Raw genomic sequence first — 55303 nt, forward strand, 5'->3', positions numbered from 1 at the left:
CCACGGACCCCGGTCCTTCATCGTCCGGCCGTTGCGATCCGAATCCGCCACCCCGTACGGCGGCAAATTGCGAAGCAGCCCCGGCTTGTTCAGCTTCTCCGAGACGTAGGCGACGCTCTCCTGCTTGCGGATGACCAGCCCCATATTAATCGGCTTCAGCCGCTCTTCGAACTGCGCCACGACTGCCGGGTCCAGCAGGGAGTCCGGATCTTCCGTCGTCTTAAGCTTTAATTCGGCACTGACGGCGGCTTCCTTCTCGATCACTTCCTCGATGGCATTGTGGCTCTTCATATCGACGTTGTACAGAGACTTGACGTCGCCAAAAAAAGCGGCGACAATGATCAAAAACGCGACGCCGGCAAGGATGACCGGCACGATAAGCATCAAGAAATAGGATAGTACCAACCTGACTTTGATGGACATCGCTTTGGTCTCCTAGTATTGTTTTCGCTCGAATAAGGTATAGCCTCCTGTAAAAAACAATATACAACAAGCGGCCAGAAACATAAAGACGTTCAGGATTTTGCCGGACGCCACGGAGGCTGCGAGCCACAGCATATGCCAGTCGGTGTAAGCCGCAGGGGTGTATACCGCCAGCGCGGGCACGAAGTAAGCGCCAAGCTTCGCCGAAGCGTACAGCAGAATGCAAACCGTCAGTGCGCCGCTGCCGTTTTTGAAAAATTGGGCGATAAAGGCTGCAGCCAGCCCGAGCGTAAACAGAGGCAGCAGCGCCATGACATAAGCGGCGGCCGTCCGGCCCAGTCCCTGTACAACCGCATACCCGCCGCCCAGAAACAGAAGGCTTGCCACCGATACGACAAGGGCAATCGCCAGATGCAGCGCCGTATACCCGAGCATGGCGGCCAGCTTGGACGCGAACGCTTGAAATCTTGTGATCGGCCGCGTAAGAAGCAGCTTCATCGTCTTGTCGCCCGCTTCTCCGGCGAACATGTCGGACGCCGTCATGAAGAGGAGCAGCGGCAAGTAGACGGCCGTATAAAAGCCAAGCAGGACGACCGGGAAATCCGCAGAGGTCAGCGCCGCTACACCGAAGCCGAATTGAAGCCGCGAGGCGGCAGCTGCCGCAGCAATCGGGATCAAGGCGGTCAGGACGAGAAAAACAATCGTTTTACGCCGGGCCAGCAGCTTCGCCAGCTCGTTTACCGTATTCGCATAAAAACTAGGCATGGACTTCCGCTCTCCTTTCTTCGCGCACTTGCTCCATGAAATAATTTTCCAGCGTCGTCGGGTTCGCGCCGCGGACAATATCCGCTACGAAATCTTCCCGAACCAGCCTTCCGTTATACAAAATACCGATCCGGCTGCATAACTGCTCCATCTCCGTAATCAAATGACTGGATAAGAAAAACGTAATGTGCTGCTCGCGGGCCAACCGGGCGATCAATTCGCGCATCTCCACCATGCCCTCGATATCGAGCCCGTTCGTCGGCTCATCTAATATAAGCAGCTCCGGCTCGGACAGGATCGCCGCAGCCACGCCCAAGCGCTGCTTCATGCCCAGCGAGTATTGGCTTACTCTCTCGTGCTTGAAGGCGGCAAGTCCGACCAGCTCCAGCACCTCGTCGATCCGTTTGCGGGACAGCTGCGGGTAAAAGCGGGCGGCGAGCTCCAAATTTTTGTAGCCGCTCATGTAATCGTAAGCGTCCGCCGTTTCGATAAGTACGCCCACTTTGCTCATCGCTTTCACGAAGTCGGTTGAGGCATCTTGCCCGAACAAGCGCACCTGCCCCCGGTCCGCCCGACACAGTCCGGCAATGATTTTCATCACGGTCGTCTTGCCGGCTCCGTTCGGCCCGAAAAATCCGTAAATATCTCCACGCTGCACTTGCAGCGAAATATTTTCCACGCCGCGCCGGTTGGCGTAAATTTTGGTCAATCCGTTCAGCTCCAGAACAGCTTCCATCGGCTCATCTCCTTAAGTTCAAGCATTTGCGCGGACGGTGAAGGACGGCTGTCGGCCGCCCCTCGTCCCGCCGCAGTACCGAGCTTATTCTCCGTGTTTTTTCACATCGAGCGTTTTCACTTGCTTGCCGTTCAGATCGACGTGATCTGCCGTCGTGCCGTTGAAGTTGGACAAGCCGAAATCGGCGGCAACGACGACTTCGTGAGAAACGCCTTGAGCATCCTTACCGCTGATCGTCAGCGTCATTTGCTGCTTCTCGATCCGGTTGTCGGCGTTGACTCGGGCAGCCAGATCGAACTTGTCGATCTTCACGTCCTGCGTCAGCTTCGGCATGCTGTCTTGCAGTCCCTGAAGCTTATCGCCGAAAGGCGCTTGAACGCCTTTATGATGCCCCTCTGCGTTTGCAGCCTGCTTCACCACAAGCGATCCGATCGCATTCGCCACCGCCGGAATTTGGCTTCCGCTCAGTTGCATCGAGATGTTCTTCGTCCCATCCGCTTGCGGCGACAAGGTGACATAATCCTTCAGATTGCCGACCAGCGCGTCGACGACATTTTCTACTTCGGCACTAATGCCGTCCGGAGCTTGCCTCCGGTGCTCGCCCGCTTTCCCCTTCCACTCATTTCCTTCTATGATGTTGTATACGTCGTTGTCGCTCGCTTTGACGATTTGCTTGCCGTCCTGGTGGTAGAGGCTAACTCCCTGGCTTGCCCCGCCACCGCTGAGGTTGATTTCCGCGCTCATTTCGTCCTTCGCCTTATCGGCTTTAACGGTCGACTGCACGTCGAGCAGCTTCGTTCCGTTATCCTTCACCGTCACATTCATTTGCTTCGTCACGTTTTGTACCGCGAACGTTTGCTTGACGGCTGACTTATAAGCGTCGTACCCCGGGGCGTCTCCAAGCCCCGCATAGGCGGAACCGATCAGAAGCAGGCTTCCGACGGCTACGCTGACTCCGGTTAATGCGATTCGTTTGTTCATGGTTTCTTCCTCCTTGAGATTGGGGTTTGAAAGCATCTCCGGCTTCCATAATTCCATCCTAACCGGAAGAGCTAAACATTCTAGAAACCGGGGATTAGCCGTTTCTAAACAAATCATTAAAACTTTATTAATCGGACGCCCCGATTCCCCCGGGAATACGAAAAACTCCGAATCGTTCTGATCCGGAGTGGTAGGATTGGATTAAGATTTAACAAGACACCACGGCAATTTTGTTAGGTCTGCCGAACACTAACCGCCGGTTCAAGCACCGTCAACGTATTGTTGAACGTATTCAGATTCACCATAGCCCCGATAGGAATAGCGGCTTTATAATGGCCATGTCCGGTTGCGAGATTCGTCAGTAGGGGCTTGCCGAGAGGAACGACGAATTCGCTGACTACATCTTCATAAGACTTGCCATAGGCGGCCGGACAATCCGTGCATTCGCCCATGACGATGCCAAGACAGTCCTGGAACTTCCCGGCCAGCTTCAAATGATTCAGATACCTGTATACGGTATTGGCCGGCTCGTGGGTTTCTTCCAGAAACAACACCTTTCCCCTTGTATCAATCTCGTAAGGCGTACCCAACGTATCGACCACAGAGGTCAGATTGCCGCCGACGATCGGTCCGATGACATTCCCCGGCACACGGCTGACAAGCGGAACATTCGGCGGATTTACAAGGGGGCGGTAAGAAGATAATGACGATACGGCAGTAAAAAACTGGTCGAAATTATACGTGGGGGTTTCCGCCTTGAAATCAATCAGCATGAGGCTGTGAAAGGTAATAAGCCCGCCGTACAAGTACAGTGCATTCAGAAGAAACGTCACGTCGCTGTAGCCGGTAATGATTTTCGGATTGGTTCGGATGATGCGAAAATCGAGGTAAGGCAGCATGCCAGCCACGCCTACACCGCCGCGGGTGGGAAGAATCATGTTGACCTGCGGATTGGCGAACATCGTCATCAAGTCGTACGCCCGCTCTTGATCGGTACCGGCAAGAAAGCCGTTGCGGGCATACGCATACCGTCCCAAGACGACCTGAAATCCCATCCCTCTCAACACCTGGACATGCGCATCGATCACGTCAGCCTCCAACGGACTGCCCATGGCAACGACTCCGATGGTATCGCCTCTTCGCAGTGCAGGCGGTCTAATGGCCATATGCCCACCTTCCTCTCCCAAAGCGTCGTGCGACTTCCGTCTTTTCAAGTATATGGGAGTACGTATCCGGGCATCCCTATTTTGCCCGACAGATAAAAATGATTTATCAGGGACTCGCAATGAGCGCTTTTTGCCGGTATAACAAGGAAAAAGTTTGCTTGCCACCTCTTAGGTAAGTCAATTCCATTGAGATTTTGAAAAAATAAAATTTCGACATCAATTTTTTACTTACTTCGACAAAACGAATATGCCAGCATAAAATTACTAACTGGTTAGTTTTTTAATCTTAATAAGGTGAGGTGCCCTAATGCTTAAAAAATTCAGGGCGTACGCTTGAAGAAGCTAAGCAGTTCATCAAAGAGGCGGATCGCCAGTCATGAAAGGCTATTTTAAACAAAGATGAAAAAAAACTGCTCCAGCAATTACAGGAAGCGGAGAAGCAAGCCGAAAGAGATTCACGGGACTTCGTAGCGGAACCGGCAGGTATAAGCGGAAATTCTTTTTCTGGGGCAGATACCAGACACGGAGGAATCTTGCTGGGATATGATGCTGGTAATGCAAAAGCTTGGTGCGCATATTCGATTAGCGGGTACTGTCATGCGGGGATATGGAATATGAACAATTACCAAGGGAATGTTTATGACGGAGCCGTTCGCACAGCGAACACTGATGAAGGCGTAAAATATGAAAATGCAGATTATTGGCAGCATTTTCAAGAAGTGCGCGAAATGAAGGTAATCTTCGCCAGTGCAGCTGATGAAAATTATGCGGTCGCGATGTCGAATACCTATTCAGGACCGTATAGCATTGCATCAACAAAATATTCTAACGACCAGTGGTACTGCTCCAAAGTTGTATGGCGAGCCTATTGGGATGCCAGCAGGTATGACATTGATGGGGACGGTGGGCTTTTGGTCGCGCCCGGAGATATACGCTGGAGTCCTAGAACTTCATCGGTTAAAGTCTGGTATTGACGTTGTGGTTCACGTCGGAGGAGCCGTCACTGGCTCCCCTTCTTTCTTTGGAGATCAATCAAATACAAGGGGGGAGATTTATGAGATATTTCATGATTGTTTCTTTGACTTTACTGATTTTGGCAGGTTGCAGCGATCCTCTCAAGGATACGGAACCGATCGGCGAAAATATGAAACTAGTCGTGCATCCGTTCATTCGATCGTTGTCTGTCGTAGATACGGAAAAGTTCGAAATCATTCGGACTATTCCGCTAGGCAGATTTGTTATAGATTATGCAACAGCTCCTAATGGGAAAATATATATCCCTCTTCATGACGCTAAAGGGGACAAGGGTCCTATGTAGCTGTACTGGATCCCAGGACAGGAAGTTTGAAAAAGATACCAAATCAATTTGGCTCCGAAGATTTTATAACCATTACCAAGGACGGGACGGCCTTTATACGTACGGGAATTTTCAAGAACGTCAAAGATAATCACACCCTGCTAATAGATACTAAAACCGATCAAGTTATTGGTTCTGTACTGATTCCCGGAGCATGGACGAGACTTGAACGTTTCAGCGATACCCAAGTAATCGTAGGAGTTGATAATCCCGTAAACGGGACAGAGGGAAATGTGTATATCGTGGACCGCAACAAAGCAGTCCCCATCTTTCCCGAATCACTGCACCCCAGAGCACCGTTCGAAATTCGCTATAATTCCGAAAGTGGCACTGCTTATTTTCTATATAATGGCGTAGTTGACAAGCAATTAAGGCAACGGTATATGACCAAAACAACGGACATAAAAATGCTGGAAGCCCATATCGACGTATGGAATTTAAAGACGCTTACACGTATCAATCAAATTTATCTTCCATTCCCGCGACCATCCTCTATGGTCCTCGATTCCAGAGGCTTGTTATACGTTGGAAATTGGGATGTATCGCCCAATGAACCGGTAAATCATTTCCTTGTTGTTAACCCCACTAGCGGACAAGTTAGACAGGTAGAAACGGTACGGAACCCCGAAAGCGTACATATCGACAAAGACAGGCTGTACGTTGGTAGCGGCACGGACGGGGAAATGGACATATTTCAGTTGCCCAATCTTGAACATGTGAAGCGTATAGGCTCTTTTAAAGATAAAGTTCGTTTGCCAATGATCACTATAAATTAGCGAACATATTCCTTAAAGAACAGGACGGCTAAAATTATGAGCGCAGAAAAAAATAAACAACAATTAAAAAAAGAGTTGTCTTATCAAAATATTGTCGAAACAGCAACCAAATTATTCGCTCAAAACGGATATGACAAAACCTCTGTAGATGACATCATGAAAGAATCTGGTTATTCCAAAGCAACTTTTTATTTGCATTTTGAAAGTAAAGATGAGTTTTTTTTACACCTTATGGATTACAGGCTGAAACAATTTGAAGAGGAATTTTTTAAATTATTTAAACCAGAGAACAATTTAAAACAGACCATCCTAAATGGTTTACGCCTATTTTTTGAATTAACCGAAAGAGATCTGTGGGCCCCTATTTTCTTTGAATTTTGGTCCCATGCCATGCGTAACGATATGATAAAAGAACGGATGCAAGATCATTATTCCAAATGGATAAGACTTGCGTCTAGTGTTTTCGAGCAAGCTAGATCAACAGAAAACCTTCCGAATACTATCAATACAGAGGCGGTTGCCTCACTAATCATTGCATTATGTGACGGGTTTAATTTGCAAAATCAGATCAATGCAAACTTGAAAATTGATGTCGGATGACAAGAATATATTCCGATAAATGACAAGAATATATTCCGATTGCGCTTCTGCTTCTTTTGGGAATAGTCGTTCGTTCCTCCGAACACATCAACAGCAGCCCTAGTCAATTAGGCTGCTGTTGATGTGGACATGAATAAGTCTTAAGACGTCTCAGTTTGATTTCTTTATCGTTTTTTTCCACCAATGAAATTCTATGTTCCCTGCTCAAACGCTTATTTATACATTGCGATCGGCGCACAAAAATAGCAAAAAGAGTTATCCTGACGTCCTTGGTGATTCTTAGTAGTAGCTATCTGAATTGGGACGGATGGCAACCTCGTGTCGAATCAATCATCCGTTCAAGCTTTATTGAGAGTACGATAACGAGGGTGCTCGGAAAGAATGGATTGAACCAAATTTTTCACACTAGGGTGCGGCGACTGTAAAAATTGCGCTTTATCCTCGCATTGTTCAACCACTTCCCCTTTTTCCATAACAGCTAAAACATCTGAAATGGAGTAGGCAGCTTTAATATCATGCGTGATAAAAAGGTAAGAAAGTCCAATCATCGACTTTAAATCACTTAACAGAGCCAAAATGTTTGACTGCGTCACCATATCCAAACTGCTTACCGCCTCGTCCAACACAATCAGCTTCGGGTTTAAAGCAATCGCTCTCGCAATATTGATTCTTTGCAGCTGTCCTCCGCTAAATTGATGAGGATACTTCCTCATATCTTCCGGTTTCAGCCCGACTTTTTCAAGCAGATCTCCGATGACTCTTTTTCGCTCCGTCAATGATAAGGCCTCGTAATTGTCCAGAGGCTCCCCGATAATTTGCTCCGCAGACATTCGCGGGTTTACGGAAGAATAACAGTCTTGAAACACCACTTGAAGATCGCGGCGAAGCCGCTTGCGGGTAGAGGCATCGGTGTTATAGAGATCGATCCCTTGAAAAAGTACTTGCCCCTTCTGCGGCTTTTCCAATCCCAGTATCACTTTGCCAAGCGTGCTTTTCCCTGCTCCGCTCGTTCCTAGAAGCCCCAGACACTTTCCCTGATCGATCGAGAGGGAAACGCCGGAAAGCACCGCCGCCTGCTGCTTTGTCCGCCGAAACAGATTGGATGCGGCATATGTATGAGAAATGTCTTTCACCCGCAACAAACTCATTTCCTCACTCCCTCTTTCTTAGACTGCAATAGGATAAGCAGGAGGGCAGCCGCTCCGATGGCAATGCAGCCGGTAAACATGGCTTCGTAAGAATACGCATTCGCAATCAGACTTAATCCCCATGTGCCTACCGATGTTCCGAAGTCGGCGGCAGCAATGAATAAACCTATCCCTCGGCCTCTAAACCTTTCCGGCACGATAAACGAAACGTACGTCAGCAGCGTCGGGTACAGCATCGACAAGGCGATCCCGTTACATACGGCGGCAATCAGCACTACTGGCAGCGATTCGGCTATTCTGACCAGACTTACAGCAGTCGTGATCAGGAAAATTAGGGCAGCGACCATGAGAATCGGAAAACGACCGCTTGTCGGAATCATTTTTCGGCCGAAGAAGCGCAATGTGATAAGAACTGCAGTCTCGGTCAAGAAATACAATCCGGCAAAAGGCAATCCGCGTTTCTCCAGATAGAGCGGCAGAAAGGCGGCAACCGTTCCGATCATGGCCGAAGCCAAAAGCATTAGTAAGGCAGGAAACTGCAGCTTCCAGTCTTTCCAGCCTCTATAGGGCTCATTGTCAGGTTGATTCGTCGTTTGCGAGTGGTCCTGCTTTTGAAGCTCCGGCAATCTGAGGTTCAGGCCGATGAGCAGAGTCGCCACGCTTATCGGAATCAAAGCCATAAAGATATACGACATCGGTACTTTATCCGCAAAATACAGCGCGAGAAAAGGACCGTAGGTATAAGGCAGCATGGATGAAAGAGAGAAAAGCGATAGCCCTTGCCCGCGCGCATTCTCAGGTAAAACTTGAATGATCATGAGATGAGCTACCATAGAAAAGAAGGAAAGAATGACCCCCTGCACCATTCGGAGCAGAGCGAAAACCCACAGTTCATGAATGAGATACAAGGATATGACGATCACATTCATAATCAGTGCTGCGGCAAATATTCGTTTTGTGCCGAACTTGTCGACAATTTTGCCGGCAACGGGCCGTAAGAACATGGAGGTAAACATATACGCGCCCATAATGAGACCGATCTGCGCCGGGCTTGCGCCAAGTGCGTTGGAATTCAGCGGCAGCAGAATCAGAAGGATATGGCTGGTCGTATAAAATAATATCGATAATAGATAGATCCGGATCGCTTTCGACCCGAACGGACGGTCCTTGGGAACCGTAACACTCGGCTGCATGGCAGTCATGACAGTATGAACTCCTTGGTCTGCTGGTTGATCGGCAACGAGAGTCTGGCATCAAGCAGTAATTTCGTATACGCATGCTGCGGATTGTCAAACAACGCGAAGACATCGGCTTTTTCTATGATCCGTCCATGCTGCATAACGGCTACTTCATCAGCCATTTCCGATATGACCCCCAAATCATGGGAAATCAAAAGAATCGCCGTGCCGAATTCCGAGCGAATGCGATCCAGCTGGCGCAGCACCTGCATTTGATTGGCTACATCAAGCGCAGTAGTCGGCTCGTCGGCTATGAGCACAGATGGACGTAAGCACATCGATACGGCAATCATGACACGCTGCAGCATGCCTCCGCTCAATTGAAACGGATACCGCCTCATCAGATCAGCAGGATCGGACAAATTCACATCTTGCAAAGAGGAGACTGCCAGATCAAACGCTTGTTTTTTGCTGAAATCGGTATGGGTACGGATCGTTTCGACAAATTGATCGCCTATCGTAAACACGGGAGAGAAGGCATTCATCGGATTCTGCATAATGATGGCGATCTCTTTTCCTCGAATACGCCGCATCTCTTCGGCCTTAAGCCCGTTCAGCTCTCGGCCGTTCAATTGAATACTGCCTTCCACATGGGTTGTTTTCCGGTCCAGCAGCTGCAAAATGGACTGGCAGGTAACCGACTTGCCGCATCCGCTTTCACCGACAAGTCCAAGCACACGACCAGGCTTCAGCCCAAAATCTACTTTATGGACTAGGGGAAGCGTCCCTTGCGCCGTTTTTACTTTTACGTGCAGGTCGCTTACCTGCAGAATATTGCTCCGTTCTTCACTCATTGAGCTCATTCCTTTTCAAAACGTCGTTTAACGCCAAACCGATCCGACAGAGCTTCGCCCAACAAATTGAACGAAACGACGACGAGAAGAATCATGATTCCCGGGTACAGCATTAATTCCGGATTGCTGCGAATGAAAGATTTTCCTTCGTGAATCATTGCCCCCCATTCCGGCGCAGGCGGCTGAATGCCAAGTCCCAGGAATGAGAGAGCGGAGATGTCCATAATCGCCCAGCCCATCTCAAGTGTTCCCATAACGACAATTGGTGGAAGTACATTCGGAATAATGTGCTGCCTAATGATTTTCCATTGCGAGGATCCGCTTATTTTGGCTGCGGTGACGAAATTCCGTTCCTTCAAGCTGAGGACCATGCCTCGGAACATCCTGGCGTAATATACCCACTGCACAAGCATCATCGCCAAAACAACCTGCGGCAGTCCAGGCCCGAAAATTCCGACAAGACCAAGTATGAGCACGAGATTCGGAAACGACATCACCCCTTCGCAGAACCGCATCAGCACAAAATCGACGATACCGCCTTTGTAGCCGGCAATCGCTCCGATGAACAACCCGATTCCGAGCGAGGAGATGAAAATCAATGACGCAAAGCCTAACGAAACGCGGGCGCCGTATAAAAGACGAGACAGTATGCATCGTCCCAAATGGTCGGTGCCCAAAGGATAGTCGAGCGAAGGCGGCTTCAGCTTGAGCGCCAAATTCACCTGAATCGGATCATGCGGAGCAATCCATGGAGCCAAGATCGTCAGGATAAAGAGAACAAGCAAGAGACCTAAGCATACAAGAGCGGTCTTCTGACTCCTAAGGCCAGTTCGTATACTTGCGATCACAGGCCGGTTCCTCCCTTCCGTGGGATTCGCGGATCCATTGCCATCTGCAGAAGATCAACGATTAGGTTGCAAACGATAAACAGACAGGCTACGAGCAGCACATAGCATTGAATGACCGGAATATCTCTGTTTAATATCGAGTCCACAAAATAACGGCCAAATCCGGGCCAAGAAAAGACGACCTCTACAATAATCGTCCCGGAAAGCAATTTGCCCAAGTTCATACCCAGACCGGTAATCATCGGCGAAATCGCGATTTTGAGCACATGCTTGCCCATAATGATCTTCTCTTTAATGCCCCTGGTTCTGGCATATAACACATACGGCTCCTGCAGCTGCTCCAGTACGCTGGTACGAAGCAGGCGGGAATAGATAGCAATCAGCCCCAAAGCCAGCGTTAACGAAGGCAGAACCAGATGCGCCCATGTTCCTCTTCCTTGCACGGGAAACAAATCCAGCTTGACGGACAAGAAATAAATCAATAAATACCCGAGCCAAAACTGCGGGATGGAAGCGCCGAAAAAAGCAAGCAACCGGCTGAAATGATCGATTACGCCGTTTTTGTAAACTGCCGAAAAAAAGCCAATGGGCACGCTGATCAGCACGGCCAGACAAATGCTGCTGAAGGCAAGCTGGAGCGTTGCGGGCATCCGGTGCACGACCTCCTGCCAAACCGGCTCCTTCGTAACATAAGATGTGCCGAAATCAAGTCGGCACATCTTCATAAGGGACTCCACATATTGGACAAGCAGCGGCTGATCCAGGCCAAAATCATGTCTGACCTGGGCCAGCAGCTCTTCGGTCGGGTGAATATGGGCTACAGTCAGATAGACTTCAGCCGGATCGACGGGTGAAAGATGAATCAGCACGAAAGAAAGAAGGGTGGCGAAGAGAAAAATGGGAATGATGGCAAGGAGCCGTTTCCCGATATAGCTGCGCAATTCATAACCTCCCTGCCGTCTACTTTTTCACGATGTCGAGCCCGAGGAACGGATTGTCATCCCGATTGGCCGGGAATACGAAGCCCTTCACGTCTTTTTGATAAACAGCCGTTTTCTTAATGTAAGAGATCGGCAAAAAGGATGCCTGCTCCTGCAGCGTCTTCAAAATGGAACTGTACAGTTGTTGGCGCTTGCTCTCATCAGTTGAGACGAAAACTTCATTTATTTGCTGATCCAGCTCTTTTTTCATTGGCAGGTTCGAGAGCGATTCCGAGATGCCGAAGCCCTTCGTAGAAACGATGTTAATGAAAGAGTGCGGGTCATACGGCGAACCGTAGTTGCTCCAGAAGTACAAGTCAAAATCCGCAGAACGCAATCGTTTCACATGTTCGGTGAGCTCCAGGCTTTTAATGTTCAGCTTGACGCCGATCGCTCCCCACTCGGCTTGCAGCGTTTCCGCCATCGGCTTTTGAACTTGATCCGACTTTTCATACAGCAATTCCAATTCAAGCAGTTTTCCGTCTTTCTCGCGGACGGTTTTTCCGGCAGGAAGCTTCCAGCCTGCTTCTTCCAAATAAGCTTTCGCTTTCTCCACATTGTATTCGAGCGGCTTAACGTCCATATTGGTGTACGGCAAGTTTTTGGACAAAATGTTGTCTGCTTTCTCCTCTAGGCCGGCCGTAATCCCATCCACCATCGCTTGCTTGTTAAAACCGTGTTGCAGGGCGAGACGCACTCGCAAATCCGATAGGATGTCCTTGGTGGTATTCATAACCACCTCTCTTGTTGCGATAGGCTCGGAAAGGCTTGTATCATATTTGCCGGAAGCTTTCAGCTGCTTAAAGGCATCCAAACTGATAACGCCTTCTCCATATATCAGGTCAAGCTCCTTTTTCTCAAAGGCAAGTACACGCGTTTCTCCGTCTGGAATAATTTTAATAACCAATTTATTGACTTTCGGCTTATCTCCCCAGTAATTCGGATTAGGGGTAAATACCGCATATTCGTCTTTCTTATATTCCGACAGCATCCAAGGTCCGGTTCCGATTTCCTTCTTCACACCTTTCGAAGTATCCAAATCGTCCGGAAATCCGGCTTCGCCAAGAAAGCGTACCGGACGAACGACCGATAGCTCCTGTATTGTTGGATAATACGGCTGCTTCAACGTCATTTTGAACGTGTGCTCATCCACCGCTTTGGTTTTGTCGAGCACATTAATAAAACCCAGCCAGCTATGATTTTTGGAATTTTTCATGATGGCATCGAAGTTCTTTTTGACAACAGCGGCGTTAAATGCCGTTCCGTCCGAAAATTTAACATTTTTACGGAGCTTGAAGGTGTACTCTTTCCCGTCTTTCGATATATCCCACGATTCCGCCAGATGAGGCTCAAGCTTGCCTCCTTCTTTATAACTGACCAGCGGTTCGTAAATCATCGATTGCGCGATTAATTGCGAAGGATTATAAACATGGGGGTTCATCGTACCAATATCTCTCGGCCAAGATACCGTTATCGTTTTATCGGCTTGGACCGCTCCTGCTTCGGAGTTTTGTGAATTCTGTTTGGAGCAGCCGAAGAGCGCAGTTGTTAGGATAAGCATTAGAATGAGCAGAGACTTCCTTTTTGAAGCAAACATGATAAGTGGTTTTCCCCTCTCGACTACTTATAATGATAATGATTCTCAATATCGACGGTTGAATCTTACACGATAATTTTTATCTTGTCAAGATAGTTTGCTATACCGAGTTCATCTATAATTCATAGAAGAGCTTTTTGTTAGAAATCAAATAGAATCGACTCGATAGTCGTCAATAGGAAGGATATCATAGAATGAGGGCACCGCGTCCGCTATCGATAGGCTTTATCCGAATCTATGTACTTGCTTGTCTTTTCTTCACTGCCAATGCCATTCTTACCGTGATTCTTCCGCTTAAAAGCGAGATGGAGGGAATCGGAAAGGCGGAAATCGGCGTCATGATGGGCGCATACATGCTTTTCTGCCTGTTCCTTCGTCCATGGGCCGGCCAGACCGTTGCAAGATTCGGAGCCTTGCCGACCATGCGTATACTCCTGATTGTTCATGCCTGCGGACTAGTCATGTTTACGTTTTTCGGAGTGGCCAGCTATTTACCGCTTCGTGCACTGCAAGGAGCCGTTACCGCCTTTTTTTCGATGGCAATGCAAATGGGCATTGTTGATGCACTTTCGGATCGGGACCGGGCGCAGGGCGTATCGCTCTATGCCTTGTCTACCATGCTTCCTCAGTTATTCGGGCCGATCATGGCTTTATATTTATGGGAACATGATCAAATGCCAATTATCGGTATTACCCTGGTAGCTCTTGGCCTTCTGACTTGGCTTTGCGGGCTGTCCGCTCCCCTCCCTTCTACTTCTACAAAGGGGGCTACACTTACGATTACCGATATGATGAAATCTGTATCCCAGCTATGGAGCAACCGTATTCTGTTTGTCTGCTCCGCTGTAATGCTAACTGCTTCCATCACATATGGTGCGATTATGACTTTTTTGCCCCTATATATGCAATCCATTGAGAAAGGCGACGCCGGGCTTTATCTCATGCTTCAGGCCGCTGTGGTCGTGTTTTGCCGGTTTGCTCTGCGTAAAAAAATTCCATCCGACGGCCGGTGGCATACCGGTTTAATCGCCGTTTTGTTGCTGTCAGCCGCTGCCGGCTCACTGCTATTGGGCATTCTTCAAACAGCAGGCCCTCTATTTTACTTATCAGCCATTTGCAACGGTGCTGCCATTGCCTTGATTTATCCGACGCTTATGACTTATCTTTCTTTCGTTTTGTCTGCGAATTCCCGTCATGTATTGCTGGGTCTTTTCATATCTTCATATGATCTTGGCTTTTCGCTGGGCGGACTCATGATGGGGCCGCTCGCGGAACGGTTCTCCTATTCTCAAATGTACACTTGTTGTGCCTGGTTGAGTATTGCCGCACTTATAATCGTAATCGGTAACAAGAATAAGATGTCCGACCGGAGTAACTCTACTTTTTTTAAATCGGGAATGAGTTAAAGTGATAGTCATCCAGCCATGACAATCATTTTATCCAATAACACAAAATAAACGCGATTTGCGCGGTTTCGTTTTGGTTTTCTGTTAATTGATTGATCAATTTAGGGTCTGACGAGCACCTACCGCAGCCAAGGGCATAAGTATCAGTAGTTGGGGTAGAGCCAACCTTTTGACGGTTTTTTCCGCTAAGCATTAGAGGACATGCATTCTCGCCGTACCTGACGGCCTTAGCGGACATAACGAACCAATTTACGGCATGCTGATGACCGCTAATGATGTTTAGCGGAAATGAAAAATAGGAAGTGGAACATGAACGAGCTTTTAATGGCCATCGTTTCTGGCATTACTGTATTTGCAGCAACAAATATTGATGACCTGTTTGTCCTAATGGTTTTATACTCACAACGAGATGACAAATTTCATAATCGGGCATATCATCATCGGTCAATACGTAGGAATTTTTGTGTTGGTTATTCTAAGCTTGATCGGTGCATTTACTGCGATGTTAATTCCACAAAAATGGCTTGGACTTCTCAGAGTGGTGCCTTTATTCATGGGCATTAAAACAGCAATAAGCAACTGGAGAATTTCAAAGGATTCAACGGATGATGAAGTCCCTGCTGCAAGTGAAGCTCGAAAGAACAAAATACTAGGAGGCATCATAAGCGTTTATACATTAAAGGTAGCAAGTGTGTGACTATTGGCAATGGCGGTGATAACATTGGTGTCTACATTCCACTTTTTGCAAGCAGTTATGTCATCCAAATTATTACGATCCTTATTATTTTTGCTGTGCTAATCGCTGTATGGTTGTTAGTTAGCAACAAGCTTACAACACATCCTTTAATAGCCAAAGGCTTAGAAAAATATAGTTCACATCGTAGTTCCAATTGTCTTGATCTTGCTTGGAATTTATATCATTAGCGGCACAATTAAGCAGCTCCTATAAGGGTGCTCCCAAAAAACAAATCGGCACAAGAACCTCTTAGAGTATGAAAAGAAGCCCAAGCCAGACACAATTGAGGTCATAGCGTACATTTTCGTTAAAAAGTTGGCGGGACCCCCTTAGTGCTTGCACAAAACAAGCCGGATTTCCTTAGCGTACGGAATTTCCGGCTTGTTTGATTAATTTCTCGCTTAGCGTACGTTTTCCGCGTTTTGTTGGCGGTACCCCGTATTGCGAAAACAACAGCATCGTTATCGAAGCGGCAATCGGAATACTTTCTTGTCACAATCGGCAATCGGAACATATTCTTGTCATTCGTTTTTGACTAGAATATGTTCCGATAAAATAAAAAAACCGCGATATTCGCGGGAATTAATCGGATTATATTCTTGTCATTTTACAATTGAGCAAATTGAACGAATTGTGTTAAAGATGCTATTCGATTAGTTTACAGATAGTGCCCTTTTTGCGCTGTTGCGTACCGGTTGCACGTTTAGTCTGGGGGCTTTATATGCATACTAACTAGACGTGCATGTCAACTATTTGCAAACCTATGGATGCCAAGAAGGAACGCCTCAGCCGTCGTGACGACGCTGCACTGCTTAATGGGATGCGTCCCATACTTATGTCCTTTATTCCACCTTCGCGCCGTGCGAGCGCAGAAACAAGATCGCTTGCGCCGCGTCCATTCGGGCGCCCTTGACCTCAAGCGACTTAAAATCGACGCCGTCCAGGTTCGCTCCGCGCAGATCGGCTCCGTACAGCTTGCATTTGGCAAGCTGCGTGCGGGTGAGATCGGCTTCCCGCAGATCCGCTTTTTCGAAATTGCTTTCGTACAAATCGGCTTCCGTGAACCGGACTCCCCTCAAGTTTTGCTTGGACAGGTTGGCGTGCCTCAGACTTGTGTAGGACCAGTCGCCCCGCTCGATCGTGATTCCGTCGAAGCTGGCCTCGGAGAAGTCGGAGCCGACCATTTTGCACTCCTCAAATTTGGCGACAAACAGATTCGCGCCTCTAAATCGGCAGTTCGTGAAAGCCGAGCCGTGATGGACGGACGCGTTAAACTGAGCCCCGGTGAAATCGCAATCGATAAACCGGCAGCCTGACGTCAATAGCTCCTCCAAATGAGCTGTGCGAAACCGGCAGCGTGTAAATGTGCAGTTGCGCAGCTCCCCCTCGCGAAAATCCGCTTGACTGAAATCTTTTTCGGCAAACGATTGATCCTCATATTTAAACATCCGATATCATCCATTCCTATGAATAGTAGGAAAATAGCGAGCAAAGTCCGAACAAAACAAGAACAAATGTTCCTGTTTTTTTTATATTAGCAGATAGCGGAAAAAGAAACAAGGTTTAGGTCTGACAAATTCATCCTTCTATCGTTCTGGCAAGAAGCCGGGGTCATACGTTACAATAGAGCAAAAACAAGTCTCAAGGAGTCGTTAGCTTATGATCGATCATGCCCGTCTTATGGAATACGGACTGAAGAAGCCCGGAACAAGCCTCAAGTATCCTTTCGACCCGGACCTGCCCGTCCTGTTCGTCGGCGACAAAATGTTCGCTCTGCTCGGCACCCACCAAGGCATCCCGAGCGTCAATCTGAAATGCGATCCCGACAACGTCTGGATCGTACGGCAAACGTATCCGACCGCCGTGCTTCCCGGCTACCATATGAACAAGCGGCACTGGAATACGGTCGTGCTGAACGGCGAAGTTCCGGACACCGAGGTACTGGACATGCTGGAGGAGTCGTACCAGCTTGTGTACCGCAAGCTGACCAGAGCCGTGAAAGAAACGATCAACGGCGGTTGACGAAACTAAACGAAACAAACCGCTCAGAACCGGGCATCCCGGCTGCCGCAAAATCTCTTTAATTATTAGTAAATGAAAAACAGCACCCGGTTGGATGCCGCTGCTGCCCTATTCCGCTCCTAAATCTTAAGCGCAGCCGTCGATTCCCTGATGACCAGCTCGGGCTTCCATTCGACCGTGACGCTTGCCGTCGAGCCGGCTCCGATCCATTTGAGCAGCAGTTCGACGGAGCTCTGGCCGATGCTTTCCGCCGGCTGACGAATCGTCGTCAAATAAGGACGAAGACGGGACGCAATATATTGATCGTCATATCCGATGACCGACATCGCCTCCGGCACGCGCATCCCCTCCTCCGCCAAAGCGTTTACGATCCCGACCGCGATATAGTCGTCGCCGGCGAATACGGCCGTAGGCAGCTTCCCGCTCCTGATCCAGGACTTTGCCGTTTCGTAGCCGAATCCGATTTCGTAGTCCCCTTGCACCACGGCGAACGGAGAAAGCCTCGCCTCCCGGAGTGCATCCAAAAAGCCTCTCTTTCGCTCCCGCGTGCTCAAAAAATATTCCGGCCCGCATACATGGGCAATCGAAGTATGGCCTAACGAAAGCAAGTGCTTCGCCGCTTCGTAGCCTCCATAGTAATTATCCGTCAGTACCGAGGGCACCATATGATCCCGTCTTTGATTATCGATGAGCACGAACGGAATGCTCCGCTTCTTCAATTGGGCGACATATCGGTCCTCTTCCGGCAACGACAATAGAATCAAGCCGTCCACCCGGTCTTCGTGCATCAAATCGTGACTTTCGCGGGAACGAACATCGTTCGAGACGGAAAGCGCCAGAAAATAACCGTGCCGGGCAAGCGTGCGGTTGATTTCATTGACGACCGTCTCAAAAAAGCGATCATGCAGCGCAGTCATGATCAATCCGATGATGCGGGTATGCCCCCGGGCGAGACTTTGTGCTGCGGCATGAGGCCGGTAATCCAAAACCTCGATGGCGTCCAGCACCTTTCGCCGGTTTTTTTCCCGTACGTTGCCTGTGTTGTTTAACACCCGGGAGACGGTCACTACGGACAATCCGCAATATCTTGCCACGTCGTATATGCTTGCTTTCATGGGGTAGGCTCCTTCCGATACGCGCTACGAAAATTAAACCGCTTTAATTTTTGGAATAGGCAAATCGAATCGCCGGATGGCGGCAAGAAGCGACATCTATTTAGGAAAAATGTAACAATACTTTACTTTTGTGAGCCTATATTACCATCCTCCCCCTTCGATAGCAATGTGTTTTTTTGAATAATCCGGCCGTTCGACAGCGCCGCATCTGTCGGACCAGCCGCTATGCGGCTTAGCAATTGAGCGAAAGACGGGCTCATCATCATTTTCTTCCGCCACGAAAGCAAAAGACGCTTTTCTCTTTCACCGGATTGTTCCGCAGCATGGCCGCTTGGCGTTACAATACGGATAGAATGCAAATGCAGAAACAATGGAGGTATCGTTCCCATGGAAATTCAACTCATTCGAAACGCAACGCATTATATCGAATACGGCGGAAGAAAGCTGCTCCTAGATCCGATGCTTAGTCCAGCCGGAGCTATGCCTCCTTTTGCGAATACGCCAAATTCTTTTCCAAACCCGACCGTAAACCTTAAAGTTCCCGTAACCCATCTGCTGCAAGCCGACGCCGTCCTGCTTACCCATACCCACCCGGATCATTTCGACGCCGTCGCGGCGACGCTGCTGCCGAAGGATATCGTCTTTTTCTGCCAGCCGGAGGATGCCGGGAAGCTTCGGGAGCAGGGCTTTCGGGATGTACGGCCCGTCGAGTCGGGCATCGTGTGGGATTCCATCAGCATCGTACGCACCTCCGGTCAGCATGGCACAGGCGAGATCGGCAAGCGTATGGGGCCGGTGTCCGGCTTTGTGCTGAATGCGCCCGGCGAGCCCGTTTTTTATATTGCCGGCGATACGATCTGGTGCCCGGAGGTAGAGCAAGCCTTGGCAAAGCATACGCCTGACGTCGTCTTGCTGTTCGGAGGCAGCGCACAGTTCCTGCTTGGCGGACCGATTACGATGAACGAAGCGGATGTGGCGAAGGTCGCAAGCGCCGTACCGTACGCTCAAGTCATCGTGGCTCATATGGAGGCTCTGAACCACTGCCTGCTGCGAAGAGAAGATTTGAGAGCGTATGTTGCCGGGCTTGGTCTCTCCGAAAGAGTCCGTGTTCCGGAGGACGGAGAGTCCATCCGCTTCGATCCGTCCTTAATGCAAGTGTAACAGAGGAAGCCTTGTTTCCGGCGGACGGACACGGTACAATCGGTTTGAGCAATCTTCCATACAAGTAGGTGTATTCATGGAACTGGATCAAACCGATATTGAGATAATCCGCCTTCTCCGGCAAAATGCCCGTATCCAATGGAAGGAGATCGGGGAAAACGTATTTTTGTCGGGGCAAGCGGTCGGAAACCGGATCAAGCGGCTGGAAGATCTGGGAATCATTCAAGCCTACACCGTTCAGGTGAACGAGGAAAAAATGGGCCGCTCCGTTCTTGCCTTCATCACGGTATTTATGAAATCGACGAATCACAGCGGCTTCGAGAGCTTTCTTCAGGAACAAGAGGCGGTGATCGAAGCTTACCGGGTCAGCGGTGAAGGGTGCTATACGGTTAAAGCCGCAGTGTCCGACCCGGCCGCATTGAATGTTTTGCTGGATGCGATCCTCCAGTACGGCAACTACAAGGTCAACCTGGCTATCGGAAAAGCAAAATAGACGGAGTTGCATTGCCAGTAACGCCCCGAAATACGGGGCGCTATTTCTTTTTTCCCTGCGGAACCGCTGTACTCCGCCATCGACGGGCCTCTCCCCCGCTTCATTTTCGCCCAAACGAAAATCCTCCTCTTGCCATTAGTACGAAATCGTAGTAAGATAAACCCGTAAATTAATTCCATATCGTAGTAAACGAATATCGCAATACATAGGAGGATACAGCCGTTGATGGAGCAGATGCTGGAGCTATTTTTCAAACACGGTCTGCGGCCCATGAGCTTGATGTCGGAGGCGGCCGAGCTGGAGCAAACGCTGAACCGCTCCGAAATTTCCGCGCTCATGTTCCTCGAATATCGCGGCGAGCTGACCATGTCGGAGCTGGCCTCGGAACTGGGAGCGCCGCTCAGCACGGTGACAAGCCTGACGAAACGTCTGGTCCGCAAAGGTCTTGCCGAACGCAATCAATCCGACAAAGATCAGCGCATCATTCTGGTCAGGCTGTCCGACGAAGGCCGCAAGCTGGCAGGCCAGGCAAAAGCTATGATGGAAAACATGTTTACCCGCGTGCAGGCGGCTCTCTCCCCGGAGGAGCTGCAGCAGTTTCTGACGCTCGCGGTCAAAGTAGGCAAAGCGCTGCAGCACAAAGAAGATAAAGACAGCGTGCCGTCCGATCGTACCGTCCGGAAAATCCGGATCGACGATTAAATTTGCTTGAACCGCAGCCCCTATTTTTTTAACTAAATACTACGAAATCGTACTAATTGGAGGGATACGATGAGAATCATTCTATATACCGGTAAAGGCGGCGTCGGCAAAACGAGCGTCGCTGCGGCGACGGGCGTTACGTTTGCGGCGCAAGGGCTTCGTACGCTTGTGATGAGTACGGATGCGGCGCATAGTTTATCCGATTCGTTCGATCAGTTGCTGGGCAGCAGCCCTGTTCCCATTACCGACTGTTTATGGGGGCAAGAGGTGGACAGCTTGCGCGAAACGGAAAGGCACTGGGGCGCGGTCCAAGGCTGGTTGGCCGGTTTGATGAACTGGGCCGATCTTAGCGACGTGACGACCGAGGAAATGCTGGTGTTTCCCGGCATGGAAGAGCTGTTCAGCCTGCTGGAAATCAAACGCCATGCGGCCAGCGGCAACTATGACGTCATCGTCGTCGATTGCGCGCCGACCGGAGAGACGCTCCGGCTGCTCAGCTACCCGAATGTGCTCGGCTGGTGGATGGACAAAATTTTCCCGTACGAGCGCCGGTTAGTAAAGCTGGTGCGTCCCGTCGCCAAAATCGTCACAGGCGGGCTGGAGCTGCCCGACGATAACGTCATGAACAGCATCGAGTCGCTCGCCCGCGAGCTGGAGCTGCTGCAAAGCCTGATTCTCGATTCGGAGACGACCTCCATCCGCATGGTGCTTAATCCGGAGAAGATGGTCATCTCCGAGGCTCGAAGAGCGTTCACCTATTTGAACTTGTTCGGCTTCAATACCGATGCGGTGGTCGTAAACCGCGTCCTGCCAGAGGAAGCCGGAACCGGCTATTGGGCCGGATGGCGGGCGGCTCAAGATAAATACGAAGAAGAAATTCGCGACTGCTTCAGCCCGCTGCCGATCTTTCGCATCCCGCTGATGAAATCCGAAGTGCACGGCCTGCCGCTGCTCGCGCAAATGGGCGAAGCCGCTTTTGGCGGCCGCAATGTCTCGGAAGTGCTCCACTTGGGGAAGGTGCAGGACATTCGCAAGGAAGGCGACGTTTACTTTTTGGATCTGACGCTGCCTTTTGTCGACAAAAGCGACTTGTCGCTCAGTCAGAAAGGCGACGAGCTGACCGTCCAAGCGGGCCCTTACAAGCGCAAAGTGGTGCTGCCGCGCATCCTGCTCGGCCGTCCGATTGCCGGCGCCCGGTTTACGGAGCAGAAGCTGTCGATCCGCTTCGGTGAAAGAGAGCTGCTACAAGAACCCAAAGAGGAGGAGAACGATGAGAGCCGATAAGGTAACAAAATTGCTGGACAGCTTGTCGGAGGCGCAAGAAACGTTGATTGCCGAATGTATTCCCGCCGGGGCGCGCAGCCATTTTCTCGCTTCCCGCAGAGAAGCCCTGCTCGGTCTTCGCAGCCTGCTCGATGACGCAATCGACCGGACAAAAAAGCCGCCGGGGGCAGCCGATAAAAAATCACCATCCAGCCGTTCCCGCGGTGTGATCGACATTTCCGATTGAGCCATAGCACTAGCTTTAGAGCTTGATACGAGGAGGAATTGCCCATGCTGCTCGACCGCTATTTGCCCGTTTATCACTACCACGAAAAGCATTCGATCGACGTCCGTGCGCCGAGGGATGCGGTCTATCGTGCGATTCGCGAAGTAAAATACGGGGACGTTCCGGCGCTTCGCCTGCTGTTCGGCATTCGGATGCTTCCGGCCTGGCTGGCCGGCAAAGTGAAAACAGGAGCTTCGGGCGGCGACGAACCGTTTATAAAGCGAATGATGCGCTATGGATTCATGCTGCTGGAAGAAGCCGAAGGGCAAGAGCTCTTGGTCGGGGTAGTCGGCCCATTTTGGAGACCGGTCGGTAATGAGCCGATCCGCTTGGATTCGGTACAGGCTTTTATCGATTGTGACTCCCTTCGTCATGCGAAGGCGGTTATGAATTTCCAAGTGCGGGAGCAGCCCAACGGAATAATGACGGTCTTCACCGAGACGCGGATTCTAACGCAGGACAAGTCAGTTCGGCTGAAATTCGGGCTGTATTGGCTGCTGATCTACCCCGGCAGCGCCTTGATCCGGCGCGGCTTGCTCAGAGCGATCAAAGCCAATGCGGAAAAGGAGCGAGTTGTTTATGGCAGCCAAACTTAAATCTTATTCGGGCATGATGCTTGCTTGGACGGCGGTACTGCATACGGTAGTCGGCATTATCGTCTATTGGCAGCCTCTGGCGGATATCGCACAAAGCGGCTTCTTTAATAGTATCGATCCTCATTACGACCGGGGTTCGGCGTTCTGGTTCCTGTTATTCGGCGCCCTGCTGTTTATGCTGGCCGGACTGATCCGCTGGCTGACTCAAGTCAAAAGAATGGAAATCCCCAAATTTATCGGCGCCTACATGCTTGCGCTTTGTCTCGTCGGCGTCTTTTTCATGCCGGTGTCGGGCTTCTGGCTCGTCATTCCCCAGGCGCTTATCATGATGTGGGATTGAGCCGTGCGCCAACACGACTCCCGCACAATAGCCGCCTTTAAGGGCGGTGGCTAAGCAAAAATAAGGGTGAGTAATGAAACGACCGCTACCTTTGCCGAGGGCGGTCTATTTCTTTTTGTTTTGGTTAATTGCAATATTCTAGCATTGAATAATAGAAAAAGGGGCGATTTCTCGCCCCTCACATCAATGCGCTACCGCGTTGTAAGTCATAATCCAGATCGAGCCTGCTACGATCGTCAACAGAATAATCATGCCGAGTAGCAGCGCCATCATGTTCCAGCGTGCATTCTCGCCTTCGCGCAGGTGCATGAAGAAAACGAGCTGCACGACGAACTGAAGAATAGCCATCGCAAGAATCACGATCAGCGTCGCCGTCTTGCTCAGCATGCTGTTCATCACGATGGTAATCGGGATGATCGTCAAGATGATCGAAAGCACGAACCCGATCGTATAAGACTTCAGCGAGCCATGGGAGCCGTGCTGCTCATGCGAAGAAGCTCCATGCGAATTCCCCATCTTACATCACCCCCATCAAGTAGACGACCGTGAGGACGAAAATCCAGACGACGTCGAGAAAGTGCCAGTACAGGCTGAGATTTTCCACTTTGCGTTTGGTAACAGGAGTAATCCCGCGTTTGCGGAGCTGAAGCATGAGCCCGATCATCCAAACCAAACCAAGCGAAACGTGCAAGCCGTGCGTCCCTACCAAAGTAAAGAACGCGGATAGAAAAGCGCTGGTGGAAATCGTCGCGCCCTCGTGCACCATATGCACGAACTCCGTCACTTCCAGCGCGATGAACGCCGCGCCGAGCAGCGCCGTAACCGCGAGCCAGCCGATCAGCTGCTTCTTGTTGCCGCGATGCATCGCAAGCACCGCAATCCCGCTCGTAAAGCTGCTTGTCAGCAGGATGAACGTTTCGGCGATAATGCCCGGCATTTGAAACAGTTCCTCGGGCGTCGGTCCCGCATTCGTATTGCCGCGAAGAACGATATAGGTCGCAAACAACGTGCCGAATAAAATAACGTCCGTAATCAGAAAGAGCCAAAAGCCGAACGTCTTCAGCGACTCTTGATCGTGATGATCGTGGTCGTGAGCGTCGTGTCCGTGATTTGCCGCTGTATGTGCCATTAAGCTTTTGCCCCCCTTGCCAGTTGCTCGGTCCGCTTCACTTCATCGACCGGAATATAATAGTCGGTATCGTACGAGAACGAACGCGCCAGCATGCAGATCGCGATGCCGACAAGCGCCGGAATCGTCAGCCACATCCAGTTCCATACGAACCCAAACCCGGCCAAGAACCAGAGCGAGGACTTGATGAACGGAATCGCCGAGTTTTTCGGCATATGGATCGGCTCCAGCTTCGCATCCGGAATCGGAGCGAGCGGCTTCTCGCCTTTCTGCTTCCGCTCCCACCAGTCGTCCGTTTCCTGCACGGTCGGCGCAATAGCGAAGTTGTACATCGGCGCCGGCGAAGGAATCGTCCATTCGAGCGTGCGGCCGTCCCAGATGTCGCCAGTCGTGTCTTTCTCATGATTTTTGATGCTGTAAGCAATCTGCCATACTTGGAAAATGAATGCAATCCCCATCAGGAAGCCGCCGATCGTCGAAACGAGGTTGAGCGGTCCCCAGCCCATGTCAAAATCGTACGTATACGTACGGCGCGTCATGCCGTCCAATCCGAGGAAATATTGCGGCATGAAGCACACATAGAAGCCGATGTTCCAGAACCAGAACGCCCATTTGCCGAGACGCTCGTTCAGCTTGAAGCCGAACATTTTCGGCCACCAGTAATAAAGACCTGCAAAGTATCCGAACACTACGCCGCCGATGAGCACTTGGTGGAAGTGCGCAATCAGGAAGTAGCTGTTGTGAAATTGGAAGTCAGCCGGAGCAACCGACAGCAGCACCCCGGTCATCCCGCCGATGACGAAGCACGGAATGAACGCGACCGCCCACATCATCGGTGTAGTGAACCGGATCCGGCCGCGGAACATCGTAAACAGCCAGTTGAACACCTTGACCCCGGTCGGTATTGCGATCAGCATGGTCGTTATCGCGAAGAACGCATTGACATCCGCGCCGGAGCCCATGGTGAAGAAGTGATGGACCCACGTAAAGAACGATAGTACGCTGATCCCGATCATCGCGAATACCATCGAAGAGTAGCCGAACAGCTTTTTCCTGGAGAAGGTCGCAACCACCTCGGAGAAAATACCGAACGCCGGCACGACGACGATATACACTTCGGGGTGACCCCACATCCAGATCAAGTTGATATACATCATCGGGTTGCCGCCGCCGTCGAGCGTGAAGAAATGCGTGCCCGCAAAGCGGTCAAGGAACAGCAGGAACAACGTAACCGTCAAAATCGGGAATGCGAAAATGATCATGATACAGCTGGACAGCACCGACCAGGAAAACATCGGCATTTTCATCAGCTTCATGCCGGGCGCGCGCATTTTGAGAATCGTAACGATAAAGTTGATCCCCGTCGCCAAGCTCCCGATCCCCGAGATCTGAATGCCCCAGATGTAGAAGTTTTGACCAACGCCCGGGCTGTGGGACAGCTCGGACAGCGGCGGATATGCCAACCAGCCCGCATCCGGCGAACCGCCGATGACGAACGAAATGTTGAACAGCATGGCCCCGAAGAAGAACAGCCAGAAGCTGAGCGAGTTCAGAAAAGGAAATGCTACGTCGCGTGCGCCGATTTGCAGCGGGACGACGACATTGAACAAACCAAACATGAGCGGCATCGCCATGAATAGAATCATAATGACGCCGTGCGTCGTGAAGATGGCGTTATAGTGATCCGCCTGCAGAAATTCGACACCGGGCATTGCCAGCTGCAGCCGCATGAGCAGTGCGTCGACACCGCCGCGGAACAGCATCAGAATGGAGCAAATAATATACATGATGCCGATGCGCTTATGGTCGACGGTCGTCAGCCATTCGCGCCACAGCCAGCCCCATTTTTTGAAAAACGTAAGCACGAAGACGATGGCTACCATCGCAAGCCCGATACTTACCTGTGCCCCGAGAATTAGCGGATCCCCGGTGACGAAAAACTCCGATGCGAATTGTTTAATGGTATCCAGCATGAGTGGGCCTCTTTTCTGTTAAAAATAAATCAAGCGTTGCGTTTATTTTCCGGAGGCGCTGTGAGCCGCCCCATGTGCCCCGTGGCCTTCGCCCGCGGTTACGTCCTCCATCTTGTTGCTGCTGACTGCAGCGCCCTGTTTCCCGCCAGATTCGTTTCCGCTGCCGCCAGGTGCCGCTCCGTGTGCGCCATGAGCGCCGTGCGAGCCACCGACTGCATATTTCGTAACGATATTGTAGAACAGGTTATCCGGGAACGCCGAGAAAAACTGCTCGCCGGAGCGGCCTGGTTTGGCCAATGCGTCATAGCCGGCTTGCGTCAACGGACTTGCCGACTTTTTGACCCCTGCGGCCCACTTGTCGAACTCTTCCCGCGACGTTGCGTGTACGTCGAATTTCATGTCGTTAAAATGCTCCCCGCTGAAGTTCGCTGCGGTGCCGAAATATTTGCCTGCCTCATCGGCTTGCAGATACAAGGTCATCGCCATGCCGGACATCGTGTACATTTGTCCGCCAAGCTGCGGGATCCAGAAGGAGTTCATCGGAGCGTCCGACGTTAATTCGAACTTGATCGGCACGCCCTTCGGAATTTGCAAATAGTTCACCGTCGCAATTCCCTGCTCCGGATAAGTAAACAGCCATTTCCAATCCAACGACGTCGCTTGAACGACAATTGGCTTCTGGTCCGATTGAATCGGCTTGGAAGGCTCCAAAGCGTACGTATATTTTACCGTCACGCCGCCGAGAATAAGGATGATGACGATCGGAATCCCCCACCAGATCATCTCCAGCTTGGTGCTGTGCGCCCAATTCGGCTTGTAGGCCGCCTTGTTTCCTTTCGCGTCGCGATAGCGCCATACGATAACTGCCGTCATGGCCAGCACGGGCACCAATACGATAAGGCAAAGCACGGTCGAGATCACGATCAGGTCTCGCTGGTCTTGGGCAATCGGCCCTTTCGGGTCGAACACCATCATTTCTTGTCCGCAGCCGGTTAGCAGCGCCATCATCAGGATGAACAGCAGCGCTAGCGAAATTCGGCCGATCTTTACCGGTTTTCTCATGTCGATCCTCTCCCAAGCTCTCCGAAATGCTATGATTGTTCTGACTGTGAGCCAGATCACTCTATAGAACCACCATAACAGATTACGACAAAATGTTCGCGGCATTTAACAAATACGTCAATGTTTCGTCATTTTTCTGCAAAAAAATTTTCACGAAGCTGACAAATATTTTGCACTTGTTAAAATATGACACCCCAAATAACACCAAAAACCCCTCCGGGAGATCCCGAAGGGGCCAAAATTTGTGTGTTATGCTACTTATTTACTATCGTCTTCCGCTTTCGCTCTGGAATGAACGAGATGGATGGCCGTACGAATTACATAGATATGAACGCTGCCGACCATGAACCCGACCCCGACCATGAGGGACATGTTACGATCGCTGAAGTCATGCAGGTTAAATAAACTAAGCAGAAATCCGATCCCAAGCAGCACCCATGCTGTTGCCGTCATCAAAGCTACCAATCTGCCCACATTGCGCTCGTTCCCGGTTCCTTCGGTCAAAACCGCCGTTTTCGTCGTCATAGCGATCACTCCTAAACCATTGAAAGTGCTTTCTCTTCCAATAGTATACCACACTTTTGCGATTTTGTTCATATAAAATTCAATTTTTGATCAAATTTCAGACAAATTTTTTTTTTAGAAAAACCCGCATCGAATTACCAGCAGCGATTCGATGCGAATGTCCGCTGCCGGACATAAAATAAATCGCCCTCCCCGCCAAGAAGGCAAGCTGGAGGGCGATCGCTTTTCCCTGCAATCCGGATCACTTTTTAACGACTGCCATGCTGATCTCGTAATCGAACGTCTCGATTTGATCATGCGGAATTTCGAACGGATTGACCGGGTTTAGCGGATACGTTTCGATCCAATAGACGTCATCCGACTGATCCAGCTCGTACCCGTTCTCTTTGATCCAGTTGATGAGATCAAAATAAACCGTGTTCAGCTCTTTCCATCCTCCGCGGAAATGAGTCGTTACGTACTCCCGCTCCGGCACTTGGAACAGTTCCATCGGCTGCGCCAGAGTGGCGTGCGACTCGACCTGCACCCCGATTTTTATTTCGAAGCTGCTGATGTCGCTCCCCAGAATGCGCTGCGGGGAGAAGGTGTAGGCCACATCGCCTTGCAGCCGCATCGGATGGCCCTTCGGAATCAGACTGTCTACCTGCCTCCAGGACTTTCTCACTTCCTTGCCCATTTCGGCGTAATTCGCCACTACCGGGTGTACGGCTGCGGTAAAAGCGGGAATGCGTTTGATGGAAGCTTTCAAATCCGTGCTTTTCATGATTGGTTTCCTCCTCGAATCGTGGAATTAATAGGCTTTCACATGAAGTAACGAATCGCAGAAGGAAAACCATACAAGCTGGAGAAAAAATTTTTTTTCGCGGCTTCGGCGACACCCATCACGGGCCCGGCAAAGCCTGGAACAGCGCCTCCATCGTACGGAGCGCTTCCCGGCCGCTAACGGCAGGGGCGCTGCCCGTCCGAATGCTGCGGATGAAATCGTCGGCCACGCCGGAGCACAAGTACCCGTCGCGACGCAGGGAAAGCGCCACGGTTTCCTGTTCCGTCTTCCCGCTGCCGTAGTCAGCGAGGGTGATGCCGTCGAAGGTCTCGCCCATGACCAGCATCCCCCGCTCCCCGTAGATCACGGTCCGATGATCCTGCAGCGGGTTGCTCCAGCCGACTTGAATCGTGCCGATAGCGCCGCCGTAAAAACGCAGCGCCATCGCCGCATTGTCTTCGATGCCCGTGATAGGGCGCCGATGAGCGGAATAGACGTTCAACTCGGCGATTTCGTCGTCCAGCAGCCACCGCATCAGATCGAGCCGATGGACGCCAAGGTCGCCGATGACGCCAAATCCGGCGCTGCCGCCCTGTAGAAACCAACTCGCGGCTCCGTCTACGCTCCACGTCTCCGGACCGCCGTGCTGGAACTGCGTAGCGAACTGGATGACCGCGCCGATCCGCCCGGAAGCGATCAGCTGCTTGGCACGCCGGAACACCGGGTGTAGCCTTTGATTATGGCCGACGGCCAAGACGAGCCCGTATTGCTCCGCCGCTTCGACCATGCGGATGCAATCTTCGCGGACTATCGCCATGGGCTTCTCGACCAGCACATGCTTGCCGGAACGCAGCGCCTGAAGGCTAATCTCGGCATGCAGCGCATTCGGCGCACAGACGACGACCGCGTCGATATCGCTCGATGCGAGGAGGAATTCGTGCGAATCGTATGCCTGCGGGACACCGAACGACTCGGCGACCGTCTTCGCACGGTCCCCGTCGGGGTCGCACACGGCGGCCAGCTTCGCGTCGGGGTTATCGAGCAGCTCCGGGAGATGGCGCGTCTGCGCAATTTTGCCGCAGCCGATGACGCCGACGCGCACCGACGCATGTTCTACGTTCAGTCTCCGCTCCTTCATTTCACACCTGCCGCCGGGACCGGACCATCCGGTTCCGTCACTTTCAGAACCTGATTGGCTTTCACCTGGGTCAACTCCTGCAGTCGGCCGCTCGGCCAGCGGATCGTGATCTTGTCCGCTTGCGCCGCATCCCCAAGACCAAAGTGCAGACGCGGCTCGCTCTGGGCTCCGTGCGAATTGCCGCCGTCCCGCTCCATGACCGTCTTCACGCCTTTGACCTCGAACGTTATACGCGCTCCGACGGCTTCCCGGTTGCTCGGCGCCGTCCCCGTCAGCTCAAGCTTGATCCAATTGTGATTTGTCGTATTGGTCGTCTTATACACTTTGGGCTGGGCGCCTTGGTTCGCGAACACGAGATCCAGCACTCCACGGTTCCACAAGTCGACGGCAGCGACACCCCGGCTGTCGGAATCGAACGTAATTCCCGTTTCCTGAGCAATGTCTTTGAACGTTTTTCCGTTATTCCAGAACAGCCGTTTTTTCTCGTAACCGGACAAGCTCTTGTCGGCGAAGGCAGGCCAGTTTTTCATATCCTCGACGATTGTACCAGGGGTTGTGGCCAACGTGCCGAGGTCAAACCAGTAATCCCGTTCTTTGCCCGCCGAGATGAACCCGTTCGTGACCATTAAGCTGAAATTGCCGCTGTTATCCGCGTCGAAAAACCGCGCCCCCCACGAGAACCCCGCCAGATTGATCCCCATTTCCTCCGCGCGGTCGACGTATTGGCCTTGGGCATTCGGATGCCAAAGCTGATTGCCTTCCAAAATATACCTTGATTTGCTCACATTCGTGACATAAATCGCCAGATTGCCGTCGTGAAACACATCGGCAAAGTCCGCATTCATTCCCTTGTACGTGTCGTCTCCGATGCCTCTCGGCTGTATGATGCGTTTAAACCGTTTGCCCTCCTCGTTCAAGTAGAGCACATCCGGTCCAAAGTCGTTGGCGTTATACAGGTCGGGCCAGCCGTCGTTGTTCAAGTCTCCTGCCGCCGTCGCCAGCGTCCAGCCCCGGTCCTCCACTCCGAGCTCGTCGGCTACATCGGTGAACGTGCCGTCCCCGTTGTTGCGAAGCATCACGTTTTTGCCGCCGTTTCGCGCCTTCTCGAAATCGTTGTGCATGATTTTCGTCGTCGTGAGATGGAATAAATTGTTTTTCTCGTGAAAATAGCCTCCTAAATAGATGTCCAGAAGACCGTCGCGATTATAATCCAGCGAGATGGCTTTGGCGTAGTTTCCAATATAGTTGCTGACGCCGCTCTTCTCGGATACGTCCGTAAACGTGCCATCCCCGTTATTATGGAACAGTTGGCTCGGTCCGCCCCACTTGCCGATGAAAAGGCTCGGATGCCCGCTGTTGTCGTAATCGATCCACAGCGCCGTCTCGGAGACGGCTTCCCGGTTCACGTCCGCAAGCCCCAGCTTGGGCGCTACGTCGGTAAACGTGCCGTCCCCGTTATTATGGTAAAGAGCGTTCATGCTGTTCGCCTTGGAGCTGATGAAGTACAGATCCATAAGACCGTCTCCGTCGTAATCGCCGACGGCTACGCCCGCGCCTGTCGATTGCAGCCAGGGCATGATGTTGTCCCCTTTGGAATCGAACTGCGCCTTCTCGTGCTTAAATTTGATGCCCGCTTGCTCCGTGACGTCCGCATAGGAGATGCCGTATTCGGTGCTGCGGCCCCCCGTTCCGGCAGAGCAGCCGGCCATTAGAACAAGACCCGCACTTAAAATGCTCACTACCCGGATTATCGATTTCATCGCATGGTCTCTCCCCTTGTTAACTTTCGTTTGCCAGACGCCGGCGGACGCCATCCAGCCAGTCGATATAAAAACGAACACCCGCCCCGCCGTCCAGCAGCTCCTGTCTGACCTGGTGCACCGACCGGACATATCCGTGAATCGTATCCGCCGCCTCGGACGCAATGCCTTCCAATTTCGCCGCAAACCCCGGGGTCTGCAGCCTTCTGGCCTCCCAGCCGAACGCAAGCCCCTGCCGAAAGGCGGGACGCAGCTCCGCAGGCATCGAAGAGCGCAGCTCCAGCGCCCGGAGCGGATCGTCGAACAGGCTGTAAGCGACGGCCAGCCCGACTCCGCTCATCGTGTCGCCGTGACGCTCGGGCGGCAGACGCTGCACGTCTTGCACCACCCGCAGCAGGTTGAATTCGTGCAGAAACCACAGGCACCGGCCGAGCCCTTGATAGCAAACCCGCTGCCCGAACGGTCCGAATTCCGCAAAGCGCGCAACGATCCCCGGATTTGTCCCGAAGCGGAACAGCCCGGTGCGGAACCCGACCCCGTCAAACACGATAGGGCCATAGAGCGGGCTTAGATTGCGCAGAAAACGCTCGTAGCCCGTTTGGCGAAAGCCGTAGCGCATCGACAGCCACCAGCCGAGCCCCACGTAATATTGGTACAAATAGCCCGGCGCTACCGCGTTCATGGCTTGTTCGAGCCGCATGCGTTCGGAGCGGATAAACAGCGTCCGGGCTCCGAGCCCCATGCCGAGCCCCTCATACGCGAAGCCCCGGTAAAACTCGTCGAAACGTCCGTCCAGTTCCTGCCGAACCGCCTCGGGCTCCAGCCGGCGGCTGTTTAGCACGCTGTTGTAGCCGTACAGGAAGGCGGTCAATATCGATTGAAATCGGTCGACGAAAAACGGATCGACGCTTTGAAGCGGCCGTACTTTCCGCGCGACGGACGCATAATTTTGCCGTAGCCATTGTACCCGCATCCTAGTCTCCTTTGGATTCGACAAACCGGACGATGTCCTCCAGCGTGCGAATTTGCGTCAGCTCCTGCTCCTCCAGGCGGGTCCCGAATTCGCGCTCCAAGTGCACGGCCAGCTCAAGCGCCGTCAGCGAATCGACCCCAAGCTCGGGCAGCGGCGAAGTTAAGTAAACGTCGTAATCCTGGTCTTCACCGAGCTCTCCTTCTCCGGCAATTTCAAATGCCAGCTCGACCAAGCGTCTCTTCAAAGCTTCCTGATTCCGTTCCATCCCTCGACAGCTCCTTTGTCAATATAATCCCCCGTCCGCCACCAGCACGGAACCGGTCATGTACGAAGCGGAATCCGACAAGAGGAACAGGACCGCCTCGGCGATTTCTTCGGGCCGGCCGAGCCTCCTGAGCGGAATGCCCCTCGTCAGTTTTTTCTTCCTGTCATGCTGCAGATGGCCGAGCATGCCGGTTTCCACATAGCCCGGGGCGATGGCGTTCACCCGTACTCCGAGCGGTCCGGCCTCGCGCGCCAGCGCCTTCGTAAATCCGATGACGCCTGCTTTCGCCGCCGAATAGTTCGTCTGCCCGGCCGTGCCGCTGATGCCCGCAACGGACGCGACGTTAACCATGCTGCCCCGAGAGCGGGCCAATGAAGGAATCGCCGCTTTGGCAACCGGGAATAAAGCGGACAAATTCACCTGCAGCACGTCCTGCCAATGCCGTTCCGGCATCGTGTAAAGCGGTCCGTCGAGAACGATGCCCGCGTTATTCACCACGCAATGAATTTCCGGCTCGCGGAAAAGGAGGTCTGTCAGCCGTTCTAAGCCGGATGAAGCCGCAAAGTCCGCTTGTACTGCCGTGACGACGTTCGGACCGCCGCATTCCCGCACCAGCGTCTCCGCCGCTTCGGCATGGCGCGAATACGTAAACAAGACGGAGGCGCCTGCTGCGGCCAGCCCCCGGACAACGGCCGCTCCGATGCCTTGCGAGCCTCCGGTGACGACAGCCCGTTTGTTGGAAAAATCCCATTGTGCCTGGCTCATTCCTTCCCCCCGTATTCCTCTTTCAAATCTATGGTTTTGAAAACGCAAGCCGCATGAAACCCTCCGTACGCGGGAACCGCTTTGACGGCGGTGCGAATGTCCCGCTTCTCCCAAGCCGCCGCCACGGGGAGCTCGATTTTCGCTCCGGACTCTTCGTAATGAAGCGTCGGCGGGACGAGACCTTCCTTCATGCAGCGCAGCATTAACAGCATTTCCAGCATGGCGCTTGCTCCCAGCGTATGGCCGAGATAGCCTTTGAACGCCGTCACAAGCGGCGTTGCCATCGACAGCTGCGCGAACGACCGGCGAATTTCAGCGGCCTCATACCGGTCCCAAAGCGGACTCCCGGCTCCGTGCGGCACCAGCAGATCGGCCCCGGCCCCGCCCCACCGGGCGACGGCATCGGCAATGACGGATGAGTAAGTATGCCGGCTGACGTCTGGCAGCGTAAGGCTCCAGTTGTCCTGGCCGAAGCTGCCCCCGGCGTATTCACAAACCGCATCGGCCCCCCTCCGTGCGGCGCGGTCTGCGGACTCCAGCACGAGCGCTCCCGCTCCGTCTCCGAGGATCGAGCCGTCGCGTTTGCGGTCGAACGGGCGAAGCTCGTGTTTCTTGGACAGTGCGCCCTTATCCTGAAGCCATAAATATTCGGTGACATGCGCATAATCCGAGCAGGCGACGATAACGACGTCCGTGCTGCCGGAGGCGAGCAATTGCCTTCCAAGCTCAAGCGCGTACAATCCGGAAGCGCAGGCGTTGTTCACCGTGTACGTCAACCCGTTCACGCCGAACAGCCGGGCCAGATAAAACAAATAGGGGAACGTTTGAATATGGAAAAACGAGTCCTGAAAGTGCCGGAACGAAGGCAGCGCCTCGTCCGGTCCGGACGGTACGATCCCACCGCTGCGCAGCAGGCGGTCGACCAAGAACACGGTGCCCAAATTTTCGTGACCGATCACAAGCGAGAGGTTCATGCCTTCCCGTCCTGCGGAATCCGGATCAAGCCCGGCGGACCGCAGCGCTTCCCGGATCGTGACAATAAGGAGAGCCAGATCGACGTCGCCGGATAGCCCCCATTCGGCCATCGCCTGCCGCTCGGACTCGGTCAGCCGGGCACGCAGTTCGCCCGCGTCGATGCCGTACACCGGATAACGGACGCTCCCGCCGACGCCCGTCTCATATGTTCGCGAAGTGACCGGCGAGCGCTGGTGAAGCACCGCCTCCCATATCTGGTCTTCTCCGAAGCCGGACGAGGCGGCCAGTCCGGTCCCTGTCACTACCGCACGAAAGGGCGGCGTCCGGCGAGCGTCTCCTTTCCTTGCCTCCTGCCCGCTCAACGCCAACCACCGTCCGCATGCGGAAGCAGCGTGATCCGGACATCGTTTCCGGATTCGTCCGACGTTGCGATCACGGCTTCCCCACAGCCTTCCTGGCTGATCCGGTGCACGGCGGAGACGATGGCAAGCGGCACCTCGGACGCTGCCGTAGCCGCAAGCGGGTGCCGATGCTCTGCCTCCGGCGCCGCTTCCGAACGAAGCGCAATTCCCGCTTCGGCATCATCGGCCGCCGGACCCAGGAGCAAAGCGGCAACCGATTCGCGCTCGTACGCGCACGGAAGCGTCCTCTGCCCGAAGGGCGGCGGTGGCAGTAAATGGACCACGCACACGATGGCCCGATCAGCCAGACCGAGACGGAGCAGATCGGCCGCATACCCGAGCGCCTTCAAGCCGGTGTGCGGGCCGCTGGAGATCGTCACGTTCACCCCGGCGATGCGGAAATAAGAAGAAAGATGCCCGCCGATTACATTCAGCACCGTTTCCGGGAACAAAGCCGGATTCGTCCCGATGATGCCGTAGCGCTTCGCTTCCGCATCCATCGCCAGAATCGCCTCCAGATTGGTGTAGTCGGCTCCGATGACGATCGCCGTCCGCACAGGGTCCGGCTCCGGCTGTCCGGATAACGCCTCGTGAACGGCGAGACAGGCCAACTGGGACGATCTGGACCACTTCTTCATCCGCTTCAGCCGGGCGTCTCCGCTGTCCGGTATAAGGGCAGCGTGTTTCGTATCGCCTCCCGTTTCGATTGCGGATGGCGGGCTGTCCGCAAATGCCGCGCCGAAGCCTGCCTTCGTTATGGCTCCGACGCCGAGAACCTGAACCTGCACATCGTTCGTCATGATGAGGCTTTCCCTCCTTTCGGACCGGCCAATACAATGGACGAATTGATTCCCCCGAAGGCGTAGGAATTGGACAGAACGGCCTCTACGGGCCCGGACCAGACACTGCGGTTCAAGCGGACGCTGTCATGCGTGCATAACGGATCGATGTCCTCCGTATGCAGCGTCGGCGGGAACAGGCCCGTTTCGATCGCCTTCACCGCCATCACGGCTTCGATAGCGCTCGCCGCCCCCAGCGTATGGCCGATATGGCCTTTGATCGAATTGACAGTCACCGTCCGGCCGCTGCCGGCAAACACCTCCCCGATCGCTTTCGTTTCCATCTGATCGTTCGCGATCGTGCCTGTACCGTGGGCGCTCACATGGCTGATATCGCCCGGCGTAAGACCGGACATGGCAAGCGCCTGCCGCATCGCGCGAACCGCCCCCTTGGCGGACGGATCGGGCTGCGTGATATGGTGCGCGTCGCAGCACAATCCGTAGCCGAGCAGCGTCGCCTTGACCTGCGCCCGGCGTTTTTCCGCGTGCTCCCGCGTCTCCAGCACAAGGACGCCGGCGCCTTCGCCAAGAATAAGCCCCTGCCGCTTCCGGTCGAACGGCCGGCACACGTCCGGCGACATCGCCCGCAGGCTTGCGAAGCCGGTAAACGCCACCCAAGAGAGCGAGTCGACTCCACTCGCGATCATGATGTCCGCCCGCCCCAGCCGCAGCTCTTCCATACATCTGGCGATGGCAAAATTGCCGGCCGAGCACGCGTTCGTGAACGTCCACCGGGGTCCGGACAAACGAAGCAGGCTAGTTAAGTGAGCGGCAATCGTATGCGGTCCTCCGGGCGTATCGAGCGGGTCCCCGCTCAATGTTTTTTCGAGAGGCTCAATCTCCCCCATCGTCGTTCCGACGCACAGGCCGACCCGGTAAGCGGACAGCCCGTCGGGAGCAAGCCCGGCGTCCTGCAGCGCCTCCTCCACGGCCGGCGTTACGATCCCCGTCGTTCTGCCCATGCCGGACACCTGGTCTTGAAAATACGCGGACGGCTGCATCCGTTTGATTTCGCACGCTCGCTTGTGGTTATGGCCGCTCACGTCGAACACGCCGACCGTACCGATGCCGCACACGCCTTGAAGCAGACCTCTCCAGAACGTCTCCGTGCCGAAGCCGATGGACGTATGCACTCCCATTCCGCTGACGACTACTTCCTTCATTTCCATCCACCTTTGCCGTTTACTTGTTCCAAATGACGCTGAAGTCGGTCATATCGGGCGCCGGACGTTGAAACTGCTCCATGCCCCGTTCCTTCGCGACGATTTGCTCCGCCTGCCCGTTACCGGCCTGAACGCGCTGCTTGAGTTCCTCATGCTCCGGAAATCGCTTCAGTCCGTCCTTCCAGACCTGCATGCCTTCTTTCACGTCGCCTTTCTTGACCAGCGCGTCGCCGAGCGCCGTGTAGGCTTTCGGCCACAGCACGGGGGAACGGTCAGCGAAGCTGTGCGCCACCGCAACGCAGAACGCTAAATCCTGAATCGATTTGTCGATCCGCTGCAGTCCGACAGGCCAGTACAGGTTATTCACTCCGCGGGCGTAATGAGCCATCCAATCGTACGGATTGTCTTCGAGCACCTTATCCAGCACTTCGATGGACAAGTATGACAATTGTCCGAGCGATGCCGTTCCGATCGTCGGCTCCTGCAGCCGGTCGACGAGCGACATCGCCTTTTGCAGGCGCACCTGCGGCAGGTCCGCCTCCTTCAGCCCGTCCATGAATTGAACGAAAGCTTCGCCTTGGCCCGCTGCCGCCATTTCGCGCCGGAGCGGTGTGCTGTAGGCCAAATTTCGCGGAACGAGCCTTACGGCTTCCTGCAAATACCGGATTCGCTCGTCCCGTTTGCCGTCGCCTGCCTTGGACAGCGAAAGAGCGTAGGCATAAGCCCGGTCGGCCGCTTCTTCGCTCGTGAGCGGCAGGGCGGGCGGCTCCGGCTTCTCCCCGAGCGCTTTCGCATTCCGGTATGACTTCTCTTCCTTGCTGAAATCCAATTGATACGACGTCCATGGAACGTCGGACGACACGGGCGGCAGCTTGTAAGGGCTTGTCCAGGTCATATAAGCCCACAAAGCCGCGAGAATGACGATTATCAAAGCTGCCGTCAAGACGATTGACTTTTTCATCCGAGACTCCCCTCCCTGCTTCCCGTTTTTTTCCAATGCATGCTTTTAAACCGGGAAGGCGGCATGCCGACCTTTTTTTGAAACATGCGGCCGAAATGCGTCAAATCCCCGTACCCGACCGCATAGCACACATTGGTCACCGATTCGTCGGTCAGCAGCATTCGTTTGGCCAAATCGATGCGCTCCCGAATAAGAAATTCCCGGAAGGTGATGCCGAATTGCTTCTTGAACATTTTCGAAAAATGCCATTTGCACACGTAGTTTTGCTTCGCTACCTCCTCCAAAGAAAGCTCGCTGTTTTCCAGATTATCCTGGATGTATTGAATCGATTTGTTCCAGTCGATCTCGTGCGTGCCGGCAGACGACGGTTGGAGAGGCCGGTTCGAATCCAGCGAGAGCGACGCCAAATAGAACAGAAAAAAACGGATCAGCAGCTTGGCCTGCTTATCGACGTGCGTAATTACATATTGCGGAACGCCGGACGGAAGCGCGCCCCCGTCCCCTTCCGGCGGCGGCTCGGTCCGGGAAGTCATCGTAAACAAAGCCCCGCACCCTTCCTGCACGCTGGCGCTTACCTCTTCCCAATGCGTCGCGCATCGAATAGGAACGTATTCCTGCATTTCCTCGATCTCGTGCCCGACAATCGTGCCTGAACCTTTTTCGTGATCGACATCCCATAAAACAATCAATCGATTCCCTCCTGCCCATGGAATAGTTGTGTTGCCGTCCTACCGTTTATGATAGGCGTTTCGTGCGCTGGCAACTCGGCTTTTCTTATCACGGAGTCGGCTTTAATAGGGAAGGAATCGGCTTTTTTCGCCATGTGGAAAATCATGCGTTCGAACCGTGGGGCGACGAACGTTTGAGGGAAAGGGAGGCCCGAAAAAAAAGACATCCTCTCGGATGTCTTAAACCCAGCCCTTAATCATCACGCCCCGGACCTGAGCCCCTGCGTTGACTTCCGCCCGCGCCTTGCGGAACCCTGCGGCCTGCATCAGCTGCCGCCAGTCCTCGGCGGTCCGGAAGCCGAAGCAAGGCGGGGCCTCCGGCCATGGCTGCACGTTGCCGAACCCCGGCAGCAAGGAGAAAACGAACTCCTGATGAAGCCGGCTGGCGTAATCGGCTCTCACGCATTCCGAGACCACAAGGCAGCCGCCCTCGGACAGCAGCTCTCGCAGCATAGCCAGCGTATCCCGAACGGACTCGGCGCAATGAATGACGTTAACCGCATAGATGAAATCGAACGAACAGGCGGACACGCCTTGAATGCGGTTGATGTCGATTTTACGGGACTGGATTGCCACGCGGGGATAGTCCGCAGCCAACATTCCCTTCGCTTTACCGGCCAGAAGGGGGCTGACATCGGACAGCAAATACGTGTCGATCTCCTGGGAGCGCAGCTGGCATTCGGCGAGCAGCGCCCGCGCTGCCGACCCGTATCCCACGCCAACCTCCAGCACTTTGGCTTTCCGGCTATCCGGCATTTCGTCGGCCAGCGATTCGGCCGCCCATTGATTGTGAACCGCGTACAAGTCGTGGCCGTTGTTGAAATAGAGCTCCCAAAGGGAGGAGCCCTGCGAACCAAACATCACATGAAGCGGATCGGCTTTGCCTTGGACGATGGCGGGCCACCACGAAATGACGTAGTCGATAAGCCTCATCGACGGTTCGATGTTTAAATTCAAGCCCGCTGCCTGGGCCGGACGATACCAAGCCTCCGGACGGACTTCCATATAATCCCCTTGCGCCGAAACGTTCAATGCTTGCTGCTGGACCAGAAAAGCCAGCACCCACCGCACATGCGGACGGTACTGCGGTAAGCAGCCGAGCCGCTGCACGGCTTCCTCTTCCGAAAAGCCGCTGCGAATCGGAACGCCGGCTGTCCTCAGCGCGCGAAGCAGCGAAAATGCCGTATAATCCGAGACGTAATCATAGGCCGCGTGGTATGCTTCGTTGAACAGAGTGGTGCTGCCGTTCGTCGTATTCACCTCGCATCGCCTCATGACGCATCAACGATCTTCTTCTTCTCGACATTGTAATCGATATACAAAAACAGCACGCAGCCTTTTTCCGTCGTCACTTCGTGGCTCTCGCCAAGGCCCGCCGTGAGAAAGTCGCCTTCCCGCATAATTTCCGTCTCGTTTAAGATCATCTCGCCCTCCAGCAGCATCGCAATTTCCCGCTGCGGATGATCGTGCATCGGGATGACGCTGCCCGGCTTCATTTTGAGCAGAAACACTCTGCGCTCCAGTTCAGGATCGTCCCACAGATAACACATTTCGGTATTTTCGTAGACGCCGGGACTCCATACCATTTTTTCCTTCGGAATGATCACATGTTTGCTCTCCATCGGCTCTGCTCCTTTTTGGACAATATCAGCATGCGGGGACTGTCCGCCTTCAACGGGGAGAAATCGAACCCCCCGAATACATCGGTCACCTGCAAACCGGCGTTTCGCGTCATCGCGATTAATTCGGTGGCGGCATACAGCCGCACATTAAGCACCGTTCCCTTTTTCTCGCTGCCCTCGAACCAGAAGATCCGTTCGGTCCAGCGTCCGGATACGCTGTCGAATTGCCGTTCTGAGAACACCGGGCGCCCGTTCATCTCGTTCCATGTATTGCGGAGGCCCTGCAGCTTGTAATCCCGGTTCTCCGTCTCCTGCAGAAACGAACCGCCGGGCTTCAGCGCCAATCGCACGCGATTCAATATGCGACGGTCGCCTTCTTCGTCGGCAATATAACCGAAAGCCGTGCCTACGTTAAGGACCGCATCGAATTCCTCGTCGAAGTCGAGGTCGCGCATATCGCCGTGCAAGAACTTTATGTCGGCTCCGGCCTCTGCCGCCCTGCGCCGGGCAGCCTCCAGCAGCTCGGGGGAACCGTCGTAGCCGGTCACCCGGTAGCCCATCTTCGCTAGCGGAACCGCAATTCTTCCTTGCCCGCACCCCAAATCGAGGATCGACGCGGCCGGCGGCAGGGCCAGCAGCTCCAAGATGCGCTGGATCTCAAACCGGGTTCGCTCAGGGGAAAGAATGACTTCGGAAAAGGTCAAATAGTCCGATCCGAAAAATGCATGCCACACTTCTTCACTCAATCTTATTCCCTTCCTTTCCTTCGCCGTTTTCCATCCTCGGCCGAATCAGCTTGCCCGAGGAAGTTTTTGGCAGGGCAGATTTGATTTCGATCGCATCCGGCCACAGCCTCGCATCCCGCTTTGCCCGCAAAATGCGCCGGTACACGTCGCTGCGTTCCAAGCCCGGCTCCGTCACCAGCCAGGCGACCGCCCGCATCCCGTGCGCGTCCCGGCGGCCGAACACCAAAGCTTCCGTAACGCCTTCGATGCCCAGCAGAAACGACTCGATCTCGGCCGGATGAACGTTCACGCCCCCGCGGATAATGAGATCGTCGGCGCGACCGTGCACGTAGAGCATACCGCCGTGGACGGAAGCCAGATCGGACGTGTGCAGCCAGCCATCCTGCAGCTTGCGGCGGGTGGCCGGCTCGTCTCCGTAATAGCCCAGCATCACGTTCGGGCCCGATACCCAGAGCTCGCCCCGTTCGCCTTCCGGCAGCGGTTCTCCGCCGCTGCCGGCGATCTTCACCTTCACTTGGCGCAGCGGCCGGCCGACACAACGCAGCGAATCCGCCTGGCGGATGTCCGGCTGGCAGCTGACGCGCGGAGAAGCTTCGGTCAGCCCGTAGGCGTTGCCTACGGCAGCGGAAGGAAAGGCCGGGGCGATACGTTCGTAGTGGGAGGACAGCAGCAGTTCTCCGCTGAGCATGATGCTGCGCAGCGACGTCACGTCGTACCGGTCGGCAAAATGCGTGAAAGCGGAGGCGACCGTCGGCGTCGTGCACAGCACCGTTGGCCGCTGCTCCTCGATATCGCGGATGACCCGCAACGGCGAAACGTCATGCGGCTTGACGGCAATGGAGCAGCCGCAGTACAGCGCAGGCAGCAGTTCTCCCGTTATGGCGGAAGCATGGGTGAGCGGGCGCACCAGCATCAGACGGTCCTCCGGACGGAGGCCGAAGTAGCCGAGAATGTCCGTCACATTGCTCCACAGGTTGCGGTACGTGAGCATAACCCCCTTCGGAAACCCTCCCGTACCCGAGGTATACAAAATAAGCGCTACGCCGCTCGGCACACTGCCCTGTCGGTAAGGCGGCGTCTCCAGGACCCGGGACAGTGCAATGCGCCCGTCCGTCTCCAACTGCTCTTGGTCGAGAACCAGAAGCGGACGCACTTCTTTCAGCACTCGCGCCGTCAGTTCGGGACTGCGGAACGGATCGACCGGCACGACCGGGACCCCTTCGCGGAGTGCAGCAAGCAGCACGGGCACCGCCCGCCACCCGAGGAGCACATTCAGCGCCACACATCCGCCCCGTCCGGTCGTGCAGCCTAGCTTGCGAAGTGCGCGGGCATTCCAGTCGATCATTTCGTGCAACCGTTCGTAGGTTTCCTCCCCGTCGTCGGCGTGCACAAAACATACCCCCCGGCGCTGCGCAAGAACGTTCATAAACCCGTACGTATCGAGGTCCGGCAAACTCATGTTACCCCCGATGAATGATTTGATCGAAAAATTTGGCTTCTCTGAATTCAAACAGCGACTCTTTCGTCTCGACTACCCGCGCTGCGGGGTTCAGCTTGCGGCGAGCCTTCTCCCCTTTGCGGTTCAGCAGGTAACTGTAATTCAGCGTAATTTTTTCGACGCTTGCGCGCGCGTAGTGCGTAACGATCGCCCGGCGGAACGAATCCCGGGAATGATTATCCGACGACCCGTGCAAAAGGTTACCGTTAAAAATAACGACGTCTCCGATGTCGTTGGCGAGCTCCTTCTGCTCGAAGCCTTCGGGCACCTGAATGCGTTTGCCGTAAACGTTCACCTTCTCATGAACGGACTCCGGCGAAACGATGTCGAAAACGTGGGAGCCCGGGACGACCCGCAAACCGCCGTTCCGCTCGTCGGATACGTCCAGACTGACCCAAATGGCGTAAGTCGTATCCGGGTAAGCGCCGATGCTGTAGTTATCCTGGTGCAGAGGCAGCCCTTTGGCGCCCGGCGCTTTGAAATAATAGCTCGTTTGGCAGGCCAGCATCTCCTCGCCGGTCAACGCTTCGAGCGCGTCCATCACCCGGTCGTCCAAAATAAACCGGGTAATGATTTCATTGCCGCGGTGATAGTCCCGGAGCCGGGGATACAAGCTGTCGAACGGGCGGTTGGCCACCTGCACGATTTTCCCGTCCGCCATTAGCTCCATCCATACCTTGTGGTAAGCTTCGTTCAGCGCGCTTACGGCTTCCTCGGAAAAAAAGCGCTTGAGCACGAGATACCCTTCCTTCTCGAAAAACGCCTTCTCCGCTTGCCCAATCGTTTGCTGCTCCATGTTCGTCATCTCCTCAGCACATCATATCGTGATCGACGTACGGTTTGCCGTTCATTTCGCTAAGCATATGGATCGCCACGCGAGCGCCGTCTCCCGCCGTAACGGCCACGTGCATGCTCACGCCGGTGCACAACCCTGCGGCCCAAATACCGGGGACGTTCGTTCTCCCTTCGGCGTCCACCTTAATATAGCTTCGGCCTTCGCCGGATTTCAGCTCGACGCCGGCCTGTTCGGCAAGCTCCCGGCCCGGACCGGATGCGATCAGCACGTACGACGCTTCATACACTTCTTCTTCCGTCACGACACAAAACCCCGTATCCGTCGGTTCGATAGCGATGGCCTCGGCGGTGACGAGCTGCGCCCCGCATTTTTGGGCCTGCAGCTTGCCCGTTTCGTACAGGTCGAACCCCGTCACCCCCATAACGGCATAATGATTGCCTACCCATGCCTTGCTTGTGCCGCTTCGGTCGTTATCCAGCAGCACCGTCTTCTTGCCCGCCCGACCGGCGAAAATCCCGGCGCTTGCCCCGGCGGGACCGGCGCCGATAATCACGATGTCAACTACCATCCCGGTTCACTCCTTCCCTTTGCATCAAATTCGGCATTTGTCGTGCATGGTTCTATCGTACAGCCGAAGCGCACCTCCCGACTCGACTAAGCTTGCGCCGTTTTCGGTTTTATTTGTCAGCGTGCGCTCCCGCGAAAGAAGACCGCCGAGCATGCAGGACGGCGCCTGCGGTGACCGCAATTCAAGAACGTAGGGCGGGGACGGCGTACTCGTACTTCTCCCGCACGACAAGCGGCTTTTCGTCCAGCAGAAGCACTTCCCGAGGGAGCGCATGGCTTAGAAAAAGCACCGGGCTCATCGTCAAGCCGTAAGCGCCCGAAGCCAAAATGCCGATCAAATCGCCCGGTTCCAAAGGCGGCAATGTCACCCGGTCGCCAAGCGTATCGCCGGGGGTACAGAGCGGTCCGGCAATGGCGTATTCCCGGGCCTCGCCAGATTCCCGCGTCCAGGCCCGGACCGGAAAGTTGCGCCGCATCAAGCTTCCCGAGCCGCCGGCCGCCGCATGGTGATTCGTACCGCCGTCCGTGACGGCGAACCATTTGCCCTGCGACTGCTTCGTATACAGCACGCGGGTCAAATACGTGCCCGACTCGGCGACGACATACCTTCCCGTTTCCATCAGCAGCCGGATACCGGGATGCTTTCGGGCGAACATTTCGAGGAGGCCGTGTGATTTGCGGCTGAGCTCAGGCAGGTCCAGCGGAGCTTCGCCTTCGTAGTATGGCACGCCGAAGCCACCGCCAAGTCCGATATAATCGAGCTCCAACGCATGCTCGGCCATCGTGCGTTCGGCAAAGCCGAGAATGTATGCCATATTGGCGGCCACCGTCTCGGCGCTCAAAATCCGTGTGCCGTAATACGCATGAAGACCGGCCAACCGCAAAAACGGAGACGATTCGATGAGGCGTACGGCGTCGGCAACCTGTTCCTCGTCGATGCCGAACTGGCGGGCGGCCCCGCCCATCTTCAGACGAGCCCCATGGATCGCCATCTTGGGGTTGAAGCGGACCCCGACGTCGGCCCGTATCCCTTTCCGCCCGGCAAGACGGTTCAACAGTTCAAGCTCTTGAAGCGATTCGGCCACGATGTACCGAACGCCCAGCGTTAGCAGACGATTGAGCTCGGCTTCGGTTTTCCCCGGACCGACGTACAGAATACGGCGCGGATCTGCTCCCGCCGCCAAGGCGATGTCCAGCTCCAGCGGCGAGCACAGCTCCAGATTCGCGCCGGCCTCGTAAATATGCCGCACAACCGTAGTGTTCGGGTTCGCTTTAATCGAGTAAAATAGCGATATCGACGGATGGAGATGACGGCGGAGCGCATCCAGCCGTTCCCGGATCACGCCGAAATCGTAGACATACAGCGGCGTACCGAACCGCTCCGCACATTCGTGGAGCCGATCGCCGCGCTCCGAAGATACGAACATAGCCCATTCCCCCTTATCTTTCTAATGAAGTGACTGGCCGGAAAGCTGTACCCCCGCAATCGTCTGAAGCCGCTTGCAACATTGCTCGTACCAGTGCAGACATTCGTCCCTGGAATCTCCGATCATCGCCGCGTACAGCCTGCCCGGTCCGCCCATCTCCCCGCTCATGCCGGCAGGCGCAAACGCGCAGACGAAGATGCCCCGGCCGCGACGTTTCGTGTAAAGCGCCTCTCCCAGCGCATCGCGCAGGAAGGCGAACGGAAACGGTGCGACGCTTGTGAACGGCACGGCGCGGATCAACGCATACCGGCCTTCGGGAACGTGCTCGCTCAGCACGCGCGTGTGATACGTGGACATATTCAATCTCGCGTTGATTTCTACGCACGGGTAGAGCGTTCCGTCCGACCCGACCATCGCGTCCACGCCGACGACGCCGTAATACCCGTCATACGCCAGCTCCCGGCCGATGCTCGCTGCCGTGTCGGCCAGCTCGCGCTCCGCTTCTGGCGGCAGCGTATGCGGATGCAGATGTCCCTGATGAACCCCTCCGCGCACCAGGGCGGTCAGCACGCCGAGCATTTCCGTCTGTCCGTTTTTCCCCACCAAAAACTGGTAATTTACATCGGCGCTTTTGGAAATCCACTGTTCGACAATGAATTCCGCGCGGGCGTAGCCCCGCTTGTCCGCCGCTTGACGGAGCATGCGGAGCACTTGCCGGCAGCGGGCTTCGTTCTCCAGCAGCAGGATGCCCTTGCCCGACACGCCCATCGCATCCTTGAGCACGAGGGGCGTCCGGAGCAGCAGAGGCTCAAGCTCGCGCAGCACCCGTTCCAGTTCGTCCACCGATAGTGCAATGCGGCCTTCCGTCTGCCTTATGCCCAGGCGCGAGCAGAGCCGGCGCGAGTACACCTTGCTGTTGACGCGCCGGGCAACGGCAGAAAGCGGAGCGGCAAGCGGAAGTCCAGACTTCCGCGCCAGCTCTTCCTCCAGTGGCGAGACGCCATGCGGCATTAGCCTGCCGGACGAGGCCTTCGTCCATGCGCGGATCGTCTCGAGAGCCGAAGCGTTTTCCAGCAGCGAACGTGTAAGCGACAGCTCCTCTTCTCCGCCGGCCGTGACGAAAGACGGCGTCTTCCAACCCAGCTCTGCCAAATAAGCGAGAAAATCCGGGTCCGGCGCCTGCTTCAGCAGCACCAGGTCTTCGGGGGCGGCGAGCAGCAGCGCAAGCTCCGACAAGCTGTTGTTCAACGCTTCCGAAGCGCGTCCGGGCAGGCCCGGAATTCCTAGGACATCAGCCCGCTTCCAATCGCGCTCCACTTCAAAATTGCCGAGCCATGCCCAGCTTGCGCCGGCCGGCCCCCATCCGCAAGCGCGGGCAAGCTTCGTCCGGAATGTCTCCATCGCTTGTTTCCTCCTTTCGAGTAACCGTTTTATCCGCAGTATAAAGACAGCTAGCCCTGAAGTCTTGCCGAAGGAACCCGCTGAACCAAAATGCAGCCGACTCCCCTCGCAGGCTCGGCCATGTGAAGCAGCGCAAAGCCGGTCGCGCCGGAAGCACGGAACGAGGCGAGCCCGTAATATGGGGCCGCCGTCGCCAGGTTCCGGTTGTCCGGCTCGCAAAGGACGCGCTCGTACCGTCGGCGCAATCGGTCGACATAGCCCGGGGCCACGGCCTGCGTCAAAATCGTCGTCTCGGCCGCATCGACGCCGCACGTCCGCAGCGTATCGTCCATCAGCTCGCAGGCGTCCTCCGCCAGCTCCGATACGGTCAAGCCGCCAGAGGGAAGCTCGTCGCGCTGCGCGATGCCGTAGGCGGCCACCCGCAGCTCCCCAGCATGGGGGGACAGTTGGAAAGCTGCGATGGCATCCGCTCTTATATATGCGGAAGCGAAATCTGGCTCTTGCGGATCGGCCGCCTGCTCCAAGCAAGCGACCCATACGCACCGACGTACCGCTTCCGCCCAGTCGACCGCCATAATCGAGCCGAGTGGCCCGGCGTCGGCGATAGAGAACGTCAAAGCGCTGTTCAATTGCAGCGCCTTCTGCATGGACAAGGCGGCATTGATCTTATCCGTCAGCGGGTAGGATTCGTAGCAGCAGACCAAATAGTCCGGCTGCTCCCGGGCAGAAATCCGCGCAAACAATTCGGGCGCATATTCGCACGGCTCCCGGTCGAAGAAGACGGATTGGCCGCCGGTTTCGTCCGGGTGCGCGATGCCTCCCGCAAACGTAAGACCGCTTCCGCCCTGCAGGTCAAAACGATCCGTCTGCGGGGCTGCTTGCTCGCCACAGCCGTAGGCTGCAGCTATTTCGCGGTACAGATGATGTTCGATCGAAGTCAGGGGCCGTCCGTGTCCGTACCGGTTATGGACGGCAGGCCAAGACAGGCGGATCGTTCCCTTTTTGACAAACCGCACAGCCGATCACCCCCCCATTGCCGAGACTGATCATCGCGTAGTAATCGCCGGGACGGAGCTTCCCCTCCAGCGCGAGCCGGGCATAATTGACCGGCAAATCGCACGTGTTCAAATGCCCCGACACCGACGGTCCTTCCGTGTAGAACAGCTCCGGCGAAATTTTGAGCAGCACCGCCAGCTGCCGCCACGTCTCCTGCGTAATATTGTTCGGAATGGCGACCTTGAGATCGCCGAAGTCCAATCCGGCATCGGCCAGCGTCCGGCGAATCACTTTGGCCAGATTGACGAAATAAAAATAATTCGGCACGTCATCCGCCCGGTTTTTCAGCTTGCCCTGCTGCAGCGTGCGGATATCGGTGACGCTGCGGACGGCAAGCACACGGTCGCCGCTAAGGCGCTTGCCGAGCAGTGAAGCAGCGCACGCATCGCCCGTGATCAGAACGCCGCCGCCGTAGCGTTGGCCGGGAAGCAGACACTTCTCCACCGTCAGCAGGACGACCGCCGCCTCGTCTTCCGCAGCCTCCAGCAGCTTGCCCGCAGCGTACATTCCCATCAGGTAACCCGAGCAGAGCTGATCCCGCAAGGAAAAGCATACCGCTTGCCGGAAGCCGTACTTGCGCCGCAAGCTTCCGAGAACGTCCTTGGTGTACGGGAACGAATAGTACAGATAGGGCATGACGACATACCGGACGCGCTCCGGGTCCACGCGAAACCGGTTCAGGAGCGCATGCAATGTCAAATCCAGCATGTCCGGCGACGGCAGCGCCTTCTCGCAGGGCACTGACGCCATACCCCGGCCAAGCAGCGATGCTGCTTCGTTTTGCGAAAGAAGTCCTTGGTCCGCCAAGCTCTCCACCGTCAGCCGTTCCTCCGGGACGTAAACCGCCGTCCCCCCGATAACCATCGAGTTCCCCATGCGCGCTTCCTTTATTGTCCCAGACGCGCTACGTAATCGTAGACGTCGGATACTTTTTCCATTTCGTAGAAGTTCAGATTCGCGTCCAATATATCGACGTTCATGACCATTTCCAGCTCAATCAGCACTTCGACCAAATTCGTGGAATCCATCTCCAGCTCCACGAATGAAGATTCCGGCGTGATCTTTTCCTTTCCGCTGATCGTTCGAATGATATCAAGTAATGTATCGATTTGCAGCATTCCCATTCACCTCATCGCAAGGATTTGTTGACGAGCAGCGATTCAATCGTATCCGCGCCCCGCCGGTTGGATGCCCGGCCGTCCACTTTGGGGGACAGCCTGCGGATGTTCTCTTTTTCCCGACCTCCGGCCAACAAGCGGCAGACGGCTTTTTCCAGCGTATCCACACTCATTCGTTCCGGTTCGACCGTCTCCGCTATTCCGAGCTCCGTACAGCGGGCGGCTGCCCACACATGGTCCGGGCCGAGCGGAACGATAACGAGCGGGACGCCGTAGCGGATCGCTTTTTGCAAGGTGCCGCAGCCTCCGTGCGTAATAATCAGATCGGCCTGCGGAAACAGCAGGTCGTGATTCGGCACGGTCGTCACCCATTCCACGTTGTCGGCAAGGGGCGTCTCTCCGGCATAAGGGGCATGGCCGGAGACAAGCAGACGGCCGGGCCGCCCGGAAAACGCCCGCAGCGCCGCTTCCACGTACGCTTCGGTCGTCTCGCGGTAGCCGCTCCGGTCGGCGGACGTGGTGCAGACGACTATGCACGGTCCGTCGTGCCCGTGAGCCGTTACCGGACGCGTTCCGGCATCCGGATCAGGGCCGTAGGAACACGGACCGATAAAGACCGAGGACGGTGGAACTTCGTCCGGAAACGGATTCAGCTCCGCCAAAATCATCATCAAATGCGCGTCCGGCGACAGCCCGGCCAAATCTCCCCGGGTGCGCGCGAAATCCGCAAGCGGCGGCAAGCCGATGTAAGCCCTCGCTTCATTGGCCGCTTTCTCGAACATGGTCCGCATGCGCGCGTTGACATGCGGCACGCCCGGCATGAGACGGTCCGGCCAGAACGCCGCCGTCATGTAGCTCGCCCACGGCACGCCGCGTTTTTCGGCGATATAGGCCGGCGCGCACAGCCCGGAATCGCAAATCACAAGGTCGAACTCGACGGCTTCCAGCACGGCCTGCATTTCAAGCAGCGTCTCGGTGACGAACTTTTGCGGATACTTGCCATGGCGGATTTCGCGAAATTCAAGCCCCGCCTCCTCGATTAGCGGACGGAAGGAGGCCGCGGACAGCACACAAACCGAATGCCCGCGCCTTTGAAGCTCGGCGCCCAGCCCGAGCGCGGGAACGAGATGACCGAGCAGCCACTGGCTGACAAAAATGATGCGCGCCATGGTCACTCTCCTCGCCACGTATCCAGAGGCTGAAGATCCGGAGGAAGGAACAGGCCGTCCTTGCGGATCAGCTCGTCGTCGAAAAACAATGCGCCGCCCCCGGACGCTTTCGTTTGCGAAAGCACCAAATCCCAATGCACCGAAGATTCGTTGCCGTTGTCCGCCATCGGGTACGCTTGGCCGAGAGCAAGGTGCAGGCTGCCCCGCATTTTCTCGTCAAAGAGCACGTTGTTCATCGGCCGGTCGATGTGGGGATTCAATCCGATCCCGAACTCGCCGATTCGCGATGCCCCTTCGTCGAGTTTCAGCACCGCCTGCAGCCGGCCGGTCCGTTCGGCAACCGAGCACGATGCGTCGGTCACCACCCCTCGATGGAAGCGGAGACTTACGTTTTCATAGACAATGCCCATGTACGAGGCGGGCACATTGAAGGTGATGATTCCTTCGGCCGAATCGATGCTCGGAGCCGTGAACAGTTCCCCGTCCGGCAAATTGAAGCGCCCGTCGCAAACCATATGTCCCATGCCCCGGATCGAGAAGGCCAGATCGGTTCCCGGTGCTACGATGCGGACCCGGTCCGTGCGGCTGAGCCGTTCGCAAAGCGGCTGCGCCAGCTCGGCGAACCGCTCGTAATTCAAGCCGCAGGCCCGGTAATACAGCCCGGTGCAAGCATCCAGACTCATTCCCGCGAGCTGCGCCATGCCGACCGTCGGACTGCGCAGCAGCACCCACCGTCCAAGCCGCGCCATCGCCATTTGCTTGGGCTGCAGGTAAGCGCGCACGTAACGGTCATAGCGGTCCTCCGGGACATCGGTCATTTCATAAATGTTGTCGTCGGCGCGAATGCCGACGTACGCATTCATGGTACGAAGCCACTCCCGGTCCATCTCGGCCCACTGGAGGAACTGCTCCTCCGTACACCCGCCGATCAGGCTTTTTAAGTGCCGTACAGGCATCACATTCAAATACGGCCGCGCTCCCGCTTCGCAGGCCGCTTCAATCATTGCTTCCGTCAAGGCTTCCGCGCGTCCGACGACATCGATGAGGACGCTTTCCCCTTCCCGGAGGGCAAGGGAGCGGGCCATTGTCTGCCGCGCCAGCCGCTGCATTGCCGAATCGGTCATGGCCGTCCCTCCAGCAAGCGCTCCAGCCCGTCGAACAGCTGTCGTTCCGCTTCCAGCGCCTGACGCAAATACCCTGTCAGCCTGCTCCCGTAAGACTTCTCCGGCTGGCGCTTCCATTTCATGAGAACGCCCATCGCATACGACCACTGGTTGCAGGCTTCCGTCAGCGGGCCAGTCCACCGGGAATCGAGACACACCTCGGGAATGACGCCGTTGCCAGCCGCCGTTTCCCACAGCTTCCGCAGCCGCCGGAAATAATGGATATCGAATTCCAACTGATCGAGCGACGCCCGAAGCTCGTCGTCCGGCAGCGCTTCGACCGCAGCGACGAAGCCGGCCAGACGGTCCAGCCCTCCCTGTCGCAGCATCTGCTCCACCGAAGTGCGCGCCAGCCGCGCGAACTGCACCTCCATAGATGCGGCCGCTCCGGCATCGTTCCGGCGAACAATGGCAGCACCGCTTCCCCCGGCGGACTGAAGAGCGGGAAAGAACACATCACTCGGAATACGCCCGATATAACCGTCGAAATAAGCCGGATCGCCGGTATCGTCGATGACGGTCACATGCGTCGCGTCATCCTCGATGAGCAGCGCCCAGTGTACAACATCATGCTTGCGGTAATAGGCGGAGAACGGCACCTCGAAGGCATTGTAATAAATCAGACAGTAGCCCTCCGCGTCATAGACGGAACGGACCAAATGCCGCAGTTGATCGGTCGAGAGGGACGGGAAGCGGATCGCAGACCAGCCGTTTTGCAGCACCGGCTCGCTGCGCCTCAGCAAGAGGCCATCGGTCCGGCAATCGAACGCATTCAAGAAGGCGGGGATTGGATTGCGCTCTCCCTGCCACTTCATAATTTCCAAAATGCACAATTGACGGCAGTCCAGATTGCGTTCGCACAGGCCAAATTCATCTGGAAGCCGCCAATCGACTTTGGGCCGCTGCCGAATATACCCGGCTAGCGTAAGCGGCTCGCTCATAAGTTCACCTCAGTTCCATTTAATCCGGTCCGTTTGATCCGGCCCGGTTAATCCGGCCGCGCCCGCACGGGCAAGCCGTGCAGGAATGCGAGCATTCCCCCTGCCCGCGTAGGACAATGCCGGCGATGATCTCAATCGCCTGATCCATCGCAGCGGGATGCTGGAAGTAATAAACGACTCCGTCCAGCAGGTGAACCTCCGCTCCGGGAACCGCCTTCCATTGCGCAAGCGCTTCGGTATCGTGTCCCCCGCAGACGACGGCGATACCGGGACGACCGGCTCCCGGCAAATCTTCCTCGCTCAGCGCATCCAGCTCGTCCAGCATCGCCCGGCCGATGCATTGACCGTGCAGGTACAGCAGATGCGCGCCGAGCGAGGCGAGATATCCGACTTGATCCATGTCGAAATCGCTCAGCGTATAATAATCGTAGCCCGGTACCAGCAGTTGCGAGTCCACGCTACCCTCCCGCGCCAGCGCATTCAGTGCGCCCGCGTCCAGCAGCTCTCCGGAACGCGGAAGAGGCAGCGCGGGCGGCGACAGAAGCACCGGCCGGCACGTTATGCCGGAGCGCTCCTCCCAAGCGAGCGCGGACCGCAGCGCAACCATAGCCCCAAGCGCGTTGCCGACGAAGAAGATCGTATCCGGCCGCTGCCCTGCGGTTGCCTCCTCCACCACTTCGAGCGTGTCGCGGACCATGGACGAAACGGTCGTTTGTCCGAGTTCCCCGGCGCTATCCCCATGACCGCGATAATCAAACTGCACGACCCATGCGCCGGAAGCGGCCAATCTTTTGCGCAGATTGGAAAAGAAATAATTTTTCTCGCTCATCGCCTGACCAAGTCCGGGCAGCGTGACGATCAGCGTCCGGCGTTCCTGCGCTGCCGGCTCCTCCACCAAGCCGACGATGTCACGGCTGCGGCCAAACCGGACTTGTCTCCACATCGCGTATCCCTCCTTCGCCCGTCTCCGACGCCCGCAGCTCCCGCTTGAGCCATTGCCCCGTCACGTCCATAATCCGCTCTTCGAACAGTCTGGACGTAAACAGATGTCCGGCTCCTTGAACCGCGCATACCTCATGCCCGGCGTCTCCCCGGTAAATCGCATAGGAATCGGTCCGCACCTTCTCGAATTCCTCGTGGATAAGCGGATCGTCGTCTCCATAAACAAGGAGCGACCTGCCCTCGTAGGCGCGCAGCACCGCTTCCTTGTCAAGCTCCTGTAAATCGCGGTAAAACTCCATTGAAATCCATAGGCCGGCCCAAGGCATGACCAGCTTCTCCTTGTTAAGCGCATGCCGTGTAAACCGGGGGCGTTTGCCGCTTGGATGCGCGCCGCCGAATTCGTAAAACAGTGGACTCCATAGCACCACCCGGTCTACACCCGACCGCTCGGCGGCCATAAGGGCGATCCGCGCCCCGTCGCTAAAGCCCAGATAAGCCGTTCTTCCGGAATCCAGCTCCGGCCTGCGCCTCACCTCGTCCCACGCTTTCAGCACGTTCGATACTTTCGAGGAGGTCGTCATGTCGTAGTAGTGCCCGTCGCTGAGCCCGAGGCCGCAATAGTCGAAACGCAGCATCGCCACGCCTTCGTCCGCAAGCCGCCTTGCCAATTTGACTGCGAGCCGGTGCACCTCATAGCGCTCGCCGTTTTTGCCGGGACAATAAATGACGACGGGAAAAGGGGGAGTCCCACGGGTCGGCAGATGAAGAATGCCCGCCATCCGCCGGTCACCGTCCCGCAGCTCGACAAACTGCTCGCCGTTCAATCCGCTTCGCCTCCTTTCCCGAATTCCACGAACGCGCGGACGACTTTCCGGCCGTCTACCGTGCCTTCTGCGGCAAACACCACCGACCGGCGGTCCTCCCGAATTCGTTTTACGGCGTACGTTACCGTGTCGCCGGGCCGCACCGGCTGCAAAAAGCGCGCTTTCATGTCTCTCCTCCCTCCGCCTTCGGCAATTCCCCGCTCCATCAGCAGCCCGGACGCCTGTACGATCCCTTCCAGCAGCAGCATGCCCGGATAAATGCTGTAGCCCGGAAAATGGCCGAGCACGTAAAAGTCGCTGCTCGATACATGCTTGCGGGCAACGACTCCGTCTGCCTCCGAGCATTGCACGATCGTGTCAATCAATACCCATGGTTTACGGTACGGAAGTACGTCCTCCGCTCTCATGGTCCACTCCTTTCGTCTCCGGCCCCCTCCGCCACCGCGACGCACAGCGTAGCTGTCGCCAGAACGCCGCCGTCCGCCCCGGACATCGTCCCGGACAAGATCGCCTGCGAGCAGGTCATGCGGATCGGCCGAATGTCGTAAAGGAGCGGCTCCCGCCAGCTTGCTTCTCTTCGAACGGACGCCTCGGCCTTGCCGAGCAGCGGAATTTCGCCGGGCGCCAACGGCTTTGTCTCCAGCTGAACGAACAGCACGGCAGCTTGGGCCAGCCCTTCGATCATGACCGTGGACGGAACAGTCCGCGTATAGCCGTACAGGGAGCGGAGCGGTTCCGGCCTGAAGCGGGCCTCCAGCCGCTGCCCCGGTTCGTAGCGGGTCACCTCGTCCACGAACCGGAACGGATATTGGTGCGGCAGGAGCGCCGCTATCTCGTCCGGACTCCGGCTACGGCCCGCATCGGGGTTATGGCTCACGTCGGCTCACCACGCGCACCAGCTCGGAAACGGTCGTATTCGAATCGATTTCCAGCATGCCGTCAGGCACCTCGATGCCCAATTCTTCTTCGAGCAGCACGATCAGCTCCATATAACGAAGCGAATCGAATCCAAGGTCGAACAGCTTGCTGTCCCGTCCGATCTCGCTTTGCGGGAGAACGCCGCAGCCTTCGCTGCTGAGCAACC

The 55303-nt window shown here is 55.2% G+C and carries 64 protein-coding genes (2 of these 64 only partly in view); 15 read left to right on the top strand and 49 right to left on the bottom strand.

From position 1 onward, the window contains the following. The 5 genes from QMG93_RS21145 to QMG93_RS21165 all read right to left on the bottom strand — a co-directional run. Nucleotides 1–423, bottom strand: the start of a protein-coding gene (locus QMG93_RS21145) for a sensor histidine kinase (protein WP_281939910.1). 1062 nt of this gene lie to the left of the window's left edge; only the first 423 of its 1485 coding nucleotides appear in the window; its start codon is at nt 421–423; its stop codon lies off the left edge, out of view. A gap of 12 nt (nt 424–435) precedes the next feature. Continuing rightward, nucleotides 436–1188, bottom strand: a complete 753-nt coding sequence (locus tag QMG93_RS21150) for an ABC transporter permease (protein ID WP_281939913.1) — start codon at nt 1186–1188, stop codon at nt 436–438. Continuing rightward, nucleotides 1181–1924, bottom strand: coding sequence for an ABC transporter ATP-binding protein (locus QMG93_RS21155; RefSeq protein WP_281939915.1), 744 nt, complete (start codon nt 1922–1924; stop codon nt 1181–1183). The genes QMG93_RS21150 and QMG93_RS21155 overlap by 8 nt, the downstream gene beginning before the upstream one ends. Nucleotides 1925–2008: 84 nt before the next feature. Continuing rightward, nucleotides 2009–2905, bottom strand: coding sequence for a hypothetical protein (locus QMG93_RS21160; protein WP_281939917.1), 897 nt, complete (start codon nt 2903–2905; stop codon nt 2009–2011). 233 nt (nt 2906–3138) lie between these two features. Then, nucleotides 3139–4071 carry a S66 peptidase family protein gene (locus QMG93_RS21165; protein ID WP_281939919.1) on the bottom strand — a complete coding sequence of 311 codons (933 nt, stop codon included), beginning with the start codon at nt 4069–4071 and terminating at the stop codon, nt 3139–3141. A 614-nt stretch (nt 4072–4685) separates the two neighbouring features. Between QMG93_RS21165 and QMG93_RS21170 the strand changes: the two genes are divergently transcribed. The 4 genes from QMG93_RS21170 to QMG93_RS21185 all read left to right on the top strand — a co-directional run bounded on the left by QMG93_RS21170 (nt 4686) and on the right by QMG93_RS21185 (nt 6804). Next, entirely contained in the window at nt 4686–5045 is a 360-nt protein-coding gene (locus QMG93_RS21170; protein ID WP_281939921.1) for a hypothetical protein, read from the top strand. An 80-nt stretch (nt 5046–5125) separates the two neighbouring features. Beyond that, nucleotides 5126–5389, top strand: coding sequence for a hypothetical protein (locus QMG93_RS21175; protein WP_281939923.1), 264 nt, complete (start codon nt 5126–5128; stop codon nt 5387–5389). A gap of 26 nt (nt 5390–5415) precedes the next feature. Continuing rightward, nucleotides 5416–6204 (top strand): hypothetical protein, encoded by a 789-nt coding sequence (locus tag QMG93_RS21180; protein WP_281939925.1) that lies wholly within the window; start codon nt 5416–5418, stop codon nt 6202–6204. Between the two features lie 36 nt (nt 6205–6240). Further along, on the top strand, nt 6241–6804 hold the full coding sequence (locus tag QMG93_RS21185; RefSeq protein ID WP_281939927.1) for a TetR/AcrR family transcriptional regulator: 564 nt from the start codon (nt 6241–6243) through the stop codon (nt 6802–6804). Between the two features lie 338 nt (nt 6805–7142). Here the strand turns inward: QMG93_RS21185 and nikE are convergent, their stop codons facing one another. From nikE to nikA, 6 genes are read right to left on the bottom strand one after another with little or no spacing between them, the layout of a single operon-like run. Then, complete coding sequence (nikE, locus tag QMG93_RS21190; protein ID WP_281939928.1) at nt 7143–7952, bottom strand: nickel import ATP-binding protein NikE; 810 nt, start codon at nt 7950–7952, stop codon at nt 7143–7145. Beyond that, entirely contained in the window at nt 7949–9154 is a 1206-nt protein-coding gene (cntE, locus tag QMG93_RS21195; protein WP_281939930.1) for a staphylopine family metallophore export MFS transporter CntE, read from the bottom strand. Before cntE (QMG93_RS21195) ends, nikE begins: the two co-directional genes overlap by 4 nt. Next, entirely contained in the window at nt 9151–9984 is an 834-nt protein-coding gene (gene nikD / locus QMG93_RS21200; RefSeq protein ID WP_281939932.1) for a nickel import ATP-binding protein NikD, read from the bottom strand. The genes cntE (QMG93_RS21195) and nikD overlap by 4 nt, the downstream gene beginning before the upstream one ends. A 5-nt stretch (nt 9985–9989) precedes the next feature. Next, entirely contained in the window at nt 9990–10832 is an 843-nt protein-coding gene (nikC, locus tag QMG93_RS21205; protein WP_281939934.1) for a nickel ABC transporter permease subunit NikC, read from the bottom strand. Beyond that, complete coding sequence (gene nikB / locus QMG93_RS21210) at nt 10829–11773, bottom strand: nickel ABC transporter permease subunit NikB (protein WP_281939937.1); 945 nt, start codon at nt 11771–11773, stop codon at nt 10829–10831. The genes nikC and nikB overlap by 4 nt, the downstream gene beginning before the upstream one ends. Nucleotides 11774–11792: 19 nt before the next feature. After that, nucleotides 11793–13409, bottom strand: coding sequence for a nickel ABC transporter substrate-binding protein (gene nikA / locus QMG93_RS21215; RefSeq protein WP_281939939.1), 1617 nt, complete (start codon nt 13407–13409; stop codon nt 11793–11795). Nucleotides 13410–13603: 194 nt separating this feature from the next. Here nikA and cntE (QMG93_RS21220) point away from each other — a divergent pair, with 194 nt between their 5' ends. The 3 genes from cntE (QMG93_RS21220) (at nt 13604) to QMG93_RS35420 (ending at nt 15739) form a co-directional block, all read left to right on the top strand. Then, on the top strand, nt 13604–14815 hold the full coding sequence (gene cntE, locus QMG93_RS21220) for a staphylopine family metallophore export MFS transporter CntE (RefSeq protein ID WP_281939941.1): 1212 nt from the start codon (nt 13604–13606) through the stop codon (nt 14813–14815). Nucleotides 14816–15224: 409 nt separating this feature from the next. After that, nucleotides 15225–15512 (top strand): cadmium resistance transporter, encoded by a 288-nt coding sequence (locus QMG93_RS21225; protein ID WP_281939943.1) that lies wholly within the window; start codon nt 15225–15227, stop codon nt 15510–15512. After that, nucleotides 15509–15739: a cadmium resistance transporter gene (locus QMG93_RS35420; protein ID WP_413789316.1), complete on the top strand. Its 231-nt coding sequence runs from the start codon at nt 15509–15511 to the stop codon at nt 15737–15739. The genes QMG93_RS21225 and QMG93_RS35420 overlap by 4 nt, the downstream gene beginning before the upstream one ends. A gap of 654 nt (nt 15740–16393) precedes the next feature. Here QMG93_RS35420 and QMG93_RS21230 read toward each other — a convergent pair. Continuing rightward, entirely contained in the window at nt 16394–16999 is a 606-nt protein-coding gene (locus tag QMG93_RS21230) for a pentapeptide repeat-containing protein (RefSeq protein ID WP_281939945.1), read from the bottom strand. 211 nt (nt 17000–17210) lie between these two features. Between QMG93_RS21230 and QMG93_RS21235 the strand changes: the two genes are divergently transcribed. Further along, a complete protein-coding gene (locus tag QMG93_RS21235) occupies nt 17211–17573 on the top strand; it encodes an MmcQ/YjbR family DNA-binding protein (RefSeq protein ID WP_281939947.1) in 363 nt (120 codons plus the stop codon). Between the two features lie 119 nt (nt 17574–17692). Here the strand turns inward: QMG93_RS21235 and QMG93_RS21240 are convergent, their stop codons facing one another. Further along, nucleotides 17693–18688 carry a LacI family DNA-binding transcriptional regulator gene (locus QMG93_RS21240; protein WP_281939949.1) on the bottom strand — a complete coding sequence of 332 codons (996 nt, stop codon included), beginning with the start codon at nt 18686–18688 and terminating at the stop codon, nt 17693–17695. A 122-nt stretch (nt 18689–18810) separates the two neighbouring features. Continuing rightward, nucleotides 18811–19077, bottom strand: a complete 267-nt coding sequence (locus QMG93_RS21245) for a hypothetical protein (RefSeq protein WP_281939951.1) — start codon at nt 19075–19077, stop codon at nt 18811–18813. On the opposite strand from QMG93_RS21245, the gene QMG93_RS21250 reads away from it, so the two are divergent. The 7 genes from QMG93_RS21250 to QMG93_RS21280 all read left to right on the top strand — a co-directional run bounded on the left by QMG93_RS21250 (nt 19076) and on the right by QMG93_RS21280 (nt 23529). Further along, the gene (locus QMG93_RS21250) at nt 19076–19849 is read left to right on the top strand and encodes an MBL fold metallo-hydrolase (RefSeq protein WP_281939953.1); all 774 of its coding nucleotides are present in this window, start codon (nt 19076–19078) and stop codon (nt 19847–19849) included. The genes QMG93_RS21245 and QMG93_RS21250 overlap by 2 nt on opposite strands. Nucleotides 19850–19925: 76 nt before the next feature. Continuing rightward, nucleotides 19926–20342: an Lrp/AsnC family transcriptional regulator gene (locus QMG93_RS21255; protein ID WP_281939955.1), complete on the top strand. Its 417-nt coding sequence runs from the start codon at nt 19926–19928 to the stop codon at nt 20340–20342. 225 nt (nt 20343–20567) lie between these two features. After that, complete coding sequence (locus QMG93_RS21260; RefSeq protein WP_281940106.1) at nt 20568–21044, top strand: MarR family winged helix-turn-helix transcriptional regulator; 477 nt, start codon at nt 20568–20570, stop codon at nt 21042–21044. Between the two features lie 69 nt (nt 21045–21113). Further along, on the top strand, nt 21114–22328 hold the full coding sequence (locus QMG93_RS21265) for an ArsA family ATPase (protein ID WP_281939957.1): 1215 nt from the start codon (nt 21114–21116) through the stop codon (nt 22326–22328). Further along, complete coding sequence (locus tag QMG93_RS21270; protein WP_281939959.1) at nt 22315–22554, top strand: hypothetical protein; 240 nt, start codon at nt 22315–22317, stop codon at nt 22552–22554. Before QMG93_RS21265 ends, QMG93_RS21270 begins: the two co-directional genes overlap by 14 nt. Before the next feature lie 44 nt (nt 22555–22598). Next, complete coding sequence (locus QMG93_RS21275; RefSeq protein ID WP_281939961.1) at nt 22599–23189, top strand: hypothetical protein; 591 nt, start codon at nt 22599–22601, stop codon at nt 23187–23189. After that, nucleotides 23173–23529, top strand: a complete 357-nt coding sequence (locus tag QMG93_RS21280; protein ID WP_281939963.1) for a DUF6463 family protein — start codon at nt 23173–23175, stop codon at nt 23527–23529. Before QMG93_RS21275 ends, QMG93_RS21280 begins: the two co-directional genes overlap by 17 nt. Before the next feature lie 183 nt (nt 23530–23712). Here QMG93_RS21280 and cyoD read toward each other — a convergent pair whose 3' ends face one another. From cyoD to QMG93_RS21455, 35 genes are all read right to left on the bottom strand, one after another. After that, on the bottom strand, nt 23713–24045 hold the full coding sequence (gene cyoD / locus QMG93_RS21285) for a cytochrome o ubiquinol oxidase subunit IV (RefSeq protein WP_253407776.1): 333 nt from the start codon (nt 24043–24045) through the stop codon (nt 23713–23715). Between the two features lies 1 nt (nt 24046). Next, entirely contained in the window at nt 24047–24658 is a 612-nt protein-coding gene (cyoC, locus tag QMG93_RS21290) for a cytochrome o ubiquinol oxidase subunit III (RefSeq protein WP_281939967.1), read from the bottom strand. Further along, the gene (locus tag QMG93_RS21295) at nt 24658–26631 is read right to left on the bottom strand and encodes a cbb3-type cytochrome c oxidase subunit I (RefSeq protein ID WP_281939970.1); all 1974 of its coding nucleotides are present in this window, start codon (nt 26629–26631) and stop codon (nt 24658–24660) included. The genes cyoC and QMG93_RS21295 overlap by 1 nt, the downstream gene beginning before the upstream one ends. Nucleotides 26632–26673: 42 nt before the next feature. Continuing rightward, nucleotides 26674–27693, bottom strand: a complete 1020-nt coding sequence (gene cyoA / locus QMG93_RS21300) for a ubiquinol oxidase subunit II (RefSeq protein ID WP_281939972.1) — start codon at nt 27691–27693, stop codon at nt 26674–26676. A gap of 258 nt (nt 27694–27951) precedes the next feature. Next, the gene (locus QMG93_RS21305; RefSeq protein ID WP_281939974.1) at nt 27952–28218 is read right to left on the bottom strand and encodes a hypothetical protein; all 267 of its coding nucleotides are present in this window, start codon (nt 28216–28218) and stop codon (nt 27952–27954) included. A 241-nt stretch (nt 28219–28459) separates the two neighbouring features. Then, nucleotides 28460–28981, bottom strand: coding sequence for a GyrI-like domain-containing protein (locus QMG93_RS21310; protein ID WP_281939977.1), 522 nt, complete (start codon nt 28979–28981; stop codon nt 28460–28462). A gap of 118 nt (nt 28982–29099) precedes the next feature. Next, nucleotides 29100–30119 (bottom strand): Gfo/Idh/MocA family protein, encoded by a 1020-nt coding sequence (locus QMG93_RS21315; protein WP_281939979.1) that lies wholly within the window; start codon nt 30117–30119, stop codon nt 29100–29102. After that, complete coding sequence (locus QMG93_RS21320) at nt 30116–31879, bottom strand: CRTAC1 family protein (RefSeq protein WP_281939981.1); 1764 nt, start codon at nt 31877–31879, stop codon at nt 30116–30118. The genes QMG93_RS21315 and QMG93_RS21320 overlap by 4 nt, the downstream gene beginning before the upstream one ends. A gap of 19 nt (nt 31880–31898) precedes the next feature. Further along, complete coding sequence (locus QMG93_RS21325) at nt 31899–32852, bottom strand: DUF1702 family protein (protein ID WP_281939983.1); 954 nt, start codon at nt 32850–32852, stop codon at nt 31899–31901. Between the two features lies 1 nt (nt 32853). Next, on the bottom strand, nt 32854–33117 hold the full coding sequence (locus tag QMG93_RS21330) for an acyl carrier protein (protein WP_281939985.1): 264 nt from the start codon (nt 33115–33117) through the stop codon (nt 32854–32856). Nucleotides 33118–33135: 18 nt separating this feature from the next. Further along, a complete protein-coding gene (locus tag QMG93_RS21335) occupies nt 33136–33882 on the bottom strand; it encodes an SDR family oxidoreductase (RefSeq protein WP_281939987.1) in 747 nt (248 codons plus the stop codon). After that, on the bottom strand, nt 33879–35219 hold the full coding sequence (locus QMG93_RS21340) for a beta-ketoacyl synthase N-terminal-like domain-containing protein (protein ID WP_281939989.1): 1341 nt from the start codon (nt 35217–35219) through the stop codon (nt 33879–33881). The genes QMG93_RS21335 and QMG93_RS21340 overlap by 4 nt, the downstream gene beginning before the upstream one ends. Continuing rightward, nucleotides 35216–36058, bottom strand: coding sequence for a beta-ketoacyl synthase N-terminal-like domain-containing protein (locus QMG93_RS21345; RefSeq protein WP_281939991.1), 843 nt, complete (start codon nt 36056–36058; stop codon nt 35216–35218). The genes QMG93_RS21340 and QMG93_RS21345 overlap by 4 nt, the downstream gene beginning before the upstream one ends. Continuing rightward, nucleotides 36055–37260, bottom strand: coding sequence for a beta-ketoacyl-[acyl-carrier-protein] synthase family protein (locus QMG93_RS21350; RefSeq protein ID WP_281939994.1), 1206 nt, complete (start codon nt 37258–37260; stop codon nt 36055–36057). The genes QMG93_RS21345 and QMG93_RS21350 overlap by 4 nt, the downstream gene beginning before the upstream one ends. A gap of 19 nt (nt 37261–37279) precedes the next feature. Beyond that, complete coding sequence (locus QMG93_RS21355; protein WP_281939996.1) at nt 37280–38221, bottom strand: hypothetical protein; 942 nt, start codon at nt 38219–38221, stop codon at nt 37280–37282. Next, entirely contained in the window at nt 38218–38910 is a 693-nt protein-coding gene (locus QMG93_RS21360) for a helix-turn-helix domain-containing protein (RefSeq protein ID WP_281939998.1), read from the bottom strand. Before QMG93_RS21360 ends, QMG93_RS21355 begins: the two co-directional genes overlap by 4 nt. Before the next feature lie 219 nt (nt 38911–39129). Continuing rightward, nucleotides 39130–40209, bottom strand: a complete 1080-nt coding sequence (locus tag QMG93_RS21365) for a class I SAM-dependent methyltransferase (RefSeq protein ID WP_281940001.1) — start codon at nt 40207–40209, stop codon at nt 39130–39132. Between the two features lie 11 nt (nt 40210–40220). Next, complete coding sequence (locus QMG93_RS21370) at nt 40221–40571, bottom strand: cupin domain-containing protein (RefSeq protein ID WP_054975664.1); 351 nt, start codon at nt 40569–40571, stop codon at nt 40221–40223. After that, a complete protein-coding gene (locus tag QMG93_RS21375) occupies nt 40553–41317 on the bottom strand; it encodes a class I SAM-dependent methyltransferase (RefSeq protein ID WP_281940004.1) in 765 nt (254 codons plus the stop codon). The genes QMG93_RS21370 and QMG93_RS21375 overlap by 19 nt, the downstream gene beginning before the upstream one ends. Beyond that, entirely contained in the window at nt 41310–42776 is a 1467-nt protein-coding gene (locus QMG93_RS21380) for a class I adenylate-forming enzyme family protein (RefSeq protein WP_281940006.1), read from the bottom strand. The genes QMG93_RS21375 and QMG93_RS21380 overlap by 8 nt, the downstream gene beginning before the upstream one ends. Before the next feature lies 1 nt (nt 42777). Then, nucleotides 42778–43611, bottom strand: coding sequence for a phytanoyl-CoA dioxygenase family protein (locus QMG93_RS21385; RefSeq protein ID WP_281940007.1), 834 nt, complete (start codon nt 43609–43611; stop codon nt 42778–42780). A gap of 13 nt (nt 43612–43624) precedes the next feature. Continuing rightward, complete coding sequence (locus QMG93_RS21390; RefSeq protein ID WP_281940009.1) at nt 43625–44179, bottom strand: FAD-dependent oxidoreductase; 555 nt, start codon at nt 44177–44179, stop codon at nt 43625–43627. A gap of 181 nt (nt 44180–44360) precedes the next feature. Then, the gene (locus QMG93_RS21395) at nt 44361–45605 is read right to left on the bottom strand and encodes a type III PLP-dependent enzyme (protein ID WP_281940012.1); all 1245 of its coding nucleotides are present in this window, start codon (nt 45603–45605) and stop codon (nt 44361–44363) included. Nucleotides 45606–45626: 21 nt separating this feature from the next. After that, nucleotides 45627–47006 carry an ATP-grasp domain-containing protein gene (locus QMG93_RS21400; protein ID WP_281940014.1) on the bottom strand — a complete coding sequence of 460 codons (1380 nt, stop codon included), beginning with the start codon at nt 47004–47006 and terminating at the stop codon, nt 45627–45629. Between the two features lie 50 nt (nt 47007–47056). Continuing rightward, on the bottom strand, nt 47057–48022 hold the full coding sequence (locus QMG93_RS21405; RefSeq protein WP_281940017.1) for a hypothetical protein: 966 nt from the start codon (nt 48020–48022) through the stop codon (nt 47057–47059). Continuing rightward, nucleotides 47970–48938, bottom strand: coding sequence for a 3-oxoacyl-[acyl-carrier-protein] synthase III C-terminal domain-containing protein (locus QMG93_RS21410; RefSeq protein WP_281940019.1), 969 nt, complete (start codon nt 48936–48938; stop codon nt 47970–47972). The genes QMG93_RS21405 and QMG93_RS21410 overlap by 53 nt, the downstream gene beginning before the upstream one ends. An 11-nt stretch (nt 48939–48949) precedes the next feature. Further along, nucleotides 48950–49180, bottom strand: a complete 231-nt coding sequence (locus QMG93_RS21415; protein ID WP_281940021.1) for a phosphopantetheine-binding protein — start codon at nt 49178–49180, stop codon at nt 48950–48952. 11 nt (nt 49181–49191) lie between these two features. Further along, nucleotides 49192–50349, bottom strand: a complete 1158-nt coding sequence (locus QMG93_RS21420) for a glycosyltransferase (protein WP_281940023.1) — start codon at nt 50347–50349, stop codon at nt 49192–49194. Nucleotides 50350–50351: 2 nt separating this feature from the next. Then, nucleotides 50352–51473: an aminopeptidase gene (locus QMG93_RS21425; RefSeq protein WP_281940025.1), complete on the bottom strand. Its 1122-nt coding sequence runs from the start codon at nt 51471–51473 to the stop codon at nt 50352–50354. Then, complete coding sequence (locus QMG93_RS21430; RefSeq protein ID WP_281940027.1) at nt 51470–52453, bottom strand: hypothetical protein; 984 nt, start codon at nt 52451–52453, stop codon at nt 51470–51472. Before QMG93_RS21430 ends, QMG93_RS21425 begins: the two co-directional genes overlap by 4 nt. A 19-nt stretch (nt 52454–52472) precedes the next feature. Next, nucleotides 52473–53396, bottom strand: a complete 924-nt coding sequence (locus tag QMG93_RS21435; RefSeq protein WP_281940029.1) for an alpha/beta hydrolase — start codon at nt 53394–53396, stop codon at nt 52473–52475. Beyond that, nucleotides 53362–54219: an alpha/beta hydrolase gene (locus QMG93_RS21440; RefSeq protein ID WP_281940031.1), complete on the bottom strand. Its 858-nt coding sequence runs from the start codon at nt 54217–54219 to the stop codon at nt 53362–53364. The genes QMG93_RS21435 and QMG93_RS21440 overlap by 35 nt, the downstream gene beginning before the upstream one ends. Beyond that, nucleotides 54216–54626, bottom strand: coding sequence for a 3-hydroxyacyl-ACP dehydratase FabZ family protein (locus QMG93_RS21445; RefSeq protein WP_281940033.1), 411 nt, complete (start codon nt 54624–54626; stop codon nt 54216–54218). Before QMG93_RS21445 ends, QMG93_RS21440 begins: the two co-directional genes overlap by 4 nt. Next, entirely contained in the window at nt 54623–55096 is a 474-nt protein-coding gene (locus tag QMG93_RS21450; protein WP_281940035.1) for a 3-hydroxyacyl-ACP dehydratase FabZ family protein, read from the bottom strand. Before QMG93_RS21450 ends, QMG93_RS21445 begins: the two co-directional genes overlap by 4 nt. Further along, nucleotides 55086–55303, bottom strand: the 3' portion of a protein-coding gene (locus QMG93_RS21455; RefSeq protein ID WP_179223637.1) for a phosphopantetheine-binding protein. 25 nt of this gene lie beyond the right edge of the window; the window shows 218 of its 243 coding nt (coding positions 26–243); its start codon lies beyond the right edge, outside the window; it ends in the stop codon at nt 55086–55088. Before QMG93_RS21455 ends, QMG93_RS21450 begins: the two co-directional genes overlap by 11 nt.

The organism is Paenibacillus tyrphae (assembly GCF_027925525.1).
Taxonomy (GTDB): domain Bacteria; phylum Bacillota; class Bacilli; order Paenibacillales; family NBRC-103111; genus Paenibacillus_G; species Paenibacillus_G tyrfis_B.

What these genes read in the sequence shown, in the direction of transcription:
- nikD (WP_281939932.1), bottom strand. Translation starts at nt 9,984, where the DNA reads ATGAGTGAAGAACGGAGCAATATTCTGCAGGTAAGCGACCTGCACGTA.
- QMG93_RS21230 (WP_281939945.1), bottom strand. Translation starts at nt 16,999, where the DNA reads ATGTTTAAATATGAGGATCAATCGTTTGCCGAAAAAGATTTCAGTCAA.
- QMG93_RS21275 (WP_281939961.1), top strand. Translation starts at nt 22,599, where the DNA reads ATGCTGCTCGACCGCTATTTGCCCGTTTATCACTACCACGAAAAGCAT.
- QMG93_RS21170 (WP_281939921.1), top strand. Translation starts at nt 4,686, where the DNA reads ATGAACAATTACCAAGGGAATGTTTATGACGGAGCCGTTCGCACAGCG.
- QMG93_RS21245 (WP_281939951.1), bottom strand. Translation starts at nt 19,077, where the DNA reads ATGGGAACGATACCTCCATTGTTTCTGCATTTGCATTCTATCCGTATT.
- QMG93_RS21265 (WP_281939957.1), top strand. Translation starts at nt 21,114, where the DNA reads ATGAGAATCATTCTATATACCGGTAAAGGCGGCGTCGGCAAAACGAGC.
- QMG93_RS21420 (WP_281940023.1), bottom strand. Translation starts at nt 50,349, where the DNA reads ATGGCGCGCATCATTTTTGTCAGCCAGTGGCTGCTCGGTCATCTCGTT.
- QMG93_RS21240 (WP_281939949.1), bottom strand. Translation starts at nt 18,688, where the DNA reads ATGAAAGCAAGCATATACGACGTGGCAAGATATTGCGGATTGTCCGTA.
- QMG93_RS21330 (WP_281939985.1), bottom strand. Translation starts at nt 33,117, where the DNA reads ATGGAACGGAATCAGGAAGCTTTGAAGAGACGCTTGGTCGAGCTGGCA.
- cyoC (WP_281939967.1), bottom strand. Translation starts at nt 24,658, where the DNA reads ATGGCACATACAGCGGCAAATCACGGACACGACGCTCACGACCACGAT.
- QMG93_RS21380 (WP_281940006.1), bottom strand. Translation starts at nt 42,776, where the DNA reads ATGAGTTTGCCGGACCTCGATACGTACGGGTTTATGAACGTTCTTGCG.
- QMG93_RS21325 (WP_281939983.1), bottom strand. Translation starts at nt 32,852, where the DNA reads ATGCGGGTACAATGGCTACGGCAAAATTATGCGTCCGTCGCGCGGAAA.
- QMG93_RS21175 (WP_281939923.1), top strand. Translation starts at nt 5,126, where the DNA reads ATGAGATATTTCATGATTGTTTCTTTGACTTTACTGATTTTGGCAGGT.
- QMG93_RS21160 (WP_281939917.1), bottom strand. Translation starts at nt 2,905, where the DNA reads ATGAACAAACGAATCGCATTAACCGGAGTCAGCGTAGCCGTCGGAAGC.
- QMG93_RS21400 (WP_281940014.1), bottom strand. Translation starts at nt 47,006, where the DNA reads ATGGAGACATTCCGGACGAAGCTTGCCCGCGCTTGCGGATGGGGGCCG.
- QMG93_RS21395 (WP_281940012.1), bottom strand. Translation starts at nt 45,605, where the DNA reads ATGTTCGTATCTTCGGAGCGCGGCGATCGGCTCCACGAATGTGCGGAG.
- QMG93_RS21350 (WP_281939994.1), bottom strand. Translation starts at nt 37,260, where the DNA reads ATGAAGGAAGTAGTCGTCAGCGGAATGGGAGTGCATACGTCCATCGGC.
- QMG93_RS21270 (WP_281939959.1), top strand. Translation starts at nt 22,315, where the DNA reads ATGAGAGCCGATAAGGTAACAAAATTGCTGGACAGCTTGTCGGAGGCG.
- QMG93_RS21155 (WP_281939915.1), bottom strand. Translation starts at nt 1,924, where the DNA reads ATGGAAGCTGTTCTGGAGCTGAACGGATTGACCAAAATTTACGCCAAC.
- QMG93_RS21390 (WP_281940009.1), bottom strand. Translation starts at nt 44,179, where the DNA reads ATGGTAGTTGACATCGTGATTATCGGCGCCGGTCCCGCCGGGGCAAGC.
- nikE (WP_281939928.1), bottom strand. Translation starts at nt 7,952, where the DNA reads ATGAGTTTGTTGCGGGTGAAAGACATTTCTCATACATATGCCGCATCC.
- QMG93_RS21335 (WP_281939987.1), bottom strand. Translation starts at nt 33,882, where the DNA reads ATGAGCCAGGCACAATGGGATTTTTCCAACAAACGGGCTGTCGTCACC.
- QMG93_RS21425 (WP_281940025.1), bottom strand. Translation starts at nt 51,473, where the DNA reads ATGACCGATTCGGCAATGCAGCGGCTGGCGCGGCAGACAATGGCCCGC.
- QMG93_RS21165 (WP_281939919.1), bottom strand. Translation starts at nt 4,071, where the DNA reads ATGGCCATTAGACCGCCTGCACTGCGAAGAGGCGATACCATCGGAGTC.
- QMG93_RS21235 (WP_281939947.1), top strand. Translation starts at nt 17,211, where the DNA reads ATGATCGATCATGCCCGTCTTATGGAATACGGACTGAAGAAGCCCGGA.
- QMG93_RS21260 (WP_281940106.1), top strand. Translation starts at nt 20,568, where the DNA reads ATGGAGCAGATGCTGGAGCTATTTTTCAAACACGGTCTGCGGCCCATG.
- QMG93_RS21410 (WP_281940019.1), bottom strand. Translation starts at nt 48,938, where the DNA reads ATGGGGAACTCGATGGTTATCGGGGGGACGGCGGTTTACGTCCCGGAG.
- QMG93_RS21345 (WP_281939991.1), bottom strand. Translation starts at nt 36,058, where the DNA reads ATGACGAACGATGTGCAGGTTCAGGTTCTCGGCGTCGGAGCCATAACG.
- QMG93_RS21305 (WP_281939974.1), bottom strand. Translation starts at nt 28,218, where the DNA reads ATGACGACGAAAACGGCGGTTTTGACCGAAGGAACCGGGAACGAGCGC.
- QMG93_RS21385 (WP_281940007.1), bottom strand. Translation starts at nt 43,611, where the DNA reads ATGGAGCAGCAAACGATTGGGCAAGCGGAGAAGGCGTTTTTCGAGAAG.
- QMG93_RS21255 (WP_281939955.1), top strand. Translation starts at nt 19,926, where the DNA reads ATGGAACTGGATCAAACCGATATTGAGATAATCCGCCTTCTCCGGCAA.
- QMG93_RS21185 (WP_281939927.1), top strand. Translation starts at nt 6,241, where the DNA reads ATGAGCGCAGAAAAAAATAAACAACAATTAAAAAAAGAGTTGTCTTAT.
- QMG93_RS21225 (WP_281939943.1), top strand. Translation starts at nt 15,225, where the DNA reads ATGACAAATTTCATAATCGGGCATATCATCATCGGTCAATACGTAGGA.
- QMG93_RS21295 (WP_281939970.1), bottom strand. Translation starts at nt 26,631, where the DNA reads ATGCTGGATACCATTAAACAATTCGCATCGGAGTTTTTCGTCACCGGG.
- QMG93_RS21150 (WP_281939913.1), bottom strand. Translation starts at nt 1,188, where the DNA reads ATGCCTAGTTTTTATGCGAATACGGTAAACGAGCTGGCGAAGCTGCTG.
- QMG93_RS21315 (WP_281939979.1), bottom strand. Translation starts at nt 30,119, where the DNA reads ATGAAGGAGCGGAGACTGAACGTAGAACATGCGTCGGTGCGCGTCGGC.
- QMG93_RS21415 (WP_281940021.1), bottom strand. Translation starts at nt 49,180, where the DNA reads ATGCTGCAAATCGATACATTACTTGATATCATTCGAACGATCAGCGGA.
- QMG93_RS21370 (WP_054975664.1), bottom strand. Translation starts at nt 40,571, where the DNA reads ATGGAGAGCAAACATGTGATCATTCCGAAGGAAAAAATGGTATGGAGT.
- QMG93_RS21320 (WP_281939981.1), bottom strand. Translation starts at nt 31,879, where the DNA reads ATGAAATCGATAATCCGGGTAGTGAGCATTTTAAGTGCGGGTCTTGTT.
- QMG93_RS21355 (WP_281939996.1), bottom strand. Translation starts at nt 38,221, where the DNA reads ATGAAAAAGTCAATCGTCTTGACGGCAGCTTTGATAATCGTCATTCTC.
- cntE (WP_281939941.1), top strand. Translation starts at nt 13,604, where the DNA reads ATGAGGGCACCGCGTCCGCTATCGATAGGCTTTATCCGAATCTATGTA.
- QMG93_RS21280 (WP_281939963.1), top strand. Translation starts at nt 23,173, where the DNA reads ATGGCAGCCAAACTTAAATCTTATTCGGGCATGATGCTTGCTTGGACG.
- QMG93_RS21430 (WP_281940027.1), bottom strand. Translation starts at nt 52,453, where the DNA reads ATGAGCGAGCCGCTTACGCTAGCCGGGTATATTCGGCAGCGGCCCAAA.
- QMG93_RS21445 (WP_281940033.1), bottom strand. Translation starts at nt 54,626, where the DNA reads ATGAGAGCGGAGGACGTACTTCCGTACCGTAAACCATGGGTATTGATT.
- QMG93_RS21250 (WP_281939953.1), top strand. Translation starts at nt 19,076, where the DNA reads ATGGAAATTCAACTCATTCGAAACGCAACGCATTATATCGAATACGGC.
- cntE (WP_281939930.1), bottom strand. Translation starts at nt 9,154, where the DNA reads ATGACTGCCATGCAGCCGAGTGTTACGGTTCCCAAGGACCGTCCGTTC.
- cyoD (WP_253407776.1), bottom strand. Translation starts at nt 24,045, where the DNA reads ATGGGGAATTCGCATGGAGCTTCTTCGCATGAGCAGCACGGCTCCCAT.
- QMG93_RS21435 (WP_281940029.1), bottom strand. Translation starts at nt 53,396, where the DNA reads ATGTGGAGACAAGTCCGGTTTGGCCGCAGCCGTGACATCGTCGGCTTG.
- cyoA (WP_281939972.1), bottom strand. Translation starts at nt 27,693, where the DNA reads ATGAGAAAACCGGTAAAGATCGGCCGAATTTCGCTAGCGCTGCTGTTC.
- nikA (WP_281939939.1), bottom strand. Translation starts at nt 13,409, where the DNA reads ATGTTTGCTTCAAAAAGGAAGTCTCTGCTCATTCTAATGCTTATCCTA.
- QMG93_RS21310 (WP_281939977.1), bottom strand. Translation starts at nt 28,981, where the DNA reads ATGAAAAGCACGGATTTGAAAGCTTCCATCAAACGCATTCCCGCTTTT.